Source organism: Mycobacterium sp. SMC-19, from assembly GCF_045310815.1.
Classification (GTDB): Bacteria; Actinomycetota; Actinomycetes; order Mycobacteriales; family Mycobacteriaceae; genus Mycobacterium.
Genome location: NZ_JBJIAM010000002.1, coordinates 108,573 through 165,039 on the forward strand (window position 1 = coordinate 108,573; position 56,467 = coordinate 165,039).

General features: G+C 66.9%; 54 protein-coding genes (1 of these 54 running past the window's edge). 42 read left to right on the top strand and 12 right to left on the bottom strand.

Annotated elements, in window-relative coordinates:
* The first annotated feature begins 27 nt into the window (after positions 1 to 27).
* Positions 28 to 441: a hypothetical protein gene (locus tag ACJH5R_RS04645; protein ID WP_406759066.1), complete on the top strand. Its 414-nt coding sequence runs from the start codon at positions 28 to 30 to the stop codon at positions 439 to 441.
* Positions 442 to 459: 18 nt separating this feature from the next.
* Here the strand turns inward: ACJH5R_RS04645 and ACJH5R_RS04650 are convergent, their stop codons facing one another.
* The 3 genes from ACJH5R_RS04650 to ACJH5R_RS04660 form a co-directional block, all read right to left on the bottom strand.
* The gene (locus tag ACJH5R_RS04650) at positions 460 to 1,329 is read right to left on the bottom strand and encodes a metal-dependent hydrolase (RefSeq protein WP_406759065.1); all 870 of its coding nucleotides are present in this window, start codon (positions 1,327 to 1,329) and stop codon (positions 460 to 462) included.
* Between the two features lie 88 nt (positions 1,330 to 1,417).
* A complete protein-coding gene (locus ACJH5R_RS04655; RefSeq protein ID WP_406759064.1) occupies positions 1,418 to 2,038 on the bottom strand; it encodes a hypothetical protein in 621 nt (206 codons plus the stop codon).
* A gap of 108 nt (positions 2,039 to 2,146) precedes the next feature.
* Positions 2,147 to 2,803: a DedA family protein gene (locus ACJH5R_RS04660; protein ID WP_406781394.1), complete on the bottom strand. Its 657-nt coding sequence runs from the start codon at positions 2,801 to 2,803 to the stop codon at positions 2,147 to 2,149.
* A 124-nt stretch (positions 2,804 to 2,927) separates the two neighbouring features.
* On the opposite strand from ACJH5R_RS04660, the gene ACJH5R_RS04665 reads away from it, so the two are divergent.
* Positions 2,928 to 4,595 (top strand): acyl-CoA synthetase, encoded by a 1,668-nt coding sequence (locus ACJH5R_RS04665; protein WP_406759062.1) that lies wholly within the window; start codon positions 2,928 to 2,930, stop codon positions 4,593 to 4,595.
* An 18-nt stretch (positions 4,596 to 4,613) separates the two neighbouring features.
* Here the strand turns inward: ACJH5R_RS04665 and ACJH5R_RS04670 are convergent, their stop codons facing one another.
* Complete coding sequence (locus ACJH5R_RS04670; RefSeq protein ID WP_406759061.1) at positions 4,614 to 5,420, bottom strand: enoyl-CoA hydratase/isomerase family protein; 807 nt, start codon at positions 5,418 to 5,420, stop codon at positions 4,614 to 4,616.
* A 233-nt stretch (positions 5,421 to 5,653) separates the two neighbouring features.
* On the opposite strand from ACJH5R_RS04670, the gene fdxA reads away from it, so the two are divergent.
* The 5 genes from fdxA (at position 5,654) to ACJH5R_RS04695 (ending at position 8,479) form a co-directional block, all read left to right on the top strand.
* Positions 5,654 to 5,998, top strand: a complete 345-nt coding sequence (gene fdxA, locus ACJH5R_RS04675) for a ferredoxin (RefSeq protein WP_406759060.1) — start codon at positions 5,654 to 5,656, stop codon at positions 5,996 to 5,998.
* Entirely contained in the window at positions 5,995 to 6,729 is a 735-nt protein-coding gene (locus ACJH5R_RS04680) for a helix-turn-helix transcriptional regulator (RefSeq protein WP_406759059.1), read from the top strand. Before fdxA ends, ACJH5R_RS04680 begins: the two co-directional genes overlap by 4 nt.
* Entirely contained in the window at positions 6,726 to 7,151 is a 426-nt protein-coding gene (locus tag ACJH5R_RS04685; RefSeq protein ID WP_406759058.1) for a hypothetical protein, read from the top strand. Before ACJH5R_RS04680 ends, ACJH5R_RS04685 begins: the two co-directional genes overlap by 4 nt.
* A gap of 33 nt (positions 7,152 to 7,184) precedes the next feature.
* Positions 7,185 to 7,523, top strand: coding sequence for a cupin domain-containing protein (locus tag ACJH5R_RS04690; protein WP_406759057.1), 339 nt, complete (start codon positions 7,185 to 7,187; stop codon positions 7,521 to 7,523).
* A 65-nt stretch (positions 7,524 to 7,588) separates the two neighbouring features.
* Positions 7,589 to 8,479 (top strand): NAD(P)H-dependent flavin oxidoreductase, encoded by an 891-nt coding sequence (locus ACJH5R_RS04695; RefSeq protein ID WP_406759220.1) that lies wholly within the window; start codon positions 7,589 to 7,591, stop codon positions 8,477 to 8,479.
* Between the two features lie 11 nt (positions 8,480 to 8,490).
* Here the strand turns inward: ACJH5R_RS04695 and ACJH5R_RS04700 are convergent, their stop codons facing one another.
* The gene (locus tag ACJH5R_RS04700) at positions 8,491 to 8,994 is read right to left on the bottom strand and encodes a DUF1990 domain-containing protein (protein ID WP_406759056.1); all 504 of its coding nucleotides are present in this window, start codon (positions 8,992 to 8,994) and stop codon (positions 8,491 to 8,493) included.
* A gap of 64 nt (positions 8,995 to 9,058) precedes the next feature.
* Here ACJH5R_RS04700 and ACJH5R_RS04705 point away from each other — a divergent pair, with 64 nt between their 5' ends.
* A complete protein-coding gene (locus ACJH5R_RS04705) occupies positions 9,059 to 9,673 on the top strand; it encodes a PaaI family thioesterase (protein ID WP_406759055.1) in 615 nt (204 codons plus the stop codon).
* A gap of 5 nt (positions 9,674 to 9,678) precedes the next feature.
* Here the strand turns inward: ACJH5R_RS04705 and ACJH5R_RS04710 are convergent, their stop codons facing one another.
* Positions 9,679 to 10,434 (bottom strand): SseB family protein, encoded by a 756-nt coding sequence (locus tag ACJH5R_RS04710; protein WP_406781395.1) that lies wholly within the window; start codon positions 10,432 to 10,434, stop codon positions 9,679 to 9,681.
* Between the two features lie 131 nt (positions 10,435 to 10,565).
* Between ACJH5R_RS04710 and thrS the strand changes: the two genes are divergently transcribed.
* The 7 genes from thrS to ACJH5R_RS04745 all read left to right on the top strand — a co-directional run bounded on the left by thrS (position 10,566) and on the right by ACJH5R_RS04745 (position 18,073).
* Positions 10,566 to 12,644: a threonine--tRNA ligase gene (gene thrS / locus ACJH5R_RS04715; RefSeq protein ID WP_406759053.1), complete on the top strand. Its 2,079-nt coding sequence runs from the start codon at positions 10,566 to 10,568 to the stop codon at positions 12,642 to 12,644.
* Positions 12,641 to 13,213, top strand: a complete 573-nt coding sequence (locus ACJH5R_RS04720) for an HIT family protein (protein WP_406759052.1) — start codon at positions 12,641 to 12,643, stop codon at positions 13,211 to 13,213. Before thrS ends, ACJH5R_RS04720 begins: the two co-directional genes overlap by 4 nt.
* Positions 13,210 to 13,884: a phosphatidylinositol phosphate synthase gene (gene pgsA / locus ACJH5R_RS04725; protein WP_406759051.1), complete on the top strand. Its 675-nt coding sequence runs from the start codon at positions 13,210 to 13,212 to the stop codon at positions 13,882 to 13,884. Before ACJH5R_RS04720 ends, pgsA begins: the two co-directional genes overlap by 4 nt.
* Positions 13,885 to 13,901: 17 nt before the next feature.
* Positions 13,902 to 14,825: a phosphatidylinositol mannoside acyltransferase gene (locus ACJH5R_RS04730; protein ID WP_406781604.1), complete on the top strand. Its 924-nt coding sequence runs from the start codon at positions 13,902 to 13,904 to the stop codon at positions 14,823 to 14,825.
* On the top strand, positions 14,825 to 15,949 hold the full coding sequence (locus ACJH5R_RS04735; protein ID WP_406781396.1) for a glycosyltransferase family 4 protein: 1,125 nt from the start codon (positions 14,825 to 14,827) through the stop codon (positions 15,947 to 15,949). Before ACJH5R_RS04730 ends, ACJH5R_RS04735 begins: the two co-directional genes overlap by 1 nt.
* Positions 15,949 to 16,998, top strand: a complete 1,050-nt coding sequence (locus ACJH5R_RS04740) for an NUDIX domain-containing protein (protein ID WP_406759049.1) — start codon at positions 15,949 to 15,951, stop codon at positions 16,996 to 16,998. Before ACJH5R_RS04735 ends, ACJH5R_RS04740 begins: the two co-directional genes overlap by 1 nt.
* Positions 16,999 to 17,059: 61 nt before the next feature.
* Positions 17,060 to 18,073, top strand: coding sequence for an alcohol dehydrogenase catalytic domain-containing protein (locus tag ACJH5R_RS04745; RefSeq protein WP_406781397.1), 1,014 nt, complete (start codon positions 17,060 to 17,062; stop codon positions 18,071 to 18,073).
* Positions 18,074 to 18,094: 21 nt separating this feature from the next.
* On the opposite strand, the gene ACJH5R_RS04750 is transcribed toward ACJH5R_RS04745, so the two are convergent.
* Positions 18,095 to 18,883 carry a Coq4 family protein gene (locus tag ACJH5R_RS04750; protein WP_406781398.1) on the bottom strand — a complete coding sequence of 263 codons (789 nt, stop codon included), beginning with the start codon at positions 18,881 to 18,883 and terminating at the stop codon, positions 18,095 to 18,097.
* 94 nt (positions 18,884 to 18,977) lie between these two features.
* Here ACJH5R_RS04750 and ACJH5R_RS04755 point away from each other — a divergent pair, with 94 nt between their 5' ends.
* The 6 genes from ACJH5R_RS04755 (at position 18,978) to ACJH5R_RS04780 (ending at position 24,339) form a co-directional block, all read left to right on the top strand.
* Complete coding sequence (locus tag ACJH5R_RS04755; protein ID WP_406781399.1) at positions 18,978 to 19,625, top strand: helix-turn-helix domain-containing protein; 648 nt, start codon at positions 18,978 to 18,980, stop codon at positions 19,623 to 19,625.
* 69 nt (positions 19,626 to 19,694) lie between these two features.
* Complete coding sequence (pdxS, locus tag ACJH5R_RS04760) at positions 19,695 to 20,612, top strand: pyridoxal 5'-phosphate synthase lyase subunit PdxS (RefSeq protein WP_406759045.1); 918 nt, start codon at positions 19,695 to 19,697, stop codon at positions 20,610 to 20,612.
* Positions 20,613 to 20,654: 42 nt separating this feature from the next.
* On the top strand, positions 20,655 to 21,500 hold the full coding sequence (gene tesB, locus ACJH5R_RS04765; protein WP_406781400.1) for an acyl-CoA thioesterase II: 846 nt from the start codon (positions 20,655 to 20,657) through the stop codon (positions 21,498 to 21,500).
* Entirely contained in the window at positions 21,497 to 22,093 is a 597-nt protein-coding gene (gene pdxT / locus ACJH5R_RS04770) for a pyridoxal 5'-phosphate synthase glutaminase subunit PdxT (RefSeq protein WP_406781401.1), read from the top strand. Before tesB ends, pdxT begins: the two co-directional genes overlap by 4 nt.
* Before the next feature lie 76 nt (positions 22,094 to 22,169).
* The gene (locus ACJH5R_RS04775) at positions 22,170 to 23,531 is read left to right on the top strand and encodes an ABC1 kinase family protein (protein ID WP_406781402.1); all 1,362 of its coding nucleotides are present in this window, start codon (positions 22,170 to 22,172) and stop codon (positions 23,529 to 23,531) included.
* A gap of 52 nt (positions 23,532 to 23,583) precedes the next feature.
* Positions 23,584 to 24,339, top strand: a complete 756-nt coding sequence (locus tag ACJH5R_RS04780; RefSeq protein WP_406781403.1) for a YebC/PmpR family DNA-binding transcriptional regulator — start codon at positions 23,584 to 23,586, stop codon at positions 24,337 to 24,339.
* Between the two features lie 22 nt (positions 24,340 to 24,361).
* Here the strand turns inward: ACJH5R_RS04780 and ACJH5R_RS04785 are convergent, their stop codons facing one another.
* Positions 24,362 to 24,973, bottom strand: coding sequence for a TetR/AcrR family transcriptional regulator (locus tag ACJH5R_RS04785; protein WP_406781404.1), 612 nt, complete (start codon positions 24,971 to 24,973; stop codon positions 24,362 to 24,364).
* Positions 24,974 to 25,881: 908 nt separating this feature from the next.
* Here ACJH5R_RS04785 and ACJH5R_RS04790 point away from each other — a divergent pair.
* The 12 genes from ACJH5R_RS04790 to ACJH5R_RS04845 all read left to right on the top strand — a co-directional run bounded on the left by ACJH5R_RS04790 (position 25,882) and on the right by ACJH5R_RS04845 (position 41,749).
* Positions 25,882 to 26,193: a PE family protein gene (locus ACJH5R_RS04790; protein ID WP_406759039.1), complete on the top strand. Its 312-nt coding sequence runs from the start codon at positions 25,882 to 25,884 to the stop codon at positions 26,191 to 26,193.
* Positions 26,190 to 27,773, top strand: a complete 1,584-nt coding sequence (locus ACJH5R_RS04795; protein WP_406759038.1) for a PPE domain-containing protein — start codon at positions 26,190 to 26,192, stop codon at positions 27,771 to 27,773. Before ACJH5R_RS04790 ends, ACJH5R_RS04795 begins: the two co-directional genes overlap by 4 nt.
* Positions 27,774 to 27,818: 45 nt before the next feature.
* The gene (locus tag ACJH5R_RS04800; protein ID WP_406759037.1) at positions 27,819 to 28,112 is read left to right on the top strand and encodes a type VII secretion protein EsxS; all 294 of its coding nucleotides are present in this window, start codon (positions 27,819 to 27,821) and stop codon (positions 28,110 to 28,112) included.
* A 17-nt stretch (positions 28,113 to 28,129) separates the two neighbouring features.
* Positions 28,130 to 28,417 carry a WXG100 family type VII secretion target gene (locus ACJH5R_RS04805; RefSeq protein ID WP_406759036.1) on the top strand — a complete coding sequence of 96 codons (288 nt, stop codon included), beginning with the start codon at positions 28,130 to 28,132 and terminating at the stop codon, positions 28,415 to 28,417.
* Between the two features lie 124 nt (positions 28,418 to 28,541).
* Positions 28,542 to 29,507: a TauD/TfdA dioxygenase family protein gene (locus tag ACJH5R_RS04810; protein ID WP_406759035.1), complete on the top strand. Its 966-nt coding sequence runs from the start codon at positions 28,542 to 28,544 to the stop codon at positions 29,505 to 29,507.
* A 50-nt stretch (positions 29,508 to 29,557) separates the two neighbouring features.
* Complete coding sequence (eccA, locus tag ACJH5R_RS04815) at positions 29,558 to 31,399, top strand: type VII secretion AAA-ATPase EccA (protein ID WP_406759034.1); 1,842 nt, start codon at positions 29,558 to 29,560, stop codon at positions 31,397 to 31,399.
* Positions 31,396 to 33,018: a type VII secretion protein EccB gene (gene eccB, locus ACJH5R_RS04820; RefSeq protein ID WP_406781405.1), complete on the top strand. Its 1,623-nt coding sequence runs from the start codon at positions 31,396 to 31,398 to the stop codon at positions 33,016 to 33,018. Before eccA ends, eccB begins: the two co-directional genes overlap by 4 nt.
* A complete protein-coding gene (gene eccCa, locus ACJH5R_RS04825) occupies positions 33,015 to 36,977 on the top strand; it encodes a type VII secretion protein EccCa (protein WP_406781406.1) in 3,963 nt (1,320 codons plus the stop codon). The genes eccB and eccCa overlap by 4 nt, the downstream gene beginning before the upstream one ends.
* Before the next feature lie 40 nt (positions 36,978 to 37,017).
* Entirely contained in the window at positions 37,018 to 38,409 is a 1,392-nt protein-coding gene (gene eccD / locus ACJH5R_RS04830) for a type VII secretion integral membrane protein EccD (RefSeq protein ID WP_406759233.1), read from the top strand.
* Positions 38,406 to 39,824: a type VII secretion-associated serine protease mycosin gene (gene mycP, locus ACJH5R_RS04835; protein ID WP_406759234.1), complete on the top strand. Its 1,419-nt coding sequence runs from the start codon at positions 38,406 to 38,408 to the stop codon at positions 39,822 to 39,824. Before eccD ends, mycP begins: the two co-directional genes overlap by 4 nt.
* On the top strand, positions 39,821 to 40,816 hold the full coding sequence (gene eccE, locus ACJH5R_RS04840; protein WP_406759235.1) for a type VII secretion protein EccE: 996 nt from the start codon (positions 39,821 to 39,823) through the stop codon (positions 40,814 to 40,816). Before mycP ends, eccE begins: the two co-directional genes overlap by 4 nt.
* 180 nt (positions 40,817 to 40,996) lie before the next feature.
* Positions 40,997 to 41,749 carry an LpqN/LpqT family lipoprotein gene (locus tag ACJH5R_RS04845; protein ID WP_406781407.1) on the top strand — a complete coding sequence of 251 codons (753 nt, stop codon included), beginning with the start codon at positions 40,997 to 40,999 and terminating at the stop codon, positions 41,747 to 41,749.
* Here the strand turns inward: ACJH5R_RS04845 and ACJH5R_RS04850 are convergent.
* Positions 41,746 to 43,974 carry an arylsulfatase gene (locus tag ACJH5R_RS04850; RefSeq protein ID WP_406759237.1) on the bottom strand — a complete coding sequence of 743 codons (2,229 nt, stop codon included), beginning with the start codon at positions 43,972 to 43,974 and terminating at the stop codon, positions 41,746 to 41,748. The two genes, ACJH5R_RS04845 and ACJH5R_RS04850, sit on opposite strands and share 4 nt — an antisense overlap.
* Before the next feature lie 140 nt (positions 43,975 to 44,114).
* On the bottom strand, positions 44,115 to 45,056 hold the full coding sequence (locus tag ACJH5R_RS04855; protein ID WP_406759238.1) for a bile acid:sodium symporter family protein: 942 nt from the start codon (positions 45,054 to 45,056) through the stop codon (positions 44,115 to 44,117).
* Between the two features lie 685 nt (positions 45,057 to 45,741).
* Between ACJH5R_RS04855 and ACJH5R_RS04860 the strand changes: the two genes are divergently transcribed.
* The 6 genes from ACJH5R_RS04860 to ruvB all read left to right on the top strand — a co-directional run bounded on the left by ACJH5R_RS04860 (position 45,742) and on the right by ruvB (position 51,017).
* Entirely contained in the window at positions 45,742 to 46,497 is a 756-nt protein-coding gene (locus ACJH5R_RS04860; RefSeq protein ID WP_406781408.1) for a YebC/PmpR family DNA-binding transcriptional regulator, read from the top strand.
* Between the two features lie 11 nt (positions 46,498 to 46,508).
* Complete coding sequence (locus tag ACJH5R_RS04865; protein ID WP_406781409.1) at positions 46,509 to 47,318, top strand: sulfotransferase family protein; 810 nt, start codon at positions 46,509 to 46,511, stop codon at positions 47,316 to 47,318.
* 26 nt (positions 47,319 to 47,344) lie between these two features.
* On the top strand, positions 47,345 to 48,709 hold the full coding sequence (locus ACJH5R_RS04870) for a DUF2252 domain-containing protein (protein ID WP_406781410.1): 1,365 nt from the start codon (positions 47,345 to 47,347) through the stop codon (positions 48,707 to 48,709).
* 105 nt (positions 48,710 to 48,814) lie between these two features.
* Positions 48,815 to 49,372 carry a crossover junction endodeoxyribonuclease RuvC gene (gene ruvC, locus ACJH5R_RS04875; protein WP_406759242.1) on the top strand — a complete coding sequence of 186 codons (558 nt, stop codon included), beginning with the start codon at positions 48,815 to 48,817 and terminating at the stop codon, positions 49,370 to 49,372.
* Positions 49,369 to 49,959, top strand: a complete 591-nt coding sequence (ruvA, locus tag ACJH5R_RS04880) for a Holliday junction branch migration protein RuvA (protein WP_406781411.1) — start codon at positions 49,369 to 49,371, stop codon at positions 49,957 to 49,959. Before ruvC ends, ruvA begins: the two co-directional genes overlap by 4 nt.
* Positions 49,956 to 51,017, top strand: a complete 1,062-nt coding sequence (ruvB, locus tag ACJH5R_RS04885; protein WP_406759244.1) for a Holliday junction branch migration DNA helicase RuvB — start codon at positions 49,956 to 49,958, stop codon at positions 51,015 to 51,017. Before ruvA ends, ruvB begins: the two co-directional genes overlap by 4 nt.
* 6 nt (positions 51,018 to 51,023) lie before the next feature.
* On the opposite strand, the gene gabT is transcribed toward ruvB, so the two are convergent.
* Positions 51,024 to 52,373 (bottom strand): 4-aminobutyrate--2-oxoglutarate transaminase, encoded by a 1,350-nt coding sequence (gene gabT / locus ACJH5R_RS04890; protein WP_406781605.1) that lies wholly within the window; start codon positions 52,371 to 52,373, stop codon positions 51,024 to 51,026.
* Positions 52,374 to 52,414: 41 nt separating this feature from the next.
* Entirely contained in the window at positions 52,415 to 52,735 is a 321-nt protein-coding gene (locus ACJH5R_RS04895; RefSeq protein ID WP_406759245.1) for a hypothetical protein, read from the bottom strand.
* 181 nt (positions 52,736 to 52,916) lie between these two features.
* On the opposite strand from ACJH5R_RS04895, the gene yajC reads away from it, so the two are divergent.
* From yajC to secF, 3 genes are all read left to right on the top strand, one after another.
* The gene (gene yajC, locus ACJH5R_RS04900) at positions 52,917 to 53,225 is read left to right on the top strand and encodes a preprotein translocase subunit YajC (RefSeq protein ID WP_406759246.1); all 309 of its coding nucleotides are present in this window, start codon (positions 52,917 to 52,919) and stop codon (positions 53,223 to 53,225) included.
* Between the two features lie 193 nt (positions 53,226 to 53,418).
* Positions 53,419 to 55,500 (top strand): protein translocase subunit SecD, encoded by a 2,082-nt coding sequence (gene secD, locus ACJH5R_RS04905; RefSeq protein ID WP_406759247.1) that lies wholly within the window; start codon positions 53,419 to 53,421, stop codon positions 55,498 to 55,500.
* Between the two features lie 4 nt (positions 55,501 to 55,504).
* Positions 55,505 to 56,467, top strand: partial view of a protein translocase subunit SecF gene (secF, locus tag ACJH5R_RS04910; RefSeq protein ID WP_406759248.1) — the 5' portion only. It continues 348 nt past the right edge of the window; 963 of the gene's 1,311 nt are visible here — the first part of the coding sequence; the start codon lies at positions 55,505 to 55,507; its stop codon lies beyond the right edge, outside the window.

A 56,467-nucleotide genomic window follows, 5' to 3' on the forward strand; every position in this document is an offset into this window, starting at 1 on the left:
GGCTCACGCCCGGCGTAGGCTGCCACGATGGCCATGCCGACGAGGGTTCCCAAGTCATTGCGTGTTGGTGCCGCGGTTCTCGGTCTGTGCGCCGGGGTCGCGGTCGGCTCGCCGGTGACTGCTCAAGCGGCGTTCGCGTCGGTGTACCAGGTCAAACGGGCCCCTGCCGGATCTCCGGTGGGTACCGCGACCATGAAGGTTCTCGGGACCGCTGACGTGCCGGTCAGCATCACCTATCGGATCAACGGCGGCCCGCAGCAGACCGAGGCGAACGTGAGCCTGCCGTGGGAGAAGAGCTACCCGGTCTACGACGAGGTCGAGACTTCGGTCACCGCGGACGCCGGGGATGCGGCGATCAGTTGCACCATCACCATGGACGGCATGCTGGCTGCGTTCAAGACCGAAGCGCGCCCAACATGTGGCTTCGCCTACTACGGATGATCCGCGGCGCAGGGGTTTTCAGCGCAGGTGATCGTTGAGGGTGCCGTCGGTACCGAACAGGTGTGAACGCCAATGGTTAAGCAGCGCAACAGTATCCACATCATCGGGGTGAAATCCTGGGCGTAGGTACACAGCCGCGTCCCGTAGAAATCCTCGAAAGAAGGGACCCCGGTACAGTGCGGCGACTCCGCGCAACGTCCGGAATGGCTGCCGCCGCGCTGATGGGTCACCGGCCAACGAAAAGACAAGCCCGAGTGCGATAAACGGAATCGTGGCGGCGATCACCACCGCCATTGCCACGATGCGGACCGCCTCGGAACCGCCGACGGCGCGATAGAGGTCGAACGCCACTGATTTGTGCTCAAGTTCTTCCACCGCACGCCAATTCAGCAGATTCCAGACCTCTGGCGTGCCCGGAATTGCCTGGATCTCGGCGGTGGAGAGAATGCGCTCCGCCAGGACCGCGGTGTAATGCTCTAGCGCCGCGGTCTGGGCCAAATGCACCAGGGCGGGAGTGCGCTCTTCGGCGCGAATCCTCCAGCGGTGCACGGCTGCTGAGTCCTGCCACCGGATCGGGTAGCCCTTGGCTGCGAGCATCGCATTGAGCCGGCGGTGCTCCTGGCCATGGGTGGACTCCTGGCCGATGAACCCCGCCACCTGCTTCTTCAGCACCGGGTCGGTGACGCGATCGGCGAAGCGGCGCACCGACCGGATGAAAGACTCCTCGCCGGCGGGAAAGCCACCGGACAAGCCGGCCAGGAAGTGACTGAGCACCATGTCGCCGTCGGCGAAGTACTTGCCATAGGCGTCGTTGTCGTCGAAGCGGAAACGGATGCGCCGGGTCTTCGGACAGCTCGGGGTCGAGCGCGGTCGACGCTGGCCTCTCATGCAGCCGAGCGTATCGATCTCGCCCCGTTTTGGACACGGCGATCAGGCGCACTGGGCGAGGGGCGCCGAACGGTCTCTGCGGGCCGGGTCAGGCCATCTCGGGCACGTTCAGATGGGCGATCGCCAAATCGAATTCCGCGACTTCGAGCACCTCGGCACCGGCGTCGTTGACGGCCCTGGCCCAGATCGCCTGCTCGCTGCTGCGACTGGCCACCAAAGCCGCCCGGTCGTCGAAGCTGACCGACGACACCGCGCGTCCCGAATGCCGGTCCACCAACAGAGTGGTGCTGCAGAAGCCGCTGAGATCCTCCAGCTCCGGCATCAGCGCCAGCTTGTAGGTGTCGATCATCCGCTCGCAGCCCGCCGGGTCGGTCCGCAGCCAGGTGACACGCACACCTGCGTGTCGCCGAGACCGGTGATCGCGGCGCACCGCCGCGATCTCCCAGCGGGTGATCTCGGCGGTGGCGTGGAAGATCTCCGCGGCGCGGTCGCACATCTGCTGAGCGCCGGCCTCGCTGGCCCGCAAGGTGTCCTCATCGAGCCAGGAGGAGGTGACGATGCACCGGCCGGCGTCGCGGTCGACCAGCATGGACATGCCCGCGCAGCCGTCCATATCGGCCAGCGCCGGCATCACCACGCCGCGGACGTGGGTGATCCCCTCATCGAGGAAGGACGGATGGGCGTGAATGGTCGTTGCGCGCGCGAACATGGGGGCCTCCGAGTGATCGGTGCGACGCCCCGGCGGCGCCGCCGGTCCCTTCCACCATGCTCCGGCTTCGGTGCGGGGACAACCCTTATTCGCCCACGAATTCGCTGGCTATTCGGTAGCCGGCTCTGGATCGGGCCGATGCTGGGCCCCCAATTCCGCGATTTGGGCGCCGACGCGGCCCCGCAGCGCGAGGGCGGCGATGAGTCCGCCGAGCAGCGCGACCAGCAACGCCACCCAGGAGAACCGGGACAGCCAGTGCTCGGCCGCGACCCCCGCGTAATACACCAGGGCAGTGGTTCCGCCGGCCCAGAAGATCGCGCCGGTCACGTTGGCGACCAGAAAGTGCGGGTAGCGCATCTTCAAGGCCCCGGCCAGCGGGCCGGCCAGGATGCGCAGCAGCGCCACGAATCGGCCGAAGAACACCGCGCTGGCACCCCAACGGCCGAAGGACCGTTCGGCGAACGCAACGTGGCCGGGGCCGAAGTGATTCGGAAATCGCCGGCCCAGACGGTCGAAGAGCGGCATACCGAATCGCCGGCCGATCGAATAGCCGATCGAGTCACCGATCACCGCGCCGATCACCGCCGCCACCGCGACTCCGACCGGATCGACCGCCAATTCGTGCCGCGACGACAACAGCGCGGCTCCCACCAGCATCAGCTCGCCCGGCAACGGGACGCCCAGGCTCTCGATCCCGATAACCGTGCCGACGAGCAGATAGACCAACACGGGGGGGATCGAGTAAAGCAGGACATCTACCGACATGCGGCCAAGCATGCCTGACGTTGGGCAGGAAAGCCCGTCGCGACCGTGGACGGCCGGATATGCGTCGCCTAGTCGCGTTACCTCTGCGCATGGCCCGGCGTTGTGATCGAATCGAGGAGCGGTAGTGGAATTCAACCTCGCCCAAGTGTTCTCGGCAGTGGCGGCGGAAATCCCGGACCGGGATTGCATCGTCTTCGGCGATCGGCGATTCAGCTATCAGCAGATCGAGCACCGGTCCCGCCGGTTGGCGCGGGCACTGCACGAGCGCGGCCTGGGCGCGCGCCGCGAGCGCTCCGAGCTGGACCCCGACGAATCCGGCCAGAGCCACCTCGCGCTGTATCTGGCCAACGGCAACGAATATCTGGAAGGCATGCTCGGGGCCTACAACGCCCGCGTCGCGCCGTTCAACGTCAACTACCGCTATGTGGCCGACGAACTGGTCTACCTGCTGACCAACGCCTCCACCGAGGCGATCATGTACCACGCCCGGTATGCCCCCACGCTGGCCGACGCGTTGCTGCAGGCCGGCGACCGGCTGCCCGCGATGCCGCTGATCCACGTCGACGACGACTCGGGCAATGAGCCGCTGCCCGGCGCCGTGCGCTACGAGGAGTTGCTGGCCGCCACCTCCGCCGACCCGTTGGGCCTGGCGCTGTCCCCGGACGACCTGTACCTGCTCTACACCGGCGGCACCACCGGCATGCCCAAGGGTGTGATGTGGCGCCAGCACGACATCTTCATCAATGCGATGGGCGGCCGTGAGTTCGGCACCGGCGCCGTGCCGACCACGTTGGAGGAGATCGTCGAGCGCGTCCGGGCGGCAGCGGCCGCCGGCTCGATGACGGTGGCGCCGTTGATGCACGGGGCCGCCCAGTGGGCCGCGTTCATCACGCTGCTGGGCGGGCGGCCGTTCGTGATGTCGGCGACCACCGACCGGTTCGACCCGGTCGGGACCTGGGAATTGGCGGCCAAGGAGCGAGTCATTTCGCTGTCGATCGTCGGCGATGCCTTCGCACGTCCGCTCGCCGATGCGCTGGAAGCCGGCGGCCCCGGGCTGGCCGACGATCTGTCGGGACTGTTCGTGCTGGCCAGCGGTGGTGCACCGCTTACCGTGCCGATCAAGCAACGGATCTTGGATCTGTTGCCGCAGCTGTCGATCCTCGATGCCGGCGGCTCTTCGGAGACCGGCGCGCAGATGGGACAGACCACCAGCCGTGCTCAGGCTTCGACCGGCCGCTTCACCCCGAACCCGGGGGCCGTCGTGGTCAGCGAGGACATGAGCCGTATTCTCAAGCCCGGCGACGACGAGATCGGCTGGCTGGCCCAGCAGGGATATGTGCCGTTGGGCTACCTCGGTGACCCGGAGAAATCCGCGCGCACCTTCCCGGTCATCGAGGGGATCCGGCATTCGGTCCCCGGTGATCGGGCGCGCTGGGACACCGACGGAGGCATCGAACTGCTGGGCCGGGACTCGGTGACGATCAATTCCGGCGGCGAGAAGATCTTCGCCGAGGAGGTCGAAGCCGCCATTGCGCACCATCCCGCCGTCTACGACGTCGTGGTGGTGGGAAGGCCCAGTGAGCGGTGGGGCAACGAGGTCGTCGCCGTGGTGCAGCTGGCGCAGGGCGCCGACGCCGGGGTGGACGACATTGTCACCGAGGCCGCCAATTACATCGCGCGCTACAAACTGCCCAAGGACGTGGTGTTCTGCGCCCAGGTGCAGCGCTCGCCGTCGGGCAAGGCCGACTACCGCTGGGCCAAGGAACAGGCGCTCGCCGCGCAACGGGTCTGAGCGCAACGGCCGGCCGGTTCAGCCGAACTGCGGCTTGCGCTTCTCCCGGATGGCGGCCAGACCTTCATGCACGTCCGGACCGGAGAAGCCGAGGAACTCCAGCCCCAGTGCGGTCTCGAAGGCCGGCGCGAACTGCCGATACCAGTAGTTGAGGCTGTGCTTGGTGAAGCGGATCGCGTCCTGGGCGCCGTGCGCCAGGTCGTCGGCGATGCGGGTCGCGGTGGCCAGCACCTCGTCGTCGTCGACGCACTTGGACACCAGGCCGATACGTTCGGCCTCTTCGCCGTGCAGCGTTTCGCAGGTCAGCAGGTAGTACTTGGCCTTGGCCATCCCGACCAGCAGCGGCCAGCAGATCGCCGCGTGATCCCCGGCGGCCACGCCGAGCTTGGTGTGGCCGTCGATCAACCGGGCGGTGCGCCCGGCCACCGAGATGTCCGAGAGCAACGCCACCACCAGGCCCGCCCCGACGGCGGGACCATTGATCGCCGAGATCACCGGCTTGGAGAAGTTGACCATGTTCAGCACCAGATCGCGGGCCTCCCGCAGCACCTGCATGCGTCCGGCGTGGTCGCCGACGATCTTCTCGATCAGCTCGAAGCTGCCGCCGGCGGAGAAGGCTTTGCCCTCGCCGCGAACCAGTACCGCCCGCACGTCGTCGTCGCGGTCGATCGCCGGCCACACGTCGGCCAGGTCGCGGTGCATCTGCGGGCCCACCGAGTTCAGGCCCGGCGCATCCAGCACCAGCTGCAGCACGCCGTTTTCGCCGGGCTCGAGCCGAAGGCTGGGAAAGTCGGAGGAGGCACGGTAACGGGGGGCGTCAGTCATCATTCGTTTCTACTCGACGGCCCCGCCCCGCCGCAGCCCGACCGGAACTGTCCGTCTCGGGGAAAGCGCTCCCTGCGCGAGCCGCTGATAGTCGTGAATCCTCAACGATCGCAACCGTTCTCGCGGCGGTGTAGTCGCCGCAGCGGGGGAGGGCCGCGGCAGCGCATTGGGCTCCCGAGATTTAGGTTTGCCTTTCTAGTTTCTACAAAATCCCTTGTGTAAACTCTCTGCCCATGGCATATGTGATCGGGAAGCCGTGCGTTGACGTGATGGACCGGGCCTGCGTGGAGGAGTGCCCGGTTGACTGCATCTACGAAGGCGGACGAGCCCTTTACATCCACCCGGATGAGTGTGTGGACTGCGGAGCCTGCGAGCCGGTGTGCCCGGTCGAGGCCATCTACTACGAAGATGACCTCCCGGAGGAGCTCCAACCGCACCTGGCCGACAACGCGGAGTTCTTCACCGAGGCCCTGCCCGGGCGCGACGAGGCGCTCGGCTCACCCGGCGGCGCCGCCAAGATCGGTCCGCTGGGCATCGACACCCCGCTGGTGGCCAGTTACCCACCCCAGGGGGAGTGAGCGACATCGCCAAGCCGCCTGTACCACCTGGAGGACGTCGCCTCGACGTTCTGCGGCTGGTACAGGCCGCCGACGAACCGCTGAGCATCGCCCAGATCGCCGACGAGCTGGGGGTGCACCCCAACACGGTGCGCTTTCACCTGGACACCCTGGTTGAGGAAGGCCGCGTCGAGCACACCGAACCCGACCACAAGGGGCGGGGACGGCCTGCGCTGATGTTCCGGGCCATCCGGCAGATGGACCGTGGCGGAACGCGCCGGTTCCGGCTGCTGGCTGAGATCCTCACCATCGGTTTGGCCGCCGACTCCGACCCCAGCGGCAAAGCACTGGCCGCCGGGCGGGCGTGGGGCCATCGGCTGCGGCCGCTGCACCAACCGTCTGGGCCCGTCGACGCCGAGGAATCCACCGACCATCTGCTCGAGATGCTCGACGAGCTGGGTTTCGAGCCCGAACGCCTGGAACCCGATACCACCGGAGAAGAGCAGCTCGGGTTGCGGCACTGCCCGTTCCTGGAGCTCGCCGAAACCTCCACCCAAGTGGTCTGCCCGATCCACCTTGGGCTGATGCAGGGGGCGCTGGAGGCCTGGGATTCGCCGGTGTCCGTCGAGCGTCTCGACCCGTTCGCCAAGCCCGATCTGTGTGTGGCGCACCTGAAATCGGCGACCCTCAACGGAATCCCGGTTGACCCCTCGCCCCCGGCCGCGGTGCGTGTGGAAGGGACCACGGGGTGAGTGCCGGCGCCTCGGTGGCGATCGCTGCGACATTCGTCTGGCTCGGAATGGTGATCGCGATCTCGTTCATGGAGGCGCCGCTGAAGTTTCGGGCGCCCAACGCGACCATCCCGGTCTGTCTCGGCATCGGGCGGCTGGTCTTTCGGGCCCTCAACACCGCCGAGTTCCTGCTGGCCGCGGTTATCGCGGTCGCGTTCGTGAGCGAGCGGCCGACGGCCGGCATCGCGGTGTCCTACGCGGTCGCCGTGGCGATGCTGGCAGCTCAGGTGTTCGCGGTGCGTCCGGCGCTGGGCCGCCGCGCCGATCAGGTGCTGTCCGGGCTGGAAGCCCCCCGCTCGCGTGCGCACTACGTCTATGTCGCCCTGGAGGTCATCAAGGTCGCCGCGCTGCTGCCGTTGGGCATTCTGCTGCTGTCTCGCTGAACCGTTTCACCCACCGAGTGAGAAGGAGTACCGATGGAATCGACCTCGCTGAATGTGTTGGCCGACGAGAAGCTCGCCGAGGCCACCCAACACCACAGCGGTCGCGCCGCCCACACCATCTACGGCGGTTCGGTGCATCACCTGCGCCAGACCCTGGTCGCCTTGCAGGCCGGCCAGTCGCTGGCCGAGCATGACAGCCCGGGGGAGTCGACTCTGCAGGTGCTGCGCGGCCGGGTGCGGCTGACCGCCGGCGACGACAGCTGGGAGGGGGCGGCCGGCGATCTGGTCACGCTGCCGCGCACCCGCCATGCGCTGGAGTCGCTGGAGGACTCCGTCGTGCTGCTGACGGTCGCCAAGAGCGCCTCGCACTGAGCGTGCCACTGAGCACACCCTGGTCGCAGGGGGCGGGTCTGCGGTTGCCCATCCTCAACGCCCCGATGGGCGGGGTGGCCGGTGGCCGGTTGGCCGCCGCCGTCACCGCGGCGGGCGGGCTGGGCATGGTTGGCATGGGCAGCACCGCCACCGCGGCGTCGCTGGCCACCGAGCTGGCCGCGCTCGGGGTCGCACCGCGGTTCGGGATCGGTTTGGTGGACTGGGTGATCCGCGATCGGCCGGACCTGCTCGAGGCCGCGTTGGCTGCCCGTCCCACCTTGCTCTCGATCAGCTTCGGAACCGACCTGTCCTGGGTGCAGCGCGCCCACGCGGCCGGAATTCTGGCCGTCACCCAGGTCTATGACGCCGAGACGGCCCGCCGTGCCCAAGACGCCGGGCTGGACGTGCTGGTGGCACGCGGCGCCGAGGGCGGCGGCCACGGGGAGATCCGGCTGGCCACGCTGCCACTGCTCGACGCCGTCCTGGACGTCGTCGAGGTTCCGGTGCTGGCCGCCGGCGGAATCTCCACGCCGCGCAGCCTGGCCGCCGTGTTGGCCGCCGGTGCCGCCGGGGCGTGGCTGGGCACGGTCCTCTCGGCGTGCCCCGAAGCGCTGACCGGTGAGGCTGCCCGCCGCGCGCTGATCGAGGCCGGCGGCACCGACACGATCACCACCCGGGTCTTCGATGTCGGACAGCGGCTGGACTGGCCGGCGCGGTTCCCGTCGCGGGTGTTGCGCAACGAGTTCACCGGCCGCTGGGGCGGTCGCGAGGACGCGCTGGCCGGCGATCGGGAGGCGGGTGCGGAGCTGGCCGCCGCGATCGCCGCAGGCAACCAGCGTGTCGCGCCGGTCGATGCGGGGCAGGGCGTGGGCATGCTCACCGACAGCCGGCCGGTTGCGGTGGTCCTCGACGAAATGTGCACCGGGGCGCAGCGCCTGCTGGCGCGCTGGAGCTGACCCGCGGGGCGTCAGACCGCCCGCAGATACCGTTTGGCGATAGTGCGCTGGGCCAGCCGCCCGACCGGACCGCCGACCTTCGTCCACCAGGTGGCGGGCCGGGAGAACGCCCGAACGTGGGCGTAGACCGTCTCATCGGCCGGGTCGTAACGCACCGAGAACAGCTCCTCGCCGGACTCAGGGTGCCCCGTCAGCGTGCCGTAGGCGAAGCCGCGCCGGTCGAGCTCGTTCACGACATAGACCACCCGGCACGGCGCCCTCATAAGGCCGAGACGCACCAGTGCCACCGTGTCCACCTCGGCGACATCGCTGTCGGCGTCCACCCGCACACCCACGCCTGCGCCGCGGTGCATTCCCCAGCGCAGCACCGCGTCGCCGGCCTGCTCAAAACGCTGACGGCCCCGACCGATCGGTGCGGTCAGGTCGAGGTGGTGATATCCGGCGGGCAGTGCTCCGGCGGTGGCGCCCACTTCGGCGTAGGTGAGCGGCAACCCGCGCAGCGTGCTCAAGTCCACGGCCCAACCTTGCCATCGCGGGCGTGCCGCCGACACCGCAATTGCCGGAACGTTAAATAGGGGGGTGAATGCCCCACACGCCGGCGGCGGTTTCAATCCGCCCGAACCGACCGAGAGGGGCGGGCCGGACTACGGCCGGTTCCTAGAGACCATGCGCGCGCTGCAGGACCACGCCCGCGCCGTCGACGCTCCGGCCGAGGTGATCACTCGGGCCGCCGACGCGCTGCAGGAGGTCTGCGACCTGCTGGCCCCTTACGACACCGACGAATGGTCGTCTCCGTCGGGGCGCCGGTTGGACCTGCCGATGCGCGGCAATCTGTTGCCGGTGCCGATGAGGCTCAAGAAGCACGACGACGGCCGACTGCGCGGCTGGGCCAAGTTCCGCAGGTTCCACCTGGGCCGCAACGGTGCCGCGCACGGCGGGGCTATCGGGCTGCTGTTCGACTCGGTGCTGGGCACTGCATCTTGGATGCTGACCGGGGGGCCCTATCAGCGCACCGCCTACCTGCACCTCAACTACCGCCAGATCGTCCCGATCGACAAGGAGCTGCAGGTCGAGGCGTGGGTCAGCCGGACGGAGGGCCGCAAGATCTACGTCGAGACCCGACTGTGCGACGGCGACACCGTCCTGACGGACGGAGAGGCATTGTTCGTCGTGCTCAAACCCGGCCAACCATGACGCACTCACCCACAGAGCTCGGCCGCCGAGAACGAAGCCGACGGGCCGCAGGGATCGATGATCAGCCCGCGGTAGCCACGTTGACGAACCATCCCCAGCACTTCCGCGGTGGTCATCGACGCCGTCACGTCCGACGGTGTGAATGCCAGCACTTCGGGTCCGCTGGTGAAAGCGAACAGCGTCGCCGAACCGTCGGGGTGCCGGATCGCCCGCATCACCGGAGCATCGGGGCCCGATTCGTCGGCGCCCACCAGCAGTGGTCCGTCAGCCCGGAGCAGTCGCAGCACCTCGGCGCGCTCGGCGCGGCCGGCGGCCAGTGCGGCCACGGCCGTCTTGAGCGGTTCGTTACGCGGATTCCGTAGCGCAAAGTCGATCTCGGCGGCTGCGAGCGCACAGGTCGGCCCGGCCGGATCCAGGTAAAGCCAAGGATCGTCCTGTCGCCGGGCCAGCTCCAATGCCTCGGTGGCCGGGGTGACCAGCGACTGGACGTTTGTGCCGGGTGGATGCAGCCGGCTGATCTCCGATTGGCGGGTGAAGGCGAACAGCGCCGGGCGGCCGTCGGGCCCGGTGCCGCCGCCGATCCGCAAACGTGAGCCGGCGCGGAGCGGCCCATCGCCGGAGAACGCATCGGACCCGGTGATGTCGAAAAGCAGCTCGCCCCACATACAAGCCCGCAGCACGTCAAAGTAGCGACGTTGCCCGGGTGCGGCTGCGAACTCGGCGACGGCGCGCCGCACGGCCGCATTGTCGACGAGGCGCATAACCCCAGACGTTAGCCCGGTCGACAAGATCAGGATGGGTCGCAACGGCCAGGACCGTTGGCCGGGGACCGCCCCGATAGCATGGTCGCGACCCGTACGACAGCCCGACACCCCGCACTGGAGACCACCTCATGAGCGTGCCCGCCATCCCCGCCTCGGCAACCCTGATCCGGGTGGCTGCTGGGACGACCGCGGCCGCAGCGGTACGCGCGGCGGGCCTGCCTGACCGGGGAGCCCCGGATGCCATCGTGGTGGTGCGCGACGCGGAGGGTCGACTGCGCGACCTGAGCTGGATTCCCGAGGCCGACGCCGACGTGACCCCGGTGGCCGCAGACACCGACGACGGTCGCAGCGTTATCCGGCACTCGTGCGCCCACGTACTGGCCCAGGCGGTCCAAGACCTGTTCCCGGCCGCCAAGCTCGGCATCGGCCCGCCGATCACCGATGGCTTCTACTACGACTTCGACGTACCCGAGGCGTTCACCCCCGAGGATCTGGCCAAGCTGGAGAAGCGGATGCGCGCCATCATCAAGGACGGGCAACTGTTCTCCCGACGGGTCTACGAGTCCAAGGATGCTGCTCGCGCGGAGTTGGCCGGGGAGCCCTACAAGCTGGAGCTGGTCGACGACAAGTCGGGCGACAGCGACATCATGGAAGTCGGCGGCGACGAGCTCACCGCCTACGACAACCTGAATCCCCGTACCCGGGAACGGGTTTGGGGTGACCTGTGTCGCGGCCCGCACATCCCGACCACCCGATTCATTCCCGCGTTCAAGCTCACCCGCTCCTCGGCCGCCTACTGGCGCGGTGACCAGAAGAACGCCAGCCTGCAACGTGTCTACGGCACCGCATGGGAATCGCAGGAGGCGCTGGACAGTCACCTCGAATTGATCGAGGAGGCGCTGCGCCGCGATCACCGCAAGCTTGGCGTCGAGCTGGACCTGTTCAGCTTCCCCGACGAAATCGGTTCGGGCCTCCCGGTTTTCCACCCCAGGGGCGGCATCATCCGCCGCGAGCTGGAGGAATATTCGCGGCGCAAGCACATCGAGGCCGGCTACCAATTCGTCAACACCCCGCACATCACCAAGTCCGAACTCTACGAGACCTCCGGCCACCTGGAGTGGTACCGCGAGGGCATGTACCCGGCAATGCACATCGACGCGGAGTTCGCCGAGGACGGAACCCTGCGCAAGCCGGGCCAGGACTACTACCTCAAGCCGATGAACTGCCCGATGCACCACCTGATCTTCCGGTCGCGTGGGCGCTCCTACCGGGAACTTCCGTTGCGGCTCTTCGAGTTCGGCAGCGTCTACCGCTACGAGCGTTCCGGCGTGGTGCACGGGCTGACCCGGGTGCGCGGGATGACCCAGGACGACGCGCACATCTACTGCACCCGCGAAAGCATGCGTGACGAGCTGGCCTCGTTGCTGCGCTTCGTGCTCGACCTGCTCGCCGACTACGGGCTGGACGACTACTTCCTGGAGCTGTCCACCAAAGACCCGGAGAAGTACGTCGGTTCCGACGAGGTGTGGGAGGAGGCGACCGACACCCTGCGCGAGGTCGCCGAGGCGTCCGGATTGACCCTGGTGCCCGACCCGGGCGGTGCGGCCTTCTACGGACCGAAGATCTCGGTGCAGGTCAAGGACGCTCTGGGCCGCAGCTGGCAGATGTCGACCATTCAGCTCGACTTCAACATGCCCGACCGCTTCGAGCTGGAGTACACCGCCAGTGACGGAACCCGCCAGCGGCCGGTGCTCATCCACCGGGCGCTGTTCGGTTCGATCGAGCGCTTCTTCGGTGTGTTGACCGAGCACTACGCCGGTGCTTTTCCGGCCTGGCTGGCACCGGTCCAGGTGGTCGGCATCCCGGTTGCCGACCAGCACGTGGCCTACCTGGACGACCTCGCGGCGCAATTGCGCCGCAACGGGGTGCGGGTCGAGGTCGACGCCAGCGACGACCGGATGCCCAAGAAGATCGTCAACCACACCAACCAGAAGGTGCCGTTCATGCTGCTGGCCGGCGACCGCGATGTCGAGGCGGGCGCGGTCAGCTTCCGGTTTGCCGACCGCACCCAGATCAACGGGGTGCCGCGCGACGAGGCGGTGGCGGCCATCGCCGGTTGGATCGCCGCACGCGCCAACACCGTGCCGACCGCGGAGGCGCTCAAAGCGGGCCTCGAGGCGGGCCCCAGAACGGGCGAGGCGCAGTGAGCGACGACGCGGCCGGCCAGGAGGCGATCGTCGACACCGGCGCCGGTGAGCCCGACCGACTGGAGCGACTGTGGACGCCCTACCGGATGACCTACCTGGCCGAGGCCCCGCTGAAGCGTGCGGAATCCGGATCGGCGCGCTCCACCCAACCGTTCACCGACATCCCCACGTTGTCCGATGAGGACGGGCTGGTGGTGGCGCGCGGTGCACACGTCTACGCGGTGCTCAACCTCTACCCCTACAACCCGGGGCATCTGATGGTGGTGCCCTACCGGCGGTTCTCGGAGTTCGAAGATCTCACCGACGACGAGGGCGCCGAGCTGATGGCATTCATTCAGAAGGCGATCCGCGTCATCAAGGCCGTGTCACGCCCGCACGGATTCAACGTCGGGATGAACCTCGGCGAGTCGGCCGGCGGTTCGCTGGCCGAGCATCTGCACGTGCATGTCGTGCCGCGCTGGGGCGGTGACGCGAACTTCATCACGATCGTCGGCGGTTCCAAAGTGATCCCGCAGTTGCTGCGCGACACTCGCCGGCTGCTCGCCGACGAGTGGGCCACGCAGCAATGAGCAGACTGCCGTTCCTGTCGCGGGCGACGTTCGCCGGCATCACCACGCCGGTGGCGCGAGTCCTGTTGCGAGCCGGGCTCACCGCAGACATCGTCACGATGGTGGGCACCGCCGGTGCGGTGCTGGCGGCGCTGACACTGTTCCCGACCGGCCAGCTGTTCGCCGGAACCTTGATCGTCTGGTTCTTCGTGCACTTCGACATGGTCGACGGGGCAATGGCCCGGCAAAGCGGCGGTGGCAGCGCGTTCGGCGCCGTCCTGGACGCCACCTGCGACCGCATCAGCGACGGCGCGGTGTTCTGCGGTCTTGCCTGGTGGGCGGCGTTCGGCCTGGACAACCCCCCGCTGGTGGTGGCCACCCTGATCTGCCTGGTCACCTCGCAGGTGATCTCCTACATCAAGGCGCGTGCGGAGGCCAGCGGGCTGCGTGGTGACGGCGGCTATATCGAACGTCCTGAACGGCTGATCATCGTGCTGGTGGGCGCCGGGTTGTCCGACCTGCCGGTTTTCCCACTGCCGTGGGCGTTGCCGGTGGCGATGTGGCTGTTGGCGGTGGCCAGCCTGATCACCTGCGCCCAGCGGCTGCACACCGTCCGGACCTCGCCGGGCGCGGTGGAGCCGTTGCCGCGGGTGGCGGACGGCTCCGACGGTGAGGAAACCACGGGCCCGTGACCTTCATCCCGAGCGGTCTGCGAGTTCCCGGGCTCAGTCAGCTCGACGCCTGGGCCACCGACGCCGGATTCGCGGCGGGCTGGATGCTGGTGCGCGCGATGCCCGAATTCGTCGCCCGCAACGCGTTCGACGCCGGTGCCCTGTACGCCTCACGCGGCGGGGGACCCGAACAGCTGCGCAAGAACTTGGCCCGCGTCATCGGGGTGAGCCCGTCGCAGGTGCCGGCGGAGCTGATGCGCGCCTCGCTGGCGTCCTATGCCCGGTACTGGCGGGAGGCGTTTCGGCTGCCCACCATGGACCACGCGGCCCTGGCGGCGCAGCTGCACGAATCGGTGCGGGGGCGCGACAACGTCACTGCGGCACTGAAGGCCGGCCGCGGAGCGGTGCTGGCGTTGCCGCACAGCGGGAACTGGGATATGGCCGGGGTGTGGATGGCCCAGACCCACGGCGGATTCACCACCGTCGCCGAGCGCCTCAAACCCGAGTCGCTGTACCGCCGGTTCCTGGCGTTCCGGGAGAGCCTGGGCTTCGAGGTACTGCCGTCCTCCGGTGGTAGCCGCCCGCCCTTCGAAATACTGACCGAGCGGCTGTCCGACAACGGGCTGGTATGTCTGATGGCCGACCGCGACCTGAGCCGCAACGGGGTGACGGTCGACTTCTTCGGTGAGCCCACCCGGCTGCCGGCCGGCCCGGCCAAACTCGCGCTGGCGACCGGCGCGGCACTGTTGCCGGCGTACTGCTGGTTCGACGGCGCGGGATGGGGAGTGGACATCAGTGCCCCGCTGGACTGCAGCAGTGGGGATGTCGGCGTGATAACCCAGGCGCTGGCCGACAAGTTCGCCGAGGGGATTGCGACCTACCCGCAGGACTGGCACATGATTCAGCCGCAATGGATCGCCGACCTTCCCGAATCGCGACGGGCGCGCTTGGGGGAGACCTGATGCGGATCGGCATGGTCTGCCCCTATTCGTTCGATGTACCGGGCGGGGTGCAGGCACATGTGCTGCAGCTGGCGGAGGTGCTGCGCGCCCGCGGACATCACGTCAGCGTCCTGGCGCCCGCCTCGCCGGACGTCGCGCTGCCCGACTACGTGGTATCGGCCGGCAAAGCCGTCGCGATCCCTTACAACGGCTCGGTGGCCCGGCTGCAGTTCAGCCCGGCGGCATATCGCAAGGTCAAACGCTGGCTCATGCAGGGCGACTTTGATGTGCTGCACCTGCACGAGCCGAATGCACCCAGCCTGTCGATGCTGGCGCTGAACGTGGCCGAAGGCCCGATCGTGGCGACGTTTCACACCTCGACGACCAAATCGCTGACGCTGAGCGTGGTGCAGGGCCTGCTCCGGCCCATGCACGAGAAGATCATTGGCCGCATCGCGGTCTCGGATCTGGCCCGGCGCTGGCAGATGGAGGCCCTGGGTTCTGACGCGGTGGAGATCCCCAACGGGGTCGACGTGGCCGCATTCGCCACGGCGCAGCCCCTGCCGGGCTATCCGCGCGCAGGGCGTACGGTGCTGTTTCTCGGTCGCTACGACGAGCCTCGCAAGGGGATGGCGGTGCTACTGGGGGCACTTCCGGCGTTGGTCGAGCAGCACAAAGACGTACAGGTCTTGATCGTCGGCCGCGGCGATGAAGACGAATTGCGCCGTAGCGCAGGGAAATTGGCGAGTCACCTGCGTTTCTTGGGGCAGGTCGACGACGCCGAGAAGGCGTCGGCCCTGCGCAGTGCGGACGTCTACTGCGCGCCGAACACCGGCGGGGAGAGCTTCGGCATCGTGCTGGCCGAGGCGATGGCCGCCGGCACCGCAGTGGTCGCCAGTGAGCTGGACGCATTCCGTCGGGTGCTGAGCGACGGGGAGGCCGGCCGCCTGGTGCCGCTCGATGACCCCGCGGCGCTCGCGGCCGCCTTGATCGAGGTCCTCGACGACGAGGCGCTGCGGGCGTCGTATGTGGCGGCCGGCGCCGAAGCGGTACGCCGCTTCGACTGGCCGGTGGTGGCCGACCAGATCATCCGGGTCTACGAGACGGTTGCCGGGGTGGGCAGCAAGGTCACGGTGGGTGACTGATGGAACTGACCATCGTGGCGACAGTGCTGGTGCTGGTCGGGGTGGCGGTGCTGGCCGCCGCGGTCGCCTGGGCATACCAGACCGCGAACCGGCTCAACCGGCTGCACGTGCGCTGCGACCTGTCCTGGCAGGCGCTGGACGGGGCGCTGGGGCGCCGAGCGGTGGTGGCCCGGGCCGTCGCGATCGACGCCTACGGGGACCAGGTGGCCGGCCGGCGACTGGCTGCCCTGGCCGATGTCGCCGAGCGGGCTCCGCGCCACGAGCGTGAGGCCGCCGAGAACGCGCTGTCGGCCGAGCTAGCGATGGTCGATGCCGAGTCGCTGCCGCACGTGATGGTCGCCGAGTTGGCGGACGCCGAAGCCCGAGTGCTGTTGGCACGCCGGTTCCACAATGACGCGGTCCGTGACACGGTGGCACTGCGTGAACGTCCGTTGGTCCGAGTCCTGCATCTCGGTGGCACCGCTCCGATGCCGACGTACTTTGAGATCGTCGAGCGAGCAGGTATGGCCGCCCACGGTGGTCGCGGCGTGCTGGATCCGCGCGTTTCGGCGCGAGTGGTGCTGCTCGACGAAGCTGGATCGGTACTGCTGCTGTGCGGCCACGATCCGGCTCTGCCCGATGATGCGGCCAACCCGGCGCCGCGCTGGTGGTTCACCGTCGGAGGGCAGGTGCTGCCCGACGAGCCGCTCGCCGAAGCGGCGGCGCGCGAACTGGCCGAGGAGACCGGTTTGCAGGTCGCCCCGGGCGAGCTGGTCGGCCCGATCTGGCGCCGCGACGCCGTGTTCCATTTCAACGGTGAGCGTCTCAACAGCCAGGAGTTCTTCTTCGCCTACCGCACTGCGCGCTTCGAGCCGTCGGGGGCCGGCCGGACTGGGCTGGAGCGTCGTTATCTGCACGGCCATCGTTGGTGTGACACCGCAGAGATCACGGCGCTGGCTGCCGGCGGTGAAAAGGTCTACCCACTGCAATTGGGTGATCGTCTCGCCGAGGCCGCCCGGTCGGCCGACGGTGGCACCGGAGAAGATGGGATTCTTCGCCGGATTTCCTGACCTGCGCGGCTTAGGCTGAACACGCCTCGGGCGAATCATCCTCGCTACCCAGGGAGCCGCCATGCCAACACATCGCGCCGTGCACGTTGCGGAGGTGGATGCACCGCTGACTCTTGTCGATGTCGACACCACCTCGCCGGGCCCCGGTCAGGTCCGTATCGCCGTGGCCGCCTGCGGTGTCTGCGGCACCGACCACGCCTTCGTCAACGGTGGCTTCCCTGGAATGACCTGGCCGGTGACGCTGGGACACGAGATCGCCGGCACGATCGCCGAACTGGGGCCGGGGGTGACCGACTGGCAGCTGGGTGAGCGGGTTGCGGTCGGCTGGTTCGGAGGGCACTGCAACCACTGCATTCCTTGCCGCAAAGGCGATTTCATCCACTGTGCCAATGGTCAGGTGCCCAGCTGGCACTACCCGGGCGGCTACGCCGAATCGGTGACCGTTCCGGCCAACGCGCTGGCCCGGATCCCCGACGAGTTGACCTTCGTCGAAGCCGCACCCATGGGCTGCGCCGGGGTCACCACCTACCACGCGCTGCGATCTACCCAGGCCCGACCGGGGGACCGGGTCGCGGTGCTCGGCCTGGGTGGGTTGGGGCACCTGGGCGTGCAGTTCGCTCGGGCGATGGGCTTCGAGACGATCTCGATCGCGCGCGGAGCCGCCAAGGAAGCTGACGCCCGAGCGCTCGGCGCGCATCACTACATCGACTCGACCGCCGGGGACGTCGCTGCGGCGATGACGGCGTTCGGCGGGGTGTCCGTGGTGCTGGCCACTGCGGCCAATTCGCGAGCAATGGCCGACACCCTTGGCGGGCTGGCCCCGCGGGGAGAGCTCGTGATCATCGGGGTCACCACCGAGCCGCTGCCGATCGCGCCCGTGCAGCTGATCACCCCCGGGCTCAGCCTCACCGGCCACCCGTCGGGCACCGCCCGCGACATCGAGGAGACCATGCGCTTCGCGGTGTTGTCCGGGGTTCGGGCCCGCATCGAAGAACGTCCGCTGGCCCAGGCCGCCGAGGCTTACGCCGCGATGGCGGAGGGGCGGGCGCGCTACCGCATGGTCCTGACCGTCTGACCATCTGACCGACGTGCGGATTCAGGCGGCCGGAAGAGTCGCGTCGTAGTCCCAGCGGGTCGGCGGTTTCATGCCTGGCGGCATCCAGCCGATGAACAGGTGGCCGCCCGGGTGGGCGCTGCGCGTGGGCGTGACACCCAACGCCTCCCGCACCTCCGTGATGGGCTTATCCAGCAGCTCTTCGTAGGGGGCTGCCATCAAGTTGTCGGCGCGCTGGCCGCGGCGGACCGCTTCACGGAAGTAACGGATCTTGCGCCTCGGCGAGGCCGGGATGACCGGTCCGAGCAGCCCGAGGGTCAGCGTCTTGAGGGCACCGGATGGTTCCATCTGGCCGCAGTGGAAGCCCAGGTTGCCGAACTCTCCGCCCATGTCCGGGCCATAGCCGCCCAGGGTGTGGAACATGTCGTGCAGGGCGGTGCCGCGCCGCATCATGTAGAAGAAATCGTCGTCCCAGCCGCGGCGCTCGGCGATCGGCCGGATCACCGTGTCCACGTCGAAGACGCCTGCATCCAATCGATTGGTGCGCAGAAACGATCGGTAGGCATGGCCGAGCGAGCCGTGCGGCAGCGAGGCCAGATAGTCGTCGTCACCCAGCAGCGCCAACAGATCCGGCTTCTCGGCGAACAGGCGCCGGCCGTTGGGATGCGCCCGCAACTGGTGATAGCTGCGGGCCAGGATCGGAGCCGCCAGGCCGACGATCAGTTCGAACGCCGAGCCGCCGTTGCGGCCTGGATTGGCCAACAGACGCCACGAGCCGAACACGGCCTGCCAGTCTCGTTGCTCGGGAACACCGGCAATCGTTGCAGCCATGCGACGAACCCTCCCTCGGAAAGCGCGGGGAATGCAGTGAGGCTAATAATAGACAGATGAGTTGGAATGTCCATATATTCCGGGCGGGTCGGGCATGACGGTGCGCGGGCGGGGTCGACCGCCCGGTGGGGGCAATCCGCCCGAACACGCGCGAGAGCTGCTCCTGGACGCCGCCGAGCGGTCCTTCGCCGACCGTGGCTACCGGGCCTCCACGATGCAGGTCATCGCGCGGGAAGCCGGCTACACCCGCGCGGTGATCTACCGCCACTTCGCCACTCGTGACGAACTGTTGGACGCGTTGGTGGTCCGGGTGGCCGGACGCAAGATCGCCGAGATCACCACCCGCCTGCACGCAGTGGCCGGGCCCGGGGACCTGGTGACCGAGTCGCTGGTGATCGTGGCCACCGAAATCGGCCAGGACCCGCTGCTTCGGGTGATCTCCGAGCACACTGACGAGGGCAACGTCGCGGCGCTGATCGCCCGGTCGGCGACGCTGGGTGAGCTGCTGGCCGGGCTCTATGAAGCGGGATTCCGGCAGGCCGGCCCACAACTGCGGGCCGGCCTGTATTCGGGTGATGCGGCCCGGTTCGTGCTGTCGACCGCACTGGGATTACTGCTGGGCCTGATCCCCGGTGTCCATGACGCCGACCAGGTCCGCCGCTATGTCCGGGTGTTCGTGTTGCCTGCGCTGCTCGCCGATCCACCTCGGGCGGAGCCCGTGTTCACGGCGCAGCGGCAATGAGCGGGAAAACCGCTGGCGTCGGCCCACTACACTGAGCGGGTATTACAGGCCAGCAAGGAGAAGCATTCAGTGGACAGCGCGGCGCAGAACGGTTCGGCACCCGACGGACAAACGGGTACTGCGCGAGTAAAGCGCGGCATGGCCGAGATGCTCAAGGGCGGCGTCATCATGGACGTCGTCACCCCGGACCAGGCCCGCATCGCTGAGGCCGCCGGCGCCGTCGCGGTGATGGCACTGGAGCGGGTGCCCGCCGACATCCGTGCCCAGGGCGGGGTTTCGCGGATGAGCGACCCGGACATGATCGAGGGCATCATCGCCGCGGTCACCATCCCGGTGATGGCCAAGGTACGCATCGGACACTTTGTCGAGGCGCAGATTCTGCAGAGCCTCGGGGTGGACTACATCGACGAGTCCGAGGTGCTCACCCCCGCCGACTACACCCACCACATCGACAAGTGGCAGTACACCGTGCCGTTCGTGTGCGGGGCGACCAACCTGGGCGAGGCGCTGCGCCGGATCACCGAGGGCGCGGCCATGATTCGCTCCAAGGGTGAGGCCGGCACCGGTGACGTCTCCAACGCCACCACCCACATGCGGTCCATCGGTGGCGAGATTCGCCGGCTCACGTCACTGTCGCAAGACGAATTGTTCGTTGCCGCAAAGGAACTGCAGGCACCATACGAACTGGTCGCGGAGGTCGCCAGGGCCGGCAAGCTGCCGGTGACGCTGTTCACCGCGGGCGGCATCGCCACCCCGGCGGATGCGGCCATGATGATGCAGCTGGGCGCCGAGGGTGTGTTCGTCGGTTCCGGCATCTTCAAGTCCGGTGACCCCGCCGCGCGTGCCGCGGCGATCGTCAAGGCCACCACCTTCTACGACGACCCAGACGTGTTGGCGCGGGTATCGCGCGGGCTGGGCGAGGCGATGGTCGGCATCAATGTGGAGGACATCGCGCAACCGCACCGGCTTGCCGAACGCGGCTGGTAGAGGTGGCGATGAGGGCTTGCGCGAAGAGCAGACGGTCATAGCGTGGCGATCGAAGAGATCCTTGATCTCGAACAGCTCGAGGTCAACATCTACCGGGGGAGTGTGTTCAGCCCGCTGTCCGCGGACAACCAGCGCACCTTCGGCGGGCACGTGGCCGGTCAGGCCCTGGTGTCGGCGGTGCGCACCGTGGATCCGCGCTACCGGGTCCACTCGCTGCACGGATATTTCCTCCGTCCCGGAGATGCCAAGGCGCCCACGGTGTTCACCGTGGAGCGGGTCCGCGACGGCGGTTCGTTCTGTACGCGGCGCGTCAACGCCATCCAGCACGGCGAAACCATCTTCAACATGTCGGCCTCGTTCCAGACCGAACAACAGGGCATTGAGCATCAAGATGTGATGTCTGAGGCACCCGATCCCAAGGACCTGCCCGACATCGCCGCGATGAAGGCCTTCGACGACGAGGGCTTCAAGGCGTTCGCCGAGTGGGATCTGCGCCGGGTGCCGCGTGAGCAGCTGCCGCACATCCCGGGCAAGGTCGCCGAGCAACAGGTCTGGTTCCGCCATCGCGACCGGCTGCCCGACGATCCGGTGCTGCACATCTGTGCGCTGGCCTACATGAGCGACCTGACCCTGCTGGGCACCTCATGGGCGATCCACCCCGGCGAGCGTGACCACCTGCAGGTGGCGTCGCTCGATCACGCGATGTGGTTCATGCGCCCATTCCGGGCCGACGAATGGCTGCTCTATGACCAGTCGTCGCCGTCGGCGGGCGCCGGCCGGTCGTTGACCCAGGGCAAGATCTACAACCGGTCCGGGGACATGGTGGCTGCCGTCATGCAGGAAGGGCTGACCCGATACCCGTCCGGATACCACCCGACGGACCAGTGAGCGGCCCGCGCATCGGCGTGCTCGCATTGCAGGGCGACGTCCGTGAACACCTTGCCGCGCTGAGCGCTGTCGGCGCCGATCCGGTACCGGTACGCCGCCGCCGCGAACTGGACGAGGTCGACGCGCTGCTGATTCCCGGTGGCGAGTCGACCACGATCAGCCATCTGCTGCGCGAGCTCGAGTTGGTGGACCCGCTGCGGGCCCGGTTGGCAGACGGGATGCCGGCGTACGGTTCCTGCGCGGGAATGATTCTGCTGGCCAGTGAGATCCTCGATGCCGGTGCGCAGGGGCGTGCCGCGATTCCGTTGTCAGGTATCGATATGGCCGTGCGGCGCAACGCTTTCGGTCGTCAGGTCGATTCTTTCGAGGGTGACGTCGAATTCGACGGATTGGACGAACCGGTGCACGCGGTGTTCATCCGAGCACCCTGGGTGGAGCGGATCGGCCCCGGCGTTGCGGTGCTGGCCGAGGCCGCCGGCCATCCGGTTGCGGTGCGGCAAGGTCGCGTGCTGGCCACCTCATTTCACCCGGAGGTCACCGGCGACCGGCGTATTCACCGGCTCTTCGTCGACATTGCCTCGGGCCAGGCCTGACCGTCGCGCCCGCGGCCGGCCGCCCGTTGGGTGACCGGGAATACGGTCGCCGAGAGCGGCCAGGCATGATGTCCGCATGGCAGATCTCGCGCGGGGCGGATTTCGCCGCGCTGTAAAACTGGCGAGCCTCCCGGCCGGAGTCGCAGGCCGTGCAGCGCTCGGTGTGGGCAAGCGGATGACCGGCAAGACCAAAGACGAGGTCAACGCCGAGCTTCTGGAGAAGGCCGCCGACGAGATGTTCAAGGTGCTCGGCGAGCTCAAGGGCGGCGCGATGAAGGTCGGCCAGGCGCTGTCGGTGATGGAGGCCGCGATTCCTCCGCAGTTCGCCGAGCCGTTCCGCGAGGCGTTGGTCAAGCTCCAAAGCGAGGCCCCGCCGCTGCCGGCCGCCAAGGTGCACCGGGTGCTCGACGCCCAGCTCGGCACCAAATGGCGAGAGCGTTTCGCGTCCTTCGACGACACCCCTGCCGCCTCGGCGAGCATCGGGCAGGTACACCGGGCGGTCTGGAAGGACGGCCGCGACGTCGCGGTGAAGATCCAGTACCCCGGTGCCGACGAGGCGCTGCGCGCCGACCTGAAGCTGATTCAGCGGTTCAACTGGGTCGCCAAGCAGGTCGTTCCGGGCGCTGACGTGGACCGGCTGGTCTCGGAGATCAACGACACCCTGGAAGCGGAGCTTGAATACCGCCAGGAGGCCGACAATCAGCGGGCCTTCGCCAAGGCTTATGCCGATGACCCGAAGTTCTTCGTGCCGGCGGTGATCGCCAGCGCTCCGAAAGTCATCGTGTCGGAGTGGATCGAGGGCCGGCGCCTGTCGGCGATCATCAACAGTGGCACCAGACAGGAGCGAGACTCCGCGTGCGCGCTGCTGCTGGAGTTCACCTTGAGCTCACCGGCGCGGGTGGGGCTGGTGCATGCCGACCCGCACCCGGGCAACTTCATGATGCTGCCCGACGGCCGGCTGGGGGTCATCGACTTCGGCGCGGTAGCCGAACATCCCGAAGGCATCCCGCCGGGGTTCGCCGAACTGTTGTGCTGGGCGCGTGACGAGCAGTGGGACGAGGCGATCCGGCTGCTCAAGCAGCTCGGGTTCATGCCGGCCGACTATGACCTGAGTGCCGATCAGCTGGTGGAGTACATCCAGCCGCTGTGGCCCTACATCGACCCGCTGCGCTCGGGAGAGTTCCACTTCACCCGCAAGTGGTTCCAGAAATCTGCGCTGGTCACCACCGATCCGATGGCGGAAGGCTTTGCCGACCGATTCAAGATGGCTCGCCGGCTGACTATTCCGGCTGGTTACGTCATGTTGCTGCGCACACTGGGCGGCCTGCTCGGAGTCGCGGTACAGCTGGACGCGCACGTCGACTACGCCGCACTGATCGAGCGGTGGGCACCCGGGTTCTTCCCGCCCGAGCAGCCCCCGGCGCGCGACCAGGACTGACACGTAGAATCGTCGGGCAAAGTTTTGATGCAACAGTGAGGTGGGGCAACCGATGAGCGGCCATTCCAAGTGGGCTACCACGAAGCACAAGAAGGCCGTCATTGACGCTCGTCGTGGGAAGAATTTTGCGCGGTTGATCAAGAATATCGAGGTTGCGGCGCGGGTTGGTGGTGGGGATCCGTCGGGCAATCCGACGTTGTATGACGCTATTCAGAAGGCGAAGAAGAGTTCGGTTCCTAACGACAATATTGAGCGGGCGCGTAAGCGTGGTGCGGGTGAGGAAGCCGGTGGGGCGGATTATCAGACCATCACCTATGAGGGTTACGGGCCCAATGGGGTGGCGGTGTTGATTGAGTGTCTGACCGATAACCGTAATCGGGCTGCCAGTGAGGTGCGGGTGGCGATGACGCGTAACGGCGGCCAGATGGCTGATCCGGGCTCGGTGGCTTACCTGTTCAGTCGCAAGGGCACAGTCACCCTGGACAAGAATGCGTTGACCGAGGACGACGTGTTGGCGGCGGTGTTGGATGCCGGTGCTGAGGATGTCAACGATCTGGGGGAGAGCTTCGAGGTCATCTCCGAGCCGGGGGACCTGGTGGCGGTGCGCAGTGCGCTGGTGGAGGCCGGGATCGACTACGACTCGGCCGAGGCCAGCTTTCAGCCGTCGGTCAGTGTCCCGGTCGACGTCGAGGGTGCTCGCAAGGTGTTCAAGCTCGTCGAGGCTCTTGAGGACAGTGACGACGTGCAGAACGTGTGGACCAACGTGGACCTGTCCGACGAAGTCCTCGCCGCCCTCGAAGCCGAATAAGCGATCTCGGCGGACGCCCGTTTTAGCTCACCGGGAATGCAATCCGGTACACGTCTGTGGGGCTGGCCTTCAGCATCCGCGCGATCTCACCGCTAAGACTTTGCCGTAGATCGACCGACGATAGCTCTTCGATCCCCGTCGCTGAACGCAGGAACGGCTCGAACAACTGCCAACCCAATTGCAGCGCAATCACATTGGCGGCAGCAAGACGGCCGGTGAGCTCGTCGTCGTAGCTCTGTTGCACATGCTTCACCAGATTTGCTGCGATGGGGAATCGCTCCTGGAGCTGCCCGACCGGAAAACCGTCGAGGATGGCGCGGGCCAGCACCCGCCACTGCAGCTCGGTCTTGGCCGCGATCACCTCCGCCGACGCGCCTGCCTGCACCGCTGTGGAAACCTCGTCCGCCAGATGGTTCAGAACCGCCTTGACCAGCTGATCTTTGGTCCCCAGGTACCGGAACACCAGTCCGTGGTTCACCCCAGACCGAGCGCCGATGTCGCGAATCGAAGTGGCCGCCGGCCCACGCTCGGCGAAGAGGTCGGCCGCATGGATCAGCACCGCGGCAGTGGCTTCTTCGCGGGCCGCCGAAGCGTTCTCGTCGATCTGGGCGCCTGTTGCATCGTTGTCAGCCACATAGCTACGCTAGCCGCACTACCTCGGTGTAGTCGCTTGACTAGCGGGCGCGCGTCGCGGCGGGCTCGACATGTTGATCCACCAATTCACGGAGGTCCTGATGGCCGCTCCCATGCAGGCCGCCGGCCGAGTGGTGCCGGGCTGCCAGGAATCGCGGGATCGTCAGCTGAACCGCCAGGGGCGATGTCGCTCCTGCTTCCCGTGACACCACGGGGCTGATTGCACGTTCGGTGACCGCACAGCGGGCACCCGCCAACATTGCCACGGTCGGAACCCCACCTCCTGGCCGTGCATCTCTACTTCCTACCGTCTGTCGCGGCTGCTACGTTCGCCGCCGATTGTCGCGGTCTGCCGGCCGGCTCGACTGACGGCGAGGATGGTCGAATTCTCCTATTCGCTGCTGCGTTCGCGACCCTGCGCAGTTCCTCGGCTCGAATCATCCTGTCGTCGAGGACATCACGCTTTCAAGCGACGCGCGCGTGCGAATCCTCATGCTCTGACCAGACCCTGCATCGATAGTAAGACGCTGTGTGGCAGCGCAATTCAACTCGAATCTGCACTTGGATGTCTCGCCCAACGGCTCGATAGTGGCCACTTTTCGTCGGCGCCGGAGCTCAGCGGTGCCCGCCTGTCTCGCCCGATGTTTAAGTGCCGGTGCACCTTTCGGAACCTGCTGATTCAAACCCAACGCGAGATCCTTGCTGGCATTAACATAACCTCGTGAGACACCGAAAATCGGTATTGCACAACATAATTCGTAGGCTCTCGGCGGAGACGTGAAGCTCTCCTCCAACGGCCGTCGCACAGTGCTTCTCAGATCGGTGGTCGACACGTGTTCGGCCCTGGTGGTCCTATGAGTACCCACAAGCAGTTGCGAGGTTTTCCCCCAGTTCGGAAGGAGATTGGTCATGCCGCTACATGTCGTCCCCGAAGGACTGGCCGCTGCCTGCGCACGCGTGGAAGCGCTGACAGCCAGGCTGGCGCAAGCACATGCCAGCGCGGCGCCGGTGATCACGGCGGTGGTTCCTCCTGCTGCGGACCCGGTATCCCTGCAGAGCGCGACCACGCTCAGCCTCTTCGGTGGCCGGCATGAAGTGGTGGCGGCCCAGGGCACAGCCGAACTCGGCCGATCGGGGATCGGCGTCGGCGAGGCCGGCATCAACTACGTCGCGAGTGACGCCGCCGCGGCGTCGGCGTACCCGCACTGGCGGCTGGCATGAGCGCGCCGGCCTGGATGGCGTTGCCACCGGAGGTTCACTCAGCACTGTTGAGCAGTGGGCCGGGATCTGGCCCGGTGTTGGCAGCTGCCGGGACATGGAGCTCCTTGAGCGCCGAGTACGCCTCGGCGGCCGAAGAACTCAGCGAGGTGCTGGGGGCCGTGGAGAGCGGGGCGTGGCAGGGCACCAGCGCCGAATCGTACGCAGCAGCCAATGCCCCCTACTTGGCCTGGCTGACGCAGGCCAGCGCCAACAGTGCTGCGGTCGCCGCCCAGCACCAGACCGTGGCCGCCGCCTACACCGCTGCGTTGGCGGCAATGCCGACACTGGCGGAACTGGCCACGAACCACACGGTTCACGGGGTATTGCTGGCGACGAACTTCTTCGGAATCAACACCGTCCCCATCGCATTCAACGAAGCGGACTACACGCGGATGTGGGTTCAGGCTGCCACGACGATGAGCACCTACCAGGCGGTCGCGGGCTCTGCTGCGGCGTCAACGCCGGAGACCCCTCCGGCTCCGGCGATCCTCAAGTCGGCGGGGCCGGCAGAGACCTCGGATCCGGCGGACCCGTGGGGCCCTGCCCATACCTGGACTGATCCCTTCCTGGAGGGCTTAGCGCAGGTGCTGCGGTCTGTGGGGGTCAACTGGGAGCCCGGATCCGGCACCATCAACGGGCTGCCCTACTCAACATTCACCAATCCACTGACCGGGCTGTACTGGGTCAAGAACACCGTGACTCTCATTCAAGAGGTCGACTACGTCATTGCGAATGTCGGGGCTCACCCGGAAGTCGCCCTGCTGCTGCTCAACCCGGCGACCCTCTCGACGTTCTTGATCGCGCACCCGCTGGTCGCCATCGAACTGGGCGCCGCAATAGCCTCGACCCTTACCGCGCCCTTGGCGAGTCTGAGCGCGTTCGCGGCGCTGGCAGCCCTGCCATGGCCGTCCGACGTGCCCATGCTGGTCGACTCGGTTCCCGAAGCCACCTTGGCGCCTGACTCGGCTACGGCGGTCTCCAACCCGCACCTGGTGAGCGTTGCCGGGTCGGTGCCCGTTTCGGGATCCCCTGCGGCCGGGCTTCCGGCGAGCGCCTCTGCCGGTGCAGGGGCGCCGGCACCGGCGCCCGCGGCAGTTGGGGGAGCGGGAATCGCGTTCCCCTACATGATCGGATTCGGTGGCGGTCCTGGGATTGGCTTCGATTCGAGCAACAAGACCGGAAGCGGCACCGGCGCACGAGCGCAGAGCCCGGCATCGGACTCGGCGGCAGAAGAATCCGCCGCGCGTCGGCAGGCACGCAAGCGCCGCCGCCGGAGGACGCAGCTGCACGATCACGGCGACCAGTTCGCCGACATGAATGTCGACCCCGAATGGGCGTCGCCGGACGATGGCCCGAGTGCTTCACAGGGCAACGCGGGACAGCTCGGTTTCGGGGGCGGCGTTGTCAAACGCGATGTGCAAGAGGCGGGTTTAACCACCCTCACCGGTGATTCGTTCAGTGGTTTTCCGATCGAACCGTTGATGCCGAGTACCTGGACCGGTCAGTCGACCGAAGGAGTGGGTGACAACGCAGAGAGCTGATCCTCGGTGAACACAAGGCAATCGATGTGGATAGGGAGATAAGCGATGAGTTTGTTGGATGCGCATATTCCGCAGTTGGTGGCGTCGGAGTCGGCGTTTGGTGCCAAGGCGGCGTTGATGCGGTCGACGATGGCGCAGGCGGAGCAGGCGGCGATGTCGGCGCAGGCGTTTCATGTGGGTGAGGCGGCCGCGGCGTTTCAGGGGTCCCACGCCCGGTTTGTGGCGTTGGCGGCGCGCGTGAACGCGTTGCTCGACACGGCGCAAGTCAATTTGGCGGATGCGGGCAGTACCTACGTGGCTGCCGACGCAGCCGCGGCGAGCACCTACACCGGATTCTGACGAGAAGGGACTGTGTGATGTCACAGATTCTGTACAACTACCCGGCGATGCTGGCGCATGCCGCGGAGATGAACGGGCATGCAGCGACATTGCAGGCTGTGGGTGCTGATATTGCCAGTGAGCAGGCGGCGTTGTCGGCGGCGTGGCAGGGCGATACGGGGATGACGTATCAGGCGTGGCAGGCGCAGTGGAATCAGGCGATGGAGGAGTTGGTGCGGGCCTATCACGCGATGGCCACCACCCATGAGACCAACACGTTGGGGATGCTCGCCCGCGACACCGCCGAGGCCGCCCGCTGGGGGTGACCCCTTCTATCTGACCGAAAAGAACTCTGCCAAAACAAATTCGGCAGGCCAGCGCGCGGATTCCACGTCAGCGCGCCGGCTCCAACCTCTCGAGAACCAGCTAGACCGACAAAGGAGAAGTCTCATGTCCAGCCAATCGCTTTCCACCCGCTCCGACTTGGACGTGGTGAAACTCGGCGAATACATCGGCGCCAGGATCGACGGAGTCCAGTTGGGCGGTGACTTGGACGACGACACCGTCACCGCGATCAACGACGCGTTGGTGACTCACAAGGTCATCTTCTTCCGTGGGCAGCACCATTTGGATGACGTCAGCCAGTTCGAGTTCGCCCGGCTGCTGGGTACCACGACGGCCCCCCACCCGCTGTTGCAGGGCGAGGGTGCCATTCTTCCCATCGACTCGTTCGGCGGCACCAGCGCGAACAGCTGGCACACCGACGTCACGTTCGTGGACCGGGTGCCCAAGGCGTCGCTGTTGCGGGCCGTGGAGCTGCCGTCCTACGGCGGAACCACCCTCTGGGCCAACACTGTCACCGCCTACGAGCAGCTGCCGGATCCGCTGGCCCGCCTGGCGGAAGAGCTTTGGGCGGTGCACAGCAATGCTTTCGACTACACGCAGCTCGACTTGACGGACTCCAAGCAGCTCGAGAAGTACGCCGATCTGCTGCAGTCGGAGGAGTTCCAGGCATACGTGCAGACGTTCAACTCCACCACGTACGAGACGCAGCACCCCGTGGTGCGGGTGCACCCCGAGAGCGGGGAACGCTCCTTGCTGCTCGGCAATTTCGTGCAACGAATCGCGGATGTCAAGAGCTCCGAGTCGCGTCTGCTGTTCCAGCTCTTCCAGGAGCGGATCACTCGACCGGAGAACACCATCCGGTGGAACTGGCAGCTGGGCGACCTGGCGATCTGGGACAACCGGGCCACCCAGCACTACGGAGTCGCCGACTTCGGGCAGGAGCACCGGCGGTTGCACCGCATCACTCTTGCCGGCGACATTCCGGTCAGCGTCAACGGCGAGCGCAGCCGCGTGATCCAGGGCGACGCTTCGGCGTACTCCGTCATTGGAGAGCCGCGAGCGGTGGCGTAGGCCACCAATCGTTTCGGGCCGTACAGCATTGAGTGGGAAGTGATTCGAGGATGAATAACCGTGACGTGGGCGTGCTGGAGGCACGTACTCGCACAACCAGGGTGGACGCCGACATCGTCAGCCGGTTCGCCACCTGCAGTCGGGCGCTGGGTATCGCGGTCCACGGTCGGAAACGGCCCGCCGACCTGGCCGCGGCCCGCACCGGCTTCGCCGCGCTGACTCGTGTCGCCCACGATCAATGCGATGCATGGGTGGGTCTGGCCGCTGCCGGCGACACGTCGGCACGCGTTTTGGAGGCGGTCTGGCGCACCGAGCCGTCGGTGGGTGCTCTGCAACGGCAACTCGACCTGCAGCACGGGGCGCTGGGCTTCCACTATGACTCCGGTCTGTATCTGCAGTTCCGTGCCACCGATCCCGACGATTTCCGGCTGGCCTACGCCAGCGCGCTGACCGCGGCCGGCGGGTACGGCGAGGCATACCGGCTCGTCGCCGAGATCGCCGAGCGCCGAGCGGGCTTCCGCGATGCCCGCTGGCTCGCCACTGTGATCCACTATCGCGCCGAGCGGTGGTCGGATGTCGTGAAGCTGTTGACTCCGATCGTCAACGACCCGGAACTCGACGAGTTGTTCGCCCACGCCGCAAAAGTCGCCCTGGGAACTGCACTGGCTCGGCTGGGTATGTATGCCCCGGCGTTGTCCTACCTGGAGGAGCCGGAAGGGCCGATCGCCGCCGCGGTCACCGACGGGGCCTTGGTCAAGGGGCTGATCCTGCGGGCCCAAGACGATGAGGAATCCGCGGCCGAGGTCTTGCAGGACCTGTATGCCGCCAACCCGGAGAACGAGCAGGTTCAACATGCCTTGCTGGACCACAGCTTCGGGATTGTGACGACCACCGCGGATCGGATCGCGGCGCGCACCGACCCGTGGGACCGCGGCACCGAGCCGAACGAATCCGACTTCATCGATCCTGGCGCGCATGAACGCAAGGCGGAGTTGCTGGCCGAAGCGGAGCGTGAACTCGGCGAGTTCATCGGCCTCGACGAGGTCAAGGATCAGGTACAGCGGCTGAAAAGTTCGGTAGCGATGGCTATCCGGCGTGAGCAGCACGGCCTGGCCGTGGCCCAGCGTGCCCATCACCTGGTCTTCGCCGGACCGCCGGGGACGGGCAAGACCACCATCGCCCGTGTGGTGGCGAAGATCTACTGCGGCCTGGGTCTGTTGAAGAAGGAGAATGTGCGCGAGGTGCACCGTGCTGACCTGATCGGTCAGCACATCGGTGAGACCGAGGCCAAGACCAATGCGGTCATCGACAGTGCACTTGATGGTGTGCTGTTCCTCGATGAGGCGTACGCGTTGGTGGCCACCGGCGCCAAGAACGACTTCGGGCTGATCGCCATCGACACGCTACTGGCGCGGATGGAGAACGACCGTGACCGATTGGTGGTGATCATCGCGGGTTACCGGGCTGACCTGGACCGGTTCCTGGACACCAACGAAGGTCTGCGGTCACGTTTTTCTCGCAGCATCGACTTCCCGTCCTACTCGGCGGGCGAGTTGGTCGAGATCGCAACAGTGATGGCCGAGCACCGCGACAGTGTCTTCGAACCGAGTGCGCAAGAAGACCTACAGGCACTGTTCGGTCAGCTGGCCGCGGCGTCGCACCCCGACGCCAACGGTGTCGAGCGGCGCAGCCTAGACATTGCCGGTAACGGCCGGTTCGTGCGAAACCTCGTCGAGCGCTCCGAGGAGGAGCGCGAATTCCGGCTCGACCATTCCGAACAAGCCGGCACCGAGGCGTTCACCGATGAGGAGCTCATGACCATTACGGCCGAAGACGTTCGTAACTCGGTGGCGCCGTTGCTGCGTGGCCTGGGTCTGGAGGCCAAGGTATGAGCGCACATTCGGACCGGTCCGATCTGACCGATGATGGGCGGCGCTCGTTCGCCTCGCGTACCCCGGTCAACGAGAATCCCGACCGGGTCGAATACCGGCGCGGCTTTGTAACCAAGCACCAGGTCAGCGGTTGGCGTTTCCTCGTGCGGCGGATTGCCTCGGGTCTTGCCCTGCATGACACCCGGATGCTGGTGGAGCCGCTACGCACCCAGTCCCGTTCGGTGTTGATGGGGGTGGTCCTGCTGGCCACCGGAGTGGCTGGCAGCTTTGTCTTGTCGTTGATCCGACCGGGTGGATCAGCCGGCAACGATCCCGTGTTGGCTGACCGCTCCACCTCGGCGCTGTATGTGCGGGTGGGAGATGAGCTGCACCCGGTGCTGAACCTGACCTCCGCGCGGCTGATCGCCGGTCGTCCGGTCAACCCCACCGCAGTGAAAGCTGCGGTGTTGGACAACTTCCCGCGTGGCAACCTGCTGGGCATTCCCGGTGCACCGGAACGGTTGGTGCAAAACGCCGACGCCGATGCGAACTGGACGGTGTGCGACGCGGCGTCCGGCAGCGCCACGGGCGTGACGTTGATCGCGGGGCGGTTGGACACCGACGGGAGCCGCGCTGACGCATTGGATGCGCAGCATGCGGTGCTGGCCGACAACGGTGCCGGCGCCTGGCTGCTGTGGAATGGCAAGCGCAGTCGAATCGACCTCGGCGACCGGGCTGTCACGGCCGCGCTGGGCTTGGACGCGGGCGCATCGAAGCCGCGCCCGATCGCTCCGGGATTGTTCAACGCGATTCCGGAGGCGCCCGCGCTGGTGGCGCCGGTGATCCCCGATGCGGGGAACCCGCTGCCCTTCGCCTTGCCGGTGCCGGTAGCCATTGGCTCGGTGGTCGTCGCCCATGAGATCGACGACAGCTCCGACACCGCCCGGCAGTACTACGCCGTGTTATCCGATGGGTTGCAGCCGATTTCTGGTGTGGTGGCGGCGGTGTTGCGTAACACTGATTCGCAGGGTTTGGATCGGCCGCCGGTGTTGGGTGCTGATGATGTTGCGCGGTTGCCGGTTTCGCGGCTGTTGGATGTGTCGCGTTTTCCGGAGCAGCCGGTGAGGGTGGTTGATGCGGTGTCGGCTCCGGTGACGTGTGCGCATTGGAGTAGGCCTTTTGGGGCGAGTACGAGTTCGTTGTCGTTGTTGTCGGGTTCGACGTTGCCGTTGCGTGAGGGTGTGCGGACTCTGGATTTGGTGGGTGCTGGGGTGGGTGGCACTGCTGCGCGTGTTGCGCTGGTCCCGGGGTCGGGCTATTTCGCCCAGAGTGTTAACAGTGATCCGGCGGCTAACGCCAATGCGGGCCCGTTGTTTTGGATTTCGGACACTGGTGTGCGCTATGGCATTAACACCGAGGCCGGCAGCAATGGTGGCGAGGGGGACACGGTTTCGGCTCTTGGTTTGAGTGAGCCGGCGTTGCCGATTCCGTGGTCGGTGTTGTCGCAGTTTGCTGTTGGTCCGACGTTGTCGCGTGGTGATGCGTTGTTGGCGCATGACGGGTTGGCGCCTGATGGGCGTCCGGGTCGTCGGGTGGCGTCGGAGTTGGGTGGCGTTTCTAGTGTTGGGGAGTCCCGATGAGTCGTTTGATTTTTGAGGCCCGTCGTCGGCTTCCGGTTCCGCCTACTGATAGGGGCACGATCACCGTTGAGCCGCCGCCGGAGTTGCCGCGGTTGGTTCCGGCGTCGTTTTTGCAGCGGGCGTTGCCGGTGGTGATTGTGGTGTTGATTGTGGGCATGGTGATTGCCATGGTCGCTACGGGGATGCGGTTGGTGTCTCCGGTGATGTTGTTCTTCCCGTTTGCGTTGTTGGTGGCGGCGGCGGGGATTTATCGGGGTGGGGATAAGAAGGCCCGCACTGTTGAGGTGGATGCTGAGCGGGCGGATTATCTGCGGTATTTGTCGGTGGTTCGGGACAATATTCGGGGGTCGGCGGCTAAGCAGCGGGCGGCAGCGGAGTGGTCGCATCCCGATCCGGAGGATTTGGCGGCGGTGCCGGGTTCGCGTCGGCAGTGGGAACGCGATCCTCATGATGAGGATTTCTTGGTGGTGCGCACGGGCCGGCATGCGGTGGCGTTGGCCAGTGCGGTGCGGGTGAGTGACACTGCTGATGAGATTGATTTGGAGCCGGTGTCGCATAGTGCGTTGCGGGGCTTGCTGGATACCCAGCGCACGGTGCGTGATGTGCCCGTCGGTGTGGATGTGACGAAACTGTCGCGGGTCACGGTCCTGGGTGAGGGTGATGATGCGGCCGCCGAGGTGCGGGGTGCGTTGCGGGCGTGGGTGGCTCAGGCCGTGACGTGGCATGACCCGACCATGTTGGGGGTGGCGTTGGCGTCGCCGGAGTTGGAGAGCCCAGACTGGTCGTGGTTGAAGTGGTTGCCGCACACTGATATCGCCGGCCAGGCTGATGGGGTGGGCCCGGCCCGCTATTTGGCGGGCAGTGGTGAGGAACTGGCTGCGTTGTTGGGCCCGGTGTTGGCGACCCGGCCGGCGTTTACCGGTGAGGCGGGTGAGTCGGGTCGGCATTTGTTGGTGATCATCGATGATCCTGATTTTGATGTGGCGGCTTCGGTGTTGGGTGCAGCGCGGGCCGGGGTGACGCTCATTGTCCGTGGTGCGCTGGCCCCGAATCGGGAGCAGTACTCGGACCCCGAACGTCCGATTCTGCGGATCACTGCTGGTGGGGTGGCGATTGATCGGTGGCAGTCGGGGGGCTGGCAGCGTTATGTCGATGCCGCCGACCACCTGGGTGCGGCGGAGGCGGCGCATCTGGCGCGGCGGTTGTCGCGGTGGGATTCGAACCCGACGCATGCCGGGTTGCGTTCGGCGGGCACTCGGGGGGCGACGTTCACCACGTTGTTGGGGATCAGTGATGCCTCTCGGTTGGATGTGCCGGCGTTGTGGTCCCCGCGTAGCCGTGAGCAGGAGTTGCGGGTCCCGATCGGGGTGACCGCGACCGGGGAACCACTGTTCTTTGATCTCAAGGATGAGGCCGAGGGCGGGATGGGTCCGCACGGGTTGATGATCGGCATGACCGGTTCGGGTAAGTCGCAGACGTTGATGGCGATCTTGTTGTCGTTGTTGACGACGCATTCGGCGGATCGGTTGATCGTGATCTACGCGGACTTCAAGGGGGAGGCCGGCGCGGATATCTTCCGGCATTTCCCGCAGGTCGTCGCGGTGATCTCGAACATGGCCGAGAAGCGGTCGTTGGCGGATCGGTTCGCGGACACGTTGCGTGGTGAGGTGGCGCGGCGGGAGTTGTTGCTGCGTGAGGCGGGCCGGGCGGTGCAGGGCAGTGCGTTTAATTCGGTGACCGAGTATGAGGCGGCGATCGCTGCCGGTCATGATTTGGCGCCGATCCCGACACTGTTCATTGTGGCCGATGAGTTCACGTTGATGTTGGCTGATCATCCCGAGTACGCCGAGTTGTTCGACTATGTGGCCCGTAAGGGTCGTTCGTTCCGGATCCATATTCTGTTTGCGTCGCAGACGTTGGATGTCGGCAAGATCAAGGACATCGACAAGAACACCTCGTACCGGATCGGTTTGAAAGTCGCGAGCCCGAGTGTGTCGCGGCAGATCATTGGGGTCGAGGACGCCTATCACATCGAATCGGGCAAAGAACACAAGGGCGAAGGCTTTTTGGTGCCGGCCCCGGGGGCGGCACCGATCAAGTTCCGCTCCACCTATGTCGATGGGATTTATGACCCGCCGCGCCAGTCGCGGGCGGTGGTGATGCACGCGCTGCCCGAACCGAAACTGTTCACCGCCGGTGTGGTCGATGCCGGTGAGCAGACCACGATTGTCGGTGAGGCCGAGCAGGAGGTGTTGGGTCCGCCGCGCAAGCTGATCGCCACCATTGGGGATCAGTTGGCCAACTACGGGCCCCAGGCCCCGGCGTTGTGGTTGCCGCCCCTGGATGAGCCGATCGCACTGGCCGCGACGTTGGCGGAGGCCGGAATCAGTGAACGCCAGTTGCGGTGGCCGTTGGGACAGATCGACAAGCCCTTTGAGATGCGCCGCGATCCGCTGGTCTTCGATGCGCGTTCGGCTAGTGGGAACCTGCTGATCCATGGTGGCCCCAAATCGGGTAAGACCACGGCGCTACAGACCTTCATTTTGTCGGCGGCGAGCCTGCATTCGCCGCGGGAGGTCAGTTTCTACTGCCTCGATTACGGTGGCGGGCAGTTGCGGGCGCTGGAGGGGTTGGCGCATGTGGGCAGTGTCGCCTCGGGGTTGGAGCCGGAGAAGATCCGCCGCACCTTCGGGGAACTCGAACAACTGTTGACCGCACGCCAGCAGCGTGAAGCGTTCCGTGATGGCAGCATCGGTTCGCTCAACGACGGCTACGGTGAAGTCTTTTTGGTCATCGACAACCTGTATGCGTTCAGCCGGGATAACACCGACCAATTCAACACGCGTAACCCGCTTTTGGCCAAGGTCACCGAACTGGTCAACGTGGGCCTGGCCTACGGCATCCATGTCGTGGTGACCACGCCGAGCTGGCTGGAAGTACCGTTGGCGATGCGCGACGGTCTGGGACTGCGCCTGGAACTCAAGCTCCACGATGCCCGCGACAGCAATGTGCGGGTGGCAGGGGCCCTGACGCGTCCGGCCGAAGCGGTGCCGGCCAACCAGCCGGGTCGTGGTCTGACGATGGCCGCCGAGCACTTCCTGATCGCGGCACCGGATCTGACCCAGATCGAGGCGATCAATGCCCGCCATCCGGGGTTGGCGGCGCCGCCGGTGCGGTTGTTGCCGACCAACCTGGCCCCCGAAGAAGTGGGTGTGGCCTATCCCGCCATCGATCATGTGGTGATCGGGGTGCGTGAAGAGGACCTGGCCCCGGTGCAGGTGGACTTCACCGCCAACCCGCTGCTGCTGGTGCTCGGGGACGCCAAATCCGGCAAGACCACCTTGCTGCGGCACATCATCCGCACCGTGCGGGATCACTCCACGGCCGATCAGGTGGCGTTCACCGTGCTCGACCGGCGCCTGCACCTCGTCGACGAACCCCTGTATCCGGACAATGAGTACACCGCGAATGTGGATCGGGTCATCCCGGCCATGCTCGGACTCTCAGCGTTGATCGGCTCACGCCGGCCCCCCGCAGGATTGTCGGCCGCTGATCTGGCCAGCTGGAGCTATGAAGGCCACACCCATTACCTGATCATCGACGATGTTGATGCCATCCCCGACACCCCGGCCCTGACCGGCCCCTATGCCGGGCAGCGGCCGTGGACCACCCTGATCGAACTGCTCTCCCAAGCAGGCGATCTCGGCTTGCGGGTCATCGTCACCGGACGGGCCACCGGCTCCGCACACGCCTTGATGACCAACCCACTACTGCGCCGGCTCAACGACCTACAAGCCACCACCCTGATGCTCTCAGGCAACCCCGCCGACAGCGGCAAAATCCGCGGCCAACGCTTCGGACGCCTCCCCGCAGGACGCGCAATCCTGCTAGCCGACAACGACGAACCCACCTACCTACAACTAGTCAACCCAACATTCAGCGAAACCTTGACGCGCTAGGAGAAGAACCCATGTCCCTTCTGAAGTTGAGGACCCCGTGATGGCCAACGCTGTGATACCGATCGTGCGGATTGCTGTGCTGGCCGAGAGCCGGCTGACGGAGATCGCTCTGCCCGCGGACCTACCGCTGCGCGAAATCCTGCCCACCGTGCAGCGTTTGGTTGTGCCAACCGCTGCCGACGAGGCTCAAGACAGTGCCGGTAGCACGGACCGACTCAGCCTTGCGCCGATCGGCGGCGCACCGTTCAGCCTGGATGCCAGCCTGGATACCGTCGGCGTGGTCGACGGGGACCTGCTGGCCCTGCAGCCGGTGCCTTCCGGGCCCTCGGCGCCCGGCATCGTCGAGGACGTCGCGGATGCCGCGGTGATCTTCTCGGCCTCCCGGCGCAAGCCTTGGGGGCCGCGGCACATCGGGACCGGGGCACTCGCGGCCGCCGCCGGATTGATCCTGGCGGCAACGGGTCTGGCCGTCACCTACCGGGTGGTCACCGGAGCGCCGGCAGGTCTGTTCGCGGCCGGCGCGATCGCCGTACTTGCCGTGCTCGCCGCGTTGGTCGCACGCCCACCGTATGACGGGGCGTTGTCCATCGCGGCGCTGGCGCCGATCGGCGCGGCACTGGCGTTGGTGGTGCCGGGGCAGTTCGGACCGGCGCAGGTCACGTTGGGCGCCGCCGGCATTGCTGCGTGGTCGTTGATTCGCGTCATCGGCTCGCGCCGCGACCTCGGATTCTTCACGGCGACAACCGCGTTCGGTAGCGGCGTTGCCCTGGCGGCTGCGGTCGAGGCGCTGTGGCCGCTGCCGCTGCGCAGCATCGGCGGTGGGCTGGTCGTGCTGGCCCTGTTGCTCACCGTCTCGGCTCCCCAACTGTCTGCGTTGTGGGCACGGTTGCCGTTACCGGTGATCCCCGCGCCCGGAGATCCGACCCCGGCCGCACCATCACTGCGGGTGTTGGAGGACCTGCCGCGTCGGGTACAGGCCGGCGAACAGTACCAAACCGGATTCGTCGCCGGTGGTGTGCTGCTCGGCGCCCTGGGTTCGTTTGCGATTGCCGCGCAGCCCGAATCGGTTCCGGCGTGGGGATGGTATGTGGTGGTGGCCAATGCGGTCGCGGCTGCGTTGCGTGCACGGGTGTGGGACTCGGCCGCCAGCAAATTCTGGCTGCTGGCCCAGCCTTACCTGGTGACGGTGGCGCTGCTGGTGTTCTACGGCGCGACGAACCGCTACCTTGCCGCGCTCCTCGCGGTAGCGGTGCTTGCCGTGCTGGTATCAGCATGGATGTTGGCCTCCGCGTTTCCGGCAGTCGCCGATCCGCACAGCTATTCGTTGCCGGTGCGCCGGCTGGTCGGTTTCCTTGCCTCGGGACTGGACGCATCGCTGATACCGGTAATCGCCTACCTGGTCGGCATTTTCGCCTGGGTCCTCGATCGATGAGCCGTTCTCGAATCGGCTCGGCACCGGAGTTCTCCAGGGCGATCCGGCTCGGCGCTGCGGCCGTGGTCCTGGCCGCGGCGCTGGGGACATCCCCGCCGGTCTTGGCGATCACCCCGCCGAGCGTTGAGCTGGGGGCCGTGCCGCCCAGCGGGACTCCGGGGCCGGTGCAAGCTACCCAGCAGAACGGCGAGTGCAGCATCACCGGGCTCATCGGCGGGGCGGATGTGTTGGCTCCCGCTCCCGGGCAGCGACAGCTTGATCTGCCCGCGGCGTGGCAGTTCTCCCGCGGCGACGGCCAAACGGTGGCCGTCATCGACACCGGGGTGCGGCCCGGCCCGCGCCTGCCTGCCGTCGAGCCCGCCGGCGATTACATCGGCACCACCGACGGCCTCACCGACTGCGACGGGCACGGAACGCTGATCGCCGGGCTCATCGCCGGTCAACCCGGCGAGGACGGATTCGCCGGCGTCGCACCGGCGGCACGGCTGCTGTCGCTGCGCGCCACGTCCGCCAAGATCACACCGGCAACCTCCAACCGTGATCCGGAGTTGGCGCAGGCGGCCTTCAACGTGACGGCCCTGAGCCGGGCGATCGTGCATGCCGCGGATCTCGGTGCGCGAGTGATCGCTGTCTCGGCAGTGCACTGCCTGCCCGCAGACCGCAACGTCGACCAGTCCGAACTCGGTGCGGCCATTCGCCATGCGGCGGTCGACAAGGACGCCGTTGTGATCGCCGCCGCCGGTGACAGCGGCGCCACCGGGCCGGCCGGCGGCGGAACCGGTTGCCAGTCCAACCCGCTGACCGATCTGAGCCGCCCCGACGACCCCCGCGGGTGGGGGACCGTTGCATCGGTGTCGATCCCGTCGTCCTGGCAGCCCTATGTGCTGTCCGTGGCATCGCTGGCGCCCAACGGTCAGCCGTCGAAATTCACGATGGCCGGGCCTTGGGTGGGGGTCGCCGCGCCGGGCGAGAACATCGTGTCGGTGAGTAACCGCGACGATGGTGGCCTCGCTAACGGGCTTCCGGGTGCTCGCCAACAGTTGGTGCCACTGGCCGGCACCGGCTACGCGTCCGGGTACGTGGCCGGTCTGGCAGCCTTGGTCCGGAGCCGATATCCGGAACTGAACGCGGCGCAGGTGATTCACCGGATCACTGCCACCGCGCACAACACGGCGCGGGCACCATCGAATATCTTGGGCGCCGGATCCGTTGACCTCGTCGCTGCCCTGACATGGCAGCTACCCACCGAATCTGTCCCGGGCTCGCAGCCGGCGAAGCGGGTAGCCCCGCCGCCGCAACCGGCACCGAAGGACTACACGCCGCAGCTCGTCGCATTGGGCGGCACCACGGCGCTGGCACTGGCCGTCGGGGGCGCCGCAATCGTGACGCGCCGTAGAAAGGAGAGCACCCTGTGAGTACCTACCGATCAGCATTGCCCGGTACGGGGCGAATCACCCTGGTGCTGTTGGCCGTTGTGGCAGCGGCCACGGCCTACCCCTGGCAGTCGGCGCGCGAGCGCTGGATGTTGGGCATTGGCGTCGTCATCGTGGTCGCTTTGTCGGCGCAGTGGCGTGGACTGCCCTTGACAACGATTCTGCGACGCCGGGCAACGATCAACAGCCCCAAACACGGCGAGCGCCGGACAGGCACCAGGCCCGTCGCCGACCCGCGGGTCACCGCGCTGCTGAGTGTCGCAGCGCCGCAGGAAGAACCCGACCTGCTTCCACTGCCGCTTATCGCCCGCTACCTGGACCGTTACGGACTGCAGGCCGACGCGGTCCGGGTCACCAGTCGAGACGTCGGTGATCATGCCGGTGCGCGTGAGCGCACAACGTGGATCGGCTTGACGTTCGCCGCTGTCGACAATCTCGCGGCGCTGCAGGCGCGTTCTCCAGAGCTTCCGCTGCACCAGACCGCCCTGGTCGTGGCACGCCGCCTTGCCGATCATCTCCGCGAATCCGGCTGGGTGGCCATCGCGGTCGAGCCCGACGACATCCCAAGGCTGGACGTTGGAGAGTCCCGCGAGACCTGGCACGGGTTGGCGCAGGAGGGCGGGGATTACCTTGCCGCATATCGGCTTGCACCCGGACACGACTTGCCGGACGTGCTCGCGAAGGTCTGGTCCTATCCGGCACCAGAAACCTGGACGGCCCTGGAGGTCGCCGGCTCCGGCGACCATCAGACGCTGGCGTTCGCGACCGCATTCCGCAGCGGCGCCCAGCCCGCGGGTGTCCCGGTAACCGGTCTGAGCCCGCAACCGGGGAATCAGCGGGTGTCGTTGGCGGTGCTGCACCCGTCGTCGGTACAGCGGCTCGACGGCCATGCCGTCGCACAACGCGACGTATTGACTCGGCTCCGGTGGCCGAGCAGCACCGGGCGTTCGCCGGCTGATGCCACCGTGGGCTGAACAGCAGCTGGTCTTGAGTGGGCCGTGTCGAATGCATTGGCGACTCTGTCCATTCAATCCGAATGCAGAGGCCGAAATACCGCGAAGGTTCACTAGTCGCTACGGCTGGCCACCACGCAAGCGGGCCAACGAATCACTTGCCCTGGTCTGAAGGCAATCGGGGGTGGCTATTCTTTGCCGATGGACAGCCAAACATCCGGCAGCCAAGGGCCATTCTTCGAGGAACCGCCAGAGCAGCCGGCAAGTGACGCTGCCACCCCGCCCGCACGCCCATGGCTTCCAGTGGCCATTGCTGCCGCCGCTCTCGTTATGGCCATTGCCCTGATCGCCGCTGCGCTGGTCGCCGCTGCGCTGATTGTGAATCGCCGCGGCCATGAGGCCGAGTCATCTCATCCCTCAATGAGCGGAGGGTCTGACAGCTCGTTGTCGAGCAGATGCAGCCCGAGCGCGGTGCCGCTCGCCAACCTCGACCACCGCTCTGCCGACGAGCCCAGGCTGGCGCTGCCCCAACCGCCCGGCTGGCGCTTCGACCCCACGCCGAGGCCGCCAGCAGTTCGGACGGTGATGCAAGGACCGGGAATTGAGGCCAACCGTAACCAGCCTAACGCCGTTGTGACACTGGAGAACCTGACCGGAACCGTCGGAACTCCGCAAGAAGCACTCGATTGGGAAATCCAGGGGTTATCAAAGGTTGGCGTCCTTGTTGACCGCATCCCCAGCACAGTTTGCGGCTACCCCGCCGTGACGCTTACCTACGACATGGGCCTGGCCAATCACCAGGCAACCTGCCTGATCGTTGCGGGTCGGGACAGCGACGGCAAACTCTGGGCGGCCATGGTTACCGTTCAGGCTTTCGATACCAGTAACCCGGCCTACGTGAGTGAAAAACACGCCATCCTCAGTGGCTTCCAATTCGCCTTCGCCGGTGACTAATCGGATTGCAGGGCGATGCGCAACGCGTCGATCTGGTCGAGCTCGGCTTGCCCGGCCTGTACGTGGACCGCATGCAGAGCGCCATTCCAGGGGAACGGGGGCTGGTAGTCATCGGCAACCGGCAGGCCGCGGTCGTAGCCGAGGGTGAGGTGTGTGCCCCCGTGCTGCCAGATGAACGGAAGCGCATGGTCGGTCGCGGCGGTCGCGACTACGGAGTCGTCGACCACCGCGTCGATGGCGACGCCGCCGGACTCCAGCCGTAGCACGCAACCGACGAGGTGGCGCCCCGCAGGCAGTTGCTGTTCGGACCGCAGCTGCAGGGGGCCACTGGGCAAGGCCACGGCGACGTGGAGCCTGCCGTCGACGACGTAGCCGGCCAGGCCTCCGTTGCGGTCGCCGATGGCGAACAACACCCCACTGGGCGGCTCCTCCGGCGACACCTCCACATCGGCGAGGATGTGACCTCCGCCGGCCAACATCGGCAGCGCCTCGTCGAGCACTGGGCCGGCTTGTGGATAGAGCGTGACCTTGAGGCCGACCGGATACTGCGGCTGGGCTGCGGCCGTCAGCCGCCCGATCAGTGAGTCAAGCAGCGGCAGAACATTGTTCGCGGCAGCTTCGTTGGACCACTGTTCGGACAGTTGTGCGACGACCTCGGGATGTTGGTCTGCGAGATCGTGGAACTCCGAGAAGTCCTCGTCGAGGCGGAACAGCGACCACCGGTCGGTGTCGAAGTCGCGGCTACCGGTCAGCAGCAGGTCCTCGTCCATCACGCCGACCGGAACGTGGTCGGTGGTGGCTTTCCAGCCGTCGGCGAAGATCGCCCGCGAACCCATCATCTCGAAGTACTGCACCGAACGCGGGTTGGGTGCCGCAGGATCGGTGAACGAGGGCAGCAGGCTGGCCCCCTGAACGGGCTGCTGTGCGATCCCGTCGACGGTCTCCGGGACGGCTACTCCGCACGCATCGAGGACGGTCGGAAGGACGTCGATCGCATGGGCGAACTGCCCACGAACGCCACCGCCCTCGCCAATCCCCTTGGGCCAGTGCGCGATGAACGGAACCCGGGTACCGCCCAGCCACGTGTAGCGCTTCCACAACCGAAACGGCGTATTGCCGGCCCATGCCCAGCCCCACGCGTAGTGCGGATAGGTCAGCGGTCCGCCCCAGTCATCGAGCTGCGCGAGGTTCTCGGCGAGATCGTCGCGCACCCGATGGGTGAACCGATGCTCGTTGACGGTTCCGGACACGCCGCCCTCGGCGCTGGCGCCGTTGTCGGACATCAATAGAATCAAGGTGTTGTCAAGCACCCCAATGCGTTCGAGGATGTCGACCACCCGGCCGATCTGTGCGTCGGTGTGGCTGAGGAATCCGGCGTAGACCTCGTGCATGCGGGCATACAGTCGACGCTCGTCCACGCCGAGGTCATCCCAGGCCGGCACCCAGGGCGGCCGGGGAGTCAGGGCCGTAGTAGCCGGGACGACGCCGGACTCCACTTGACGAGCGAACAGTTGGTCGCGCCATCGATCCCATCCGACGTCGAACTTGCCGGCGTAGGCGTCGGCCCATGAGCGCTCCACGTGGTGCGGTGAGTGCATCGCTCCCGGGGTGAAGTACAGGAAGAACGGCTTGCCGGGGGCGCTGGCCTGTTGACTGAGCACCATCCGAATCGCTTCGTCGGCCAGGTCTTCGGTCAGGTGGTAGCCCTCGTCGGGCCGGGCTGGTGCCTCGACGAACGAGTTGTCGCGCACCAGTTCCGGCGCCCATTGGTTGGCGTCGCCCCGGAGGAATCCGTAGTAGCGCTCGAACCCCTGCCCCAGCGGCCATTGGTTGTAAGGTCCTGCTCCGCCACGTTCGCCGCGCGGCACCAGATGCCATTTGCCGGTCGCCAGCGTGCTCCATCCCGCGTCGCGCAGGATTCGTGGCAGGGTGGCCGCCGAGCGAGGAATGTGCGCGGTGTAGCCGGGATGAGTGGTGGGCAGATCGGCGAGGAACCCCATGCCGACTGCGTGGTGGTTGCGACCGGTCAGCAGTGCCGCCCGAGTCGGCGAGCACAGGGCAGTCACGTGAAAGCGGTTGTAGCGCAGTCCTCCGGCGGCCAGCCGGTCGATGTGCGGTGTCGAGATATCGGAGCCGTAGCAGCCGAATTGAGCGAAACCGAGGTCGTCGAGCAGGATCACCACGACATTGGGCGCGTCCTGTGGCGGGCGCTGGGGCTGGCTCATCTCGGTGTCGCCTTTCGCTATGACCTGCATGTAGTCAAGTGACTACATCTGTTGAGAACATTATTGAGCGATCTTGTGGATCGCAAGGTGCAGAGGGAAATTCGCCTGATCAAGGGGTGATCACGGCTCGCTGCGGCGGCCTAGCCGGCCACCGCTTGGCCGGCTACGGCCGTAGCGCCGGACCGGCGGTCCGAGCGGTAGGCGGGGTCGAAGCGGCGGACTGTCACGACGAGCAGCAGGGCGATAACGGGCGCGATGACGCCGTACAGCGCCGGCACAGTGCCGATCTCGGCGCTGTCGAGGAGTTGCGGACTCAGGGCTATCGCGGTGGCCACCATCGCGTTGTGCATCCCGATTTCGAGGCTGATGGCAATCGCCTGCCGCGGAGCGAGTTTCATCCACCGGGGCACGAGGTAGCCGACGGTCAAGCTGACAGTGGCGAAGGACGCGACGGCTCCGGTGAGCGTGCCGAGGTTGTTGAGCAGTGTCGATTGCCCCCCGACGATCGCCGCGATGGAGATCGCGACCAGCAGCGTGGCCGCGGCGACCCGCACCGGCCGTTTCAGGCGACGGGCCAGCTCGGGGACGCGTTCGCGAATGGCGACACCGATTGCGGTGGGAATGAGGACCAGTCCGACTACTGCGACGAACTTGTCCAGCTGCAGCGGGATGCTCCTGCCTTCGCCGGTGAACCAGCTGATTGAGAACGCCAGGATCGCCGGTAGGGAGGCGATCGAGATCACGGCATTGACACCGGTCAGCGTGAGGTTGAGGGCCAGGTCGCCATTGACCAAGTGGCTGAATACGTTGGCCAACAGGCCACCGGGTACCGCCGATATCAACATGAGACCGACCGCCAGCTTCGGCGGGAGGTCGAATGCTTCGGCGATCAGCAGGCAGAACGACGGCAGCACGATCGCCTGGCAGATCAGGGCGACCGCCAGCGGGCGCCTCAGCGCAGCGGCTCGCCGGAAGTCGGCGACGGTGAGGGTCATTCCCAGGGCGAGCATGGCCGTCACAACGACCAACGGGAAGAACCGGTTATCCATGATTGCTCCGCGGTGTTCGTGCGCAGATGCCATGACGACTAAGGAGTTCCGGGCGCCGGCGCGATGATGCAGTGATTGCTCAGCTTGCCGCAATCCATCGAGATTCGGCCCGCGCACCGACGCCTCCGCGGGGCTGTGCACACCGCCGGATCGACGCGCCGAGCAAACGGATTCAGGGCTGCGCCCAGCCCTTGGGTGCCGATACGCGTCGCCTCGATTTGCTTACGGCGGCCCCCTGGCCGACAGTCACCGCGTTGCCGTATGTCATGGCTACGGATCGTCGCCGAGACCGCGCCTCGTGTGGAATCGCTCGCTTGCGGGTCAGCGTAATCCGCGGCGGTGCAAGATAATTCCGGAATGTAACCCCCGGGATGCTGGGTAGGGTGTCGCATGGCACGTCGGCGCGGACACGCGGCCGGGCGTGCGCCCGATAGTCTCGCCGACCCGAAGTGGCGGCTCCAGATCGACGATCGCGGCGGCCGGAGGACGCTGGCATACCGGCGCTGCCGAACATCGGCTGGCTACACCCGGCCGGACCGCGTCAGCGGGCTGGAATCTATTTGAGCCGAATCAGTGCCGCGTCGCCTAGGTGGGCCGCCTGAGTCCAGGGGCGAGAACCCGCAGCGGTTTTCCCGACATTGTGCGCGGGTATTTCCGCAGGGCCCGCGTAGACTCACCGCGCGAACTTTTCATCAGAAACAGTGAGGTAGGGCATCCGATGAGCGGCCATTCCAAGTGGGCTACCACGAAGCACAAGAAGGCCGTCATCGACGCTCGTCGTGGCAAGAACTTTGCGCGGTTGATCAAGAATATCGAGGTCGCGGCGCGGGTTGGTGGTGGGGATCCGTCGGGCAATCCGACGTTGTACGACGCCATTCAGAAGGCGAAGAAAAACTCGGTTCCCAACGACAATATTGAGCGGGCGCGTAAGCGTGGTGCGGGTGAGGAAGCCGGCGGGGCGGATTATCAGACCATCACCTACGAGGGTTACGGACCCAACGGGGTGGCGGTGCTGATCGAGTGTTTGACCGATAACCGTAATCGTGCTGCGAGTGAGGTGCGGGTGGCGATGACGCGTAACGGCGGGACGATGGCTGATCCGGGTTCGGTGGCGTATCTGTTCAGTCGCAAGGGGATGGTGACCTTGGACAAGAATGGGTTGACCGAGGACGACGTGTTGGTGGCGGTGCTGGATGCCGGTGCTGAGGATGTCAACGACTTGGGGGAGAGCTTCGAGGTGATTTCGGAGCCTGGGGATTTGGTCGCGGTGCGTAGTGCGTTGGTGGATGCCGGTATCGATTACGACTCTGCCGAGGCGAGTTTTCAGCCTTCGGTGAGTGTGGCTGTTGATGTTGAGGGTGCTCGCAAGGTGTTCAAGCTCGTCGAGGCTCTTGAGGACAACGACGACGTGCAGAATGTGTGGACCAACGTGGACCTGTCCGACGAAGTACTGGCCGTCCTCGAAGCCGAATAGGAGCCACGTCGTTGTCGACCATCCATTTCATCTCCGGTCTGCCGCGCTCAGGTTCGACCCTGCTGGCCGCGCTACTGCGGCAGAACCCGCGCTTTGAGGCCGGGATGTCGGGTCCATTGGCAGGGCTGTTCGGCGCGCTGCTCGGCGAGATGAGTGCCCGCAACGAGTTCTCGGTGTTCATCGACGACGCGAAGCGGGAACGGATCTTGCGCGGCCTGTTCGACAGTTTTTATGCCGATTGCGACGCCGAGGTCACCTTCGACACCAATCGGGCGTGGTGCGGCTGGATGCCCGCGGTCTCGCGACTGTTCCCGAGCGCCAAGATCATCGCCTGCGTACGCGAGCTGCAGTGGGTGGTCGACAGCATCGAACGATTGATCCAGCGCAACGTGTTCACCCCGTCGTCGATCTTCGGCTTCAACCCCGGCGGCACTGTCTACACCCGCGCCAACGAGATCGTGGCGCAGGACGGAATGGTCGGGGCCCCATACGACATGCTCAAACAGGCTTGTTACGGCGCGGAGCGGGACCGGCTGCTGGTCGTGCAGTACGAGACGTTGACGACCGACCCGGCGACCACCATGCGGGCCATCTACGACTTCATCGGCGAGCCGATGTTCGACCACGACTTCGCCCATGTCGATTACGACGTCACCGACTTCGATGAACGGGCCGGCACGCCGGGCCTGCACACCGTGCGCGGCGAGGTCCGGGCCACGCCCCGGGAGTCGATACTGCCGCCGGACTTGTTCAACCGGTTTATCCACGACGCGTTCTGGCGCGACCCGCGGGCCGTGCCCGCTGGTTTGCGGGTGGTCTAGCCGAACAACGGTTCTAAACTGACGCCGTGTCGGCGAGCGAGCGGCAAGAGTTCGGCAGGTCCCGACGGAAGGCGCTGCCGCGGTCCGGGCTCGGGGAGTATGTGCCGTCGCCGCGACGCCTGGACCCGGTAGCGCTGCTGGAATCGCAATCCAGGACCCGAGTACCGGAGCTGGTGCCGATCCGATACGCCCGCATGTTGGCGTCGCCGTATGCCTTCTTCAGGGGCTCGGCGGTGATCATGGCCGCCGACCTCGCCGCCGGCCCGCACACTGGACTACAGGCACAGTTGTGCGGGGATGCGCACCTGTCGAACTTCGGGATGTTCGCCTCCCCGGAGCGGCAGCTGATGTTCGACCTCAATGATTTCGATGAGACGCTGCCCGGACCGTGGGAGTGGGACGTTAAGCGGTTGGTGGCCAGTGCCGCGGTCCTATGCCACAGCAGGGGATTCGGCCGCGCCAAGCAAGAATCGGTTGTATCGGCCTGCGCCGAGGCTTACCGCACTCAGATGCGTGAACTGGCCCGGCTCGGCGAGCTCGATGTCTGGTACGCGCAATCGGTCATCGACTCCGAACTGCTGGCCGCCGTGGAACCGGTCTACGCCAAGGCGATCCGGCGTACCGCGGTCGGTGCGCTTTCCCGCGGACGGCAGCAGGCCGTCGACAAACTCACCTGGTCGCACAACGGCCGCCTGCGCCTGATCAGCGATCCGCCCCTGATCGTGCCGGCCGGTGACTTGGTCAGTGACACCGTGGCGCAGCTCTACAACAAGTACATGCGGAAACTGATCAAGGACTACGTTTCCAGCCTTCCCGACGACCGGCGGGTGCTTGCACGGCGATACCGGTACGTGGAGGTGGCCCGCAAGGTGGTCGGTGTCGGCAGCGTCGGAACCCGCACCTGGATCGTGCTGTTTGAGGGCGTCGGCCGCGGAGACCCGCTGCTCATGCAAGTCAAAGAGGCACGCACCTCGGTGTTGGAAGCCCACCTCAAGCGCAGCCGATACGCCAACGCCGGTGAGCGCGTCGTGGCAGGGCAGCGGCTGATGCAAGCCACCAGCGACGTCCTGCTGGGCTGGCTGCACGCCATCGGCCCCGACGGGCACCATGGCGACTACTACGTGCGTCAACTCTGGGACATGAAGGGATCCGCCGACGTCGAATCGATGAGCCCCAAAGTGCTGACCGCCTATGTGCAGGCATGCGGGCATGCGCTTGCCCGGGCGCACAGTCGTTCTGGCGACCGGGTCGCGATCGCGGCCTATCTCGGCAAGGGCGATAACGCCGACCGGGCGCTGACCCGGTTCGCCTTGGCGTACGGCGAACAGAACCAGTGCGACTACCAGGCGCTGCAGACCGCCGCGGACAGCGGCCGGATCACCGTCGCGTGATGATCGGGCCGGGGGACAGGGCGCGGCGGCAGCGTGTCGCGCCCGCCGGTGTCGCCTGTCCCCTCTAGACTGTCGAACAGTTGTTCGGTACTGGAGAGGATTCCGATGCGGGTGATGGGCGTCGACCCTGGACTGACGCGGTGCGGTCTGTCGGTGGTCGAAGGCGGGCAGGGGCGTCAGGTCACCGCTTTGGATGTCGACGTGGTGCGCACCCCGGCCGATCAGCCGCTGCCGCAACGGCTGCTGACCATCAGTGACACCGCCGAGCACTGGCTCGACACCCACCGCCCCGACGTGATCGCGATCGAGCGCGTATTCGCCCAGCAGAACGTCTCCACCGTGATGGGCACCGCGCAGGCCGGCGGCGTGATTGCGCTGCAGGCCGCCCGGCGCGGCATCACCGTGCATTTCCACACCCCCAGCGAGGTCAAAGCGGCGGTGACCGGCAACGGTTCGGCTGACAAGGCGCAGGTGACGACGATGATCACCCGCATCCTGGGGCTGCAGCAGAAGCCGACTCCCGCCGACGCCGCAGATGCGCTGGCGCTCGCGATCTGTCATTGCTGGCGGGCCCCGATGATCGCCCGAATGGCCGCAGCCGAGGCACTGGCGGCCGAACAGCGGCGCAAGTACACCGCCAAGCTCAAGGCGGCCCGGGCATGATCGCGTCGGTACGTGGCGAGGTCATCGATATCGCGTTGGACCATGCCGTGGTCGAGGCGGCCGGGGTCGGCTACAAGCTGATGGCCACGCCGGCGACCCTGTCGACGCTGCGCCGCGGCAGCGAATCCCGGTTGATCACCGCGATGATCGTGCGTGAAGACTCGATGACCCTCTACGGATTCCCCGACGGTGAGGCACGCGATCTGTTCCTCACGCTGATCGGGGTCTCGGGCATCGGACCCAAGATCGCCCTGGCGACTCTGGCGGTCTATGACGCGGCCACCCTGCGCCGGGCGCTCGGCGACGGGGACGTCACCGCATTGACCCGGGTGCCCGGGATCGGCAAGCGCGGTGCCGAGCGGCTGGTGCTGGAACTGCGCGACAAGATTGGTGCGGTGACCGCATCCGACGGCGCCGTGTTCGGCGGCCACGCGGTGCGCGCTCCAGTGATCGAAGCCTTGATCGGTCTCGGTTTTGCCGCCAAGCAGGCCGAAGAGACCACCGACAAGGTGTTGGCCGACGCTCCCGACGCGACCACCTCCGAAGTGCTGCGTACCGCGCTGAGCCGACTGGGGAAGACCAAGTGAGCCAATCCGGTGAGCCCGGCGATCGTGAAGACCGTGAGGTGTCGCCGGCCCTGACGGTCGGCGAGGGAGACATCGACGCCGGGCTGCGTCCACGCAGTCTGGCCGAGTTCATCGGGCAGCCGCGGGTACGCGAGCAGTTGCAGCTGGTGATCGAGGGCGCCAAGAACCGCGGCGGCACACCCGATCACATCTTGCTGTCCGGCCCCCCAGGGCTGGGCAAGACGTCGCTGGCGATGATCATCGCCAGCGAACTGGGCAGCTCGTTGCGGGTGACCTCCGGGCCGGCGCTCGAACGTGCGGGGGACCTGGCCGCGATGTTGTCGAATCTGGTCGAGCACGACGTGCTGTTCATCGACGAGATCCACCGTATCGCCCGGCCGGCTGAGGAGATGCTCTACCTGGCGATGGAGGACTTCCGGGTCGACGTGGTCGTCGGGAAAGGCCCTGGGGCGACGTCGATTCCGCTGGAGGTGGCACCGTTCACCCTAGTCGGAGCCACGACCCGTTCCGGTGCGCTGACCGGCCCGCTGCGCGACCGGTTCGGCTTCACCGCGCACATGGACTTCTACGAGCCGGCCGAACTGCAGCGGGTGCTGGCACGCTCGGCGAAGATCCTCGGGATCGAACTGGGGACCGAAGCAGCGGCAGAGGTCGCGCGGCGCTCCCGCGGTACGCCGCGTATCGCCAACCGATTGCTGCGCCGGGTGCGTGACTACGCCGAGGTCCGTGCCGACGGGGTGATCACCCGCGACGTTGCGAAAGCCGCACTGGCGGTCTATGACGTCGATGAGCTGGGCCTGGACAGGCTGGACCGCGCGGTGCTCTCGGCGCTTACCCGAAGCTTCGGCGGCGGCCCGGTCGGGGTCTCCACGCTGGCGGTTGCGGTGGGGGAGGAAGCTGCCACCGTCGAAGAGGTCTGCGAGCCGTTCCTGGTACGCGCCGGGATGGTCGCGCGCACTCCTCGGGGGCGCGTCGCGACGCCGGCAGCATGGACGCACCTGGGCATGGTGCCGCCGGCGGGGGCCGGGGGATTGGGCCAACAGGGGTTGTTCGAGTAGGTCGGGCTACAGCTTGCCCAACTCGGCAGCCAGCACGTCCAAACCTTCCGAGAGCAGCGCGTCGCTGATGGTCAACGGCGGCAACAGCCGCACCACATTGCCGAACGTTCCGCAGGTCAACACAATCACACCCGCCCGATGACATGCCGCCGCCAGGGCGCTGGTCAGGGCCGGGTCGGGCTCGCTCGTGTCGGGCCGCACCAGCTCGACGGCGATCATGGCGCCGCGGCCTCGCACATCGCCGATGCGGTCGTCGTCGGCCTGCAGCCGGCCCAGCCGTTCGAAGACCAGTCGCTCGATCTGCCGGGCCCGGCCCACCAGGTCGTCCGCCTCGACGGCGGCCAATGCCCCCAACGCTGCGGCGCAGGCCACCGGGTTGCCACCGAAGGTGCCGCCCAGCCCGCTGACGTGCGGGGCGTCCATGATGTCGGCGCGCCCCGTCACCGCCGCCAACGGCAGGCCCCCGCCGATGCCCTTGGCGGTGCAGATCAGATCCGGCGCCATCCCGGTCGGGCCCTCATGGTCACAGGCGAACATCGCCCCCGTTCGCGCGAAGCCCGTCTGTACCTCGTCGGCGATGAAAACCACGTCGTTGTCGCGGCACCAGGCCAGCAATGCGGGCAGAAAGCCGGGTGCCGGGACGATGAATCCGCCTTCGCCCTGGATCGGTTCGATCACCAGCGCGGCCAGATTGTGGGCGCCGATCTGGTTCTCCAGGATGCCGATCGCCCGATCGGCGGCCCGTTCCCCGTCGCTGCCCAGTTCTTTGTCGATCAGACTGTCGCGGTAGGGGTAGGACGCCGGCGCGCGATAGATGTCGGGGGCGAACGGGCCGAATCCGCTCTTGTAGGGCATGGACTTAGCGGTGAGCGCCATCGTCAGATTGGTACGGCCGTGGTAGCCGTGGTCGAACGCCGCCACCGCGGTTTTGTGCGTGTAGGACCGGGCGATCTTGACGGCGTTCTCCAGGGCCTCGGCGCCGGAGTTGAGCAGCACCGACCGCTTCTCGAACTGACCCGGGGTGATCCGGTTCAGTGCTTCAGCGACGGCCACATAGCCCTCGTAGGGCGTCACCATGAAACAGGTGTGGGTGAACTCGGCGACCTGCTGCTGCACCGCGTCCACCACCCGGGGCGCGGCGTTGCCCACGGTGGTCACCGCGATCCCCGAGCCCAGGTCGATCAGTCGATTGCCGTCGACGTCTTCCACGATGCCGCCGCCGGCCCGAGCCGCGTACACCGGCAGCGTGCTGCCCACCCCGCGTGCCACGGCGGTCGCGCGCCGGTGTGCCAGCTGAACCGAGCCGGGCCCGGGAATCTCGGTGGCCAAGTGACGGCTCTGAAGTAGCGGCGGCACTGACATGTGGGGTGGGCCTCCTTAGCGGTGCTTTCCGCGGCTCAGATCTGGCCGAGTGGCCGGCACGCGTTGCCGAAGGGTTGCCAATATTCGCCGGGCGGGCAGTCCAGCGGCGTCGGGCCTTGGCCGAGCGGCATGCAGGTGTTGGTGCTCGGCTCCCAGTACTGGCCGCCGGGGCAGGCGAGCGGCGTCGGGCCTTGGCCGAGCGGCATGCAGCTGTTGGTGCTCGGCTCCCAGTACTGGCCGCCGGGGCAGGCGAGCGGCTCCGCGGATCCGATGGCGGGCATGGCGATCGCTCCCACCGCCAGGGGAGCCGCTGCCAAGGCAACGGCGGTCGCCAGACCACACGCGAAATTTTTCATCGGCCAACTTTCCCTTGAGAATCCTGACCCCCTGTCACCGATAGCCTAGGGGGTGGACGGCGGTACCGAAGCACGGTCGCCGGACTCAGTGGCACACTGTTGTCATCACAGTGGCCCGCCACACCTCAAGTGGTCCGGTGCCGAAGACTCATTCGAACAAGTCGAAAGATCGGTTGTCGTCATGGAAAACATGGTTGCCTTCCTGCCGCTGCTCCTTGTCATGGGCGCGTTTATGTTCTTCGCCTCGCGGCGGCAGAAGCGTGCGATGCAGGCCACCATCGACCTGCATGAATCGTTGCAGGTGGGCGACCGGGTGCACACCACCTCGGGGCTGCAGGGCACCATCACCCGCATCACTGACGACGACGTCGACCTGGAGATCGCGGACGGTGTGGTGACCACCTGGATGAAGCTGGCCGTGCGCGACAAGATCGAGCCCGAAGAGCTGACGGCCGAGGCCGCAGTCGAAGAGGCCGTCGAAGGCGCATAGCGGCTCGCCGCCTTCGGGCTGGCCGGCTGACACGCCCGACGCGCGGAACGCCCGCCCAACGATCGTCCCGGCCAGCCGGGCACGTACCCTTTTGCGGGTGCAGTGGTACTGATCGCTGCGGGCGGCCCGCGCACGGGCCAGCCTCGACGATCACGAGAGCGCATTGCGCAATGAGCGAAGGAGACTCAACAACGTGGCATCGCCTTCGGCGCCGGTGCACCCTGCCCGCAACCTGGCGGTGTTCCTGGCATTGCTCATCGGCGTCTACCTGCTGGTATTCCTGACCGGAAACAAGCTCGCCGAACCCAAACTTGGTATCGACCTGCAGGGCGGCACTCGTGTGACGCTCACCGCGCGCACCCCGGACGGCTCCACGCCGACCCGTGACGCGCTCAATCAGGCGCAACAGATCATCAGCGCCCGGGTCAACGGACTCGGTGTGTCGGGCTCTGAAGTGATCATCGACGGCAACAACCTGGTCATCACGGTGCCGGGCAGCGACGGCAACGAGGCCCGCACCCTCGGCCAGACGGCCCGGCTCTACATCCGCCCGGTGATCAACGGTGTGTCGGTGCAGGAAGCTCAGGCAGCTGCCCGGATGCCCGGCCTCGGTGGTGGCGGTATGCCCGGCGTCCCAGGCTTGCCGCCCGGCGCCGGTGGTGGTGCTCCCGGTCTGCCGCCGGGTCTTGGCGGTGGCGGCGTTCCCGGCTTGCCTCCCGGTCTTGGCGGTGGCGGCGTTCCCGGTCTGCCTCCGGGTCTTGGCGGTGGCGGTGTTCCCGGTCTGCCTCCCGGTCTTGGTGGCGGCGGTGTTCCTGGTATGCCCCCGGGCGCCGGCGGGTCCGTCCCGCAGCAGCCGCTGACTCCGCCGGCCCAGCCGCGGCCCTTCCCGCAGGAGCCGACCCCGACCCCGGGGACCACCTCTTCGAGCCCCGGCTCCGAAAACACCAGCGAGACCGCCACTCCCGGCACCTCGACTGTTCCGGCGCCAGGATCGCCTGCCGAGGCGCCCGGCGCCGGTCCCCAGATGCCCGCCTTACCGGGGCTGCCTGGCCTGCCGGGTCTGCCCGGGATGCCTGGCCAGGGTGATCAGGCCCAGGGCTTGGCGGCCCGCATCGCCGCCGAGAAGCGGTTGCGCCAGAGCGACAACAAGGTGGTCCAGGCGCTGGCCCTGCAGATCCAGGCCGGACGGTGCGACAAGGAAGACATCCTCGCCGGCAACGACGACCCGGACCTGCCACTGGTGACCTGTTCGCAGGACCAGCAGACGGCCTACCTGTTGGCGCCGTCGATCATCAGCGGCGACCAGATCGCCGACGCCAGCTCGGGCATGGACCAGCGCAGCGGCGCCAACATCGTCCAGGTGCAGTTCAAGAGCGGCGCGGCCGACGTCTGGGCCGACTACACCGCCGCCCACATCGGCACCCAGACCGCGTTCACGCTGGACTCGCAGGTGGTCAGTGCCCCGCAGATCCAGGAAGCCATCCCCGGTGGCCGCACCCAGATCACCGGTGGCTCGCCGGGGTTCACTCAAGACGGTGCCCGCCAGCTGGCCAACGTCTTGAAGTACGGATCGCTGCCGCTGTCGTTTGAGGCCTCCGAAGCCGAAACCGTCTCGGCCACACTGGGAATGACTTCGCTGAAGGCGGGTCTGATCGCCGGTGCGATCGGTCTGGCACTGGTGCTGGTCTACTCGCTGCTCTACTACCGCGTCCTGGGCGTGCTGACCGCGCTGTCACTGGTGGTGGCCGGAGCCATGGTGTACGCGATCCTGGTGTTGCTGGGCCGGTACATCAACTACACGCTCGACCTGGCCGGTATCGCCGGTCTGATCATCGGTATCGGAACCACCGCCGACTCGTTCGTGGTGTTCTTCGAACGCATCAAGGACGAGATCCGCGAGGGCAAGTCGTTCCGCTCGGCGGTGCCGCGCGGGTGGGCGCGCGCCCGCAAGACCATCGTCTCCGGCAACGCGGTCACCTTCCTTGCTGCGGCGGTGCTCTACTTCCTGGCGGTCGGCCAGGTCAAGGGCTTCGCGTTCACCCTGGGGCTGACCACGATCCTGGACCTGGTGGTGGTGTTCCTGGTGACCTGGCCACTGGTCTACCTGGCGTCGAAGTCTCCGACGCTGGCCAAGCCGTCCTACAACGGCCTCGGCGCCGTTCAGCAGGTCGCGCGCGAACGGCGGGCGGTCGCCAAATCGGGAGGCACAACGGGCGGCAAGTCCGGGGCCAAAGCGCGCACGCGGGTAACCGCCCAGTCGACGGAACAGGGATAGCCAGATGGCCAAACCGAGCACCAGTAGCGGTACGAAAGCCGCGAAAAACGACGCCGCCGCGGGCGAACTCACCAAGGGCCGCAGTGCCGTGGAGGCGAAGCCTCGCAAGACCGCGGGAAGCACCAAGGCGCCCAAGCACAGTTTCCTGTCACGGCTCTACACCGGTACCGGCGCGTTCGAGGTCATCGGTAAGCGGCGGATGTGGTACGCGGTCAGCGGTGCCATGGTGGCCATCGCCATCGTCAGCATCCTGATCCGCGGATTCACCTTCGGAATCGACTTCGCCGGCGGCACCAAGGTGTCGTTCCCGCGCGGCGACACCAGCGTCACCCAGGTCGAAGAGGTGTTCCGCAAGAGCGTCGGCAGCAGCCCCGAATCGGTGGTGGTGGTCGGCAACGGCAACTCGGCGACGGTGCAGATCCGTGCCGAGACGCTCACCAACGAGCAGACCGAGAAGCTGCGCGACGACCTGTTCGACGCGTTCCAGCCCGTCGGCCCGAACGGTGAGGCGAGCAAACAGGCGATCAGTGACTCGGCGGTCTCGGAGACCTGGGGCGGGCAGATCACCCAAAAGGCCGTGATCGCGCTGGTGGTGTTCCTGCTCCTGGCGTCGCTGTACATCACCGTGCGCTACGAGTGGTACATGACCATCTCGGCGATGATCTCGATGGTCTTCGACATCCTCGTCACCGCTGGGGTGTATTCGCTGGTCGGATTCGAGGTCACGCCGGCCACTGTCATCGGCTTGTTGACCATTCTCGGGTTCTCCATCTATGACACCGTCATCGTGTTCGACAAGGTGGAGGAGAACACCAGCGGCTTCGAGCACAAACCCAAGCTGACTTACGCCGAACAGGCCAACCTGGCCATCAACCAGACTTTCATGCGATCGATCAACACCAGCCTGATCTCGGCGTTGCCGATCATGTCGCTGATGGTGGTCGCCGTGTGGCTGCTCGGTGTGGGA

Bases quoted from the DNA above. Each gene is read 5' to 3' on its own strand.
- pgsA (WP_406759051.1), top strand. From the start codon at position 13,210: ATGAGCAGACTGCCGTTCCTGTCGCGGGCGACGTTCGCCGGCATCACC.
- ACJH5R_RS04790 (WP_406759039.1), top strand. From the start codon at position 25,882: ATGCCGCTACATGTCGTCCCCGAAGGACTGGCCGCTGCCTGCGCACGC.
- ACJH5R_RS04740 (WP_406759049.1), top strand. From the start codon at position 15,949: ATGGAACTGACCATCGTGGCGACAGTGCTGGTGCTGGTCGGGGTGGCG.
- ACJH5R_RS04735 (WP_406781396.1), top strand. From the start codon at position 14,825: ATGCGGATCGGCATGGTCTGCCCCTATTCGTTCGATGTACCGGGCGGG.
- ACJH5R_RS04805 (WP_406759036.1), top strand. From the start codon at position 28,130: ATGTCACAGATTCTGTACAACTACCCGGCGATGCTGGCGCATGCCGCG.
- ACJH5R_RS04645 (WP_406759066.1), top strand. From the start codon at position 28: ATGGCCATGCCGACGAGGGTTCCCAAGTCATTGCGTGTTGGTGCCGCG.
- ACJH5R_RS04855 (WP_406759238.1), bottom strand. From the start codon at position 45,056: ATGGCATCTGCGCACGAACACCGCGGAGCAATCATGGATAACCGGTTC.
- ACJH5R_RS04895 (WP_406759245.1), bottom strand. From the start codon at position 52,735: ATGAAAAATTTCGCGTGTGGTCTGGCGACCGCCGTTGCCTTGGCAGCG.
- ACJH5R_RS04670 (WP_406759061.1), bottom strand. From the start codon at position 5,420: ATGACTGACGCCCCCCGTTACCGTGCCTCCTCCGACTTTCCCAGCCTT.
- ACJH5R_RS04750 (WP_406781398.1), bottom strand. From the start codon at position 18,883: ATGGCTGCAACGATTGCCGGTGTTCCCGAGCAACGAGACTGGCAGGCC.
- ACJH5R_RS04800 (WP_406759037.1), top strand. From the start codon at position 27,819: ATGAGTTTGTTGGATGCGCATATTCCGCAGTTGGTGGCGTCGGAGTCG.
- ACJH5R_RS04655 (WP_406759064.1), bottom strand. From the start codon at position 2,038: ATGTTCGCGCGCGCAACGACCATTCACGCCCATCCGTCCTTCCTCGAT.
- ACJH5R_RS04780 (WP_406781403.1), top strand. From the start codon at position 23,584: ATGAGCGGCCATTCCAAGTGGGCTACCACGAAGCACAAGAAGGCCGTC.
- ACJH5R_RS04775 (WP_406781402.1), top strand. From the start codon at position 22,170: ATGGCAGATCTCGCGCGGGGCGGATTTCGCCGCGCTGTAAAACTGGCG.
- ACJH5R_RS04850 (WP_406759237.1), bottom strand. From the start codon at position 43,974: ATGAGCCAGCCCCAGCGCCCGCCACAGGACGCGCCCAATGTCGTGGTG.
- ACJH5R_RS04695 (WP_406759220.1), top strand. From the start codon at position 7,589: ATGGGCGGGGTGGCCGGTGGCCGGTTGGCCGCCGCCGTCACCGCGGCG.
- eccB (WP_406781405.1), top strand. From the start codon at position 31,396: ATGAGCGCACATTCGGACCGGTCCGATCTGACCGATGATGGGCGGCGC.
- ACJH5R_RS04745 (WP_406781397.1), top strand. From the start codon at position 17,060: ATGCCAACACATCGCGCCGTGCACGTTGCGGAGGTGGATGCACCGCTG.
- eccCa (WP_406781406.1), top strand. From the start codon at position 33,015: ATGAGTCGTTTGATTTTTGAGGCCCGTCGTCGGCTTCCGGTTCCGCCT.
- ACJH5R_RS04650 (WP_406759065.1), bottom strand. From the start codon at position 1,329: ATGAGAGGCCAGCGTCGACCGCGCTCGACCCCGAGCTGTCCGAAGACC.
- ACJH5R_RS04710 (WP_406781395.1), bottom strand. From the start codon at position 10,434: ATGCGCCTCGTCGACAATGCGGCCGTGCGGCGCGCCGTCGCCGAGTTC.
- thrS (WP_406759053.1), top strand. From the start codon at position 10,566: ATGAGCGTGCCCGCCATCCCCGCCTCGGCAACCCTGATCCGGGTGGCT.
- ACJH5R_RS04755 (WP_406781399.1), top strand. From the start codon at position 18,978: ATGACGGTGCGCGGGCGGGGTCGACCGCCCGGTGGGGGCAATCCGCCC.
- ACJH5R_RS04690 (WP_406759057.1), top strand. From the start codon at position 7,185: ATGGAATCGACCTCGCTGAATGTGTTGGCCGACGAGAAGCTCGCCGAG.
- ACJH5R_RS04810 (WP_406759035.1), top strand. From the start codon at position 28,542: ATGTCCAGCCAATCGCTTTCCACCCGCTCCGACTTGGACGTGGTGAAA.
- ruvA (WP_406781411.1), top strand. From the start codon at position 49,369: ATGATCGCGTCGGTACGTGGCGAGGTCATCGATATCGCGTTGGACCAT.
- ACJH5R_RS04660 (WP_406781394.1), bottom strand. From the start codon at position 2,803: ATGTCGGTAGATGTCCTGCTTTACTCGATCCCCCCCGTGTTGGTCTAT.
- yajC (WP_406759246.1), top strand. From the start codon at position 52,917: ATGGAAAACATGGTTGCCTTCCTGCCGCTGCTCCTTGTCATGGGCGCG.
- ACJH5R_RS04795 (WP_406759038.1), top strand. From the start codon at position 26,190: ATGAGCGCGCCGGCCTGGATGGCGTTGCCACCGGAGGTTCACTCAGCA.
- ACJH5R_RS04860 (WP_406781408.1), top strand. From the start codon at position 45,742: ATGAGCGGCCATTCCAAGTGGGCTACCACGAAGCACAAGAAGGCCGTC.
- fdxA (WP_406759060.1), top strand. From the start codon at position 5,654: ATGGCATATGTGATCGGGAAGCCGTGCGTTGACGTGATGGACCGGGCC.
- eccA (WP_406759034.1), top strand. From the start codon at position 29,558: ATGAATAACCGTGACGTGGGCGTGCTGGAGGCACGTACTCGCACAACC.
- mycP (WP_406759234.1), top strand. From the start codon at position 38,406: ATGAGCCGTTCTCGAATCGGCTCGGCACCGGAGTTCTCCAGGGCGATC.
- eccD (WP_406759233.1), top strand. From the start codon at position 37,018: ATGGCCAACGCTGTGATACCGATCGTGCGGATTGCTGTGCTGGCCGAG.
- ACJH5R_RS04845 (WP_406781407.1), top strand. From the start codon at position 40,997: ATGGACAGCCAAACATCCGGCAGCCAAGGGCCATTCTTCGAGGAACCG.
- ruvC (WP_406759242.1), top strand. From the start codon at position 48,815: ATGCGGGTGATGGGCGTCGACCCTGGACTGACGCGGTGCGGTCTGTCG.